General features: G+C 73.0%; 9 protein-coding genes. 4 read left to right on the forward strand and 5 right to left on the reverse strand.

The window, feature by feature from the left end; translation table 11 throughout:
- Positions 1-1,888 (forward strand): ABC transporter ATP-binding protein (locus WH07_RS18985; protein WP_046501317.1); only part of this gene is annotated, 1,888 nt, incomplete at its 5' end.
- Between the two features lie 97 nt (positions 1,889-1,985).
- Here the strand turns inward: WH07_RS18985 and WH07_RS18990 are convergent.
- From WH07_RS18990 to WH07_RS19010, 5 genes are all read right to left on the reverse strand, one after another.
- Positions 1,986-2,786: an SGNH/GDSL hydrolase family protein gene (locus WH07_RS18990; RefSeq protein WP_046501319.1), complete on the reverse strand. Its 801-nt coding sequence runs from the start codon at positions 2,784-2,786 to the stop codon at positions 1,986-1,988.
- An 85-nt stretch (positions 2,787-2,871) separates the two neighbouring features.
- Entirely contained in the window at positions 2,872-3,567 is a 696-nt protein-coding gene (locus WH07_RS18995) for a 4'-phosphopantetheinyl transferase family protein (protein ID WP_046501320.1), read from the reverse strand.
- Positions 3,564-4,415 (reverse strand): metallophosphoesterase family protein, encoded by an 852-nt coding sequence (locus WH07_RS19000; protein ID WP_046501327.1) that lies wholly within the window; start codon positions 4,413-4,415, stop codon positions 3,564-3,566. Before WH07_RS19000 ends, WH07_RS18995 begins: the two co-directional genes overlap by 4 nt.
- 138 nt (positions 4,416-4,553) lie before the next feature.
- Positions 4,554-6,404, reverse strand: coding sequence for an ABC transporter ATP-binding protein (locus tag WH07_RS19005; protein ID WP_046501322.1), 1,851 nt, complete (start codon positions 6,402-6,404; stop codon positions 4,554-4,556).
- Positions 6,382-8,136: an ABC transporter ATP-binding protein gene (locus WH07_RS19010; RefSeq protein ID WP_046501323.1), complete on the reverse strand. Its 1,755-nt coding sequence runs from the start codon at positions 8,134-8,136 to the stop codon at positions 6,382-6,384. Before WH07_RS19010 ends, WH07_RS19005 begins: the two co-directional genes overlap by 23 nt.
- 274 nt (positions 8,137-8,410) lie before the next feature.
- On the opposite strand from WH07_RS19010, the gene WH07_RS19015 reads away from it, so the two are divergent.
- From WH07_RS19015 to WH07_RS19025, 3 genes are all read left to right on the forward strand, one after another.
- Positions 8,411-9,445 carry a GDP-mannose 4,6-dehydratase gene (locus WH07_RS19015; RefSeq protein ID WP_046501325.1) on the forward strand — a complete coding sequence of 345 codons (1,035 nt, stop codon included), beginning with the start codon at positions 8,411-8,413 and terminating at the stop codon, positions 9,443-9,445.
- A gap of 198 nt (positions 9,446-9,643) precedes the next feature.
- Positions 9,644-38,332, forward strand: coding sequence for a type I polyketide synthase (locus WH07_RS19020; protein ID WP_046501326.1), 28,689 nt, complete (start codon positions 9,644-9,646; stop codon positions 38,330-38,332).
- A gap of 28 nt (positions 38,333-38,360) precedes the next feature.
- Positions 38,361-44,619 (forward strand): type I polyketide synthase (locus WH07_RS19025; protein WP_046501328.1); only part of this gene is annotated, 6,259 nt, incomplete at its 3' end.

A 44,619-nucleotide genomic window follows, 5' to 3' on the forward strand; every position in this document is an offset into this window, starting at 1 on the left:
ACGCACCACCGCCCCCGGCGCGCCGCCCGGGACCGCCGCGCCGCTGCGGGTGCTGCTTCGCTACGCACGCCCCCATCGGGCCGTACTGAGCGCGACCCTGCTGCTCGTGCTCGCGGCCAGCGCCGCCGGGCTGGTGCAGCCGCTGGTGGCTCAGCATGTGCTCGACGGGCTCAGTGACGGGCGCGGGGTGCTCGGGCCGGTGATCCTGCTCGCGGCGCTCGTGGTGCTCGGCGCCGGGCTCACCGGGCTCCAGTCGTGGTGGCAGCAGCGGACCTCGGAACGAGTGGTCCGGCAGATCCGCCGCGACCTGGTGTTCCGGCTGATCCGGCTGCGCGTGCCCGAGCTGGACCGCCGTCCGCCCGGCGACCTCATCGCCCGGGTGACCTCCGACAGCGCCCTGGTGCAGAACGCCGCCACCGAGGGCCTGGTGATGGTCGCCAACGGCGTGCTCAGCATCCTCGGAGCGGTGGTCCTGATGGGCGTGGTCCATCTCGGACTGCTCGGGGTGACCGCCGGTGTCCTGCTCGCCGTCACCCTGGTCATGATGCTCATCCTGCCCCGGATCCGGGAGGCGGTCGCCCGCTCGCAGGAGTCGGTCGGCGCGGTGGGCGCCGCGCTGGACCGTACGCTCGGCGCCGCCAGAACCGTGAAGGCCAACGGCGCGGAGGGCAGGGAGACCGCTCTCGCCGGCGAGGCGATCGAGGGCGCCTATCGCGCGGGCCTCACCGGTGCCCGCTATGTGGCGATGGTCAAGGTCCTGTCCGGGGTGTCCATCCAGGCCGCGTTCCTCGCCGTGCTCGGTGTCGGCGGCGCCCTGGTCGCCTCCGGCGGACTCGACGCGTCCGCGCTGATCGCCTTCCTGCTGTACGTCTTCTATCTGGCCGGCCCGGTCGGCTCCCTGGTCGCCGGGCTGAGCATGCTGCAACAGGGGCTCGGTGCCGTCGGCCGTATCGAGCAGGTCAAGCACATGCCGGTCGAGGACGACGTCGACACCGACACCGACACCGGTTCCGACAGCGATGCCGGCACCGGTACCGACGCCGTTGCCGGCACCGGCGGTGAGCAGCAGGCCGCGGGAGCGCGTCCGCCCGCCGCGCCGCCGGTCGAGTTCCGCGACGTACGGTTCTCGTACCCCGGCCGGGCGCCCGCCCTGCGCGGCATCTCGTACACCGTGCCCGGTGGCACGCAGACCGCGCTGGTCGGACTCTCCGGCGCGGGCAAGACCACCATGTTCGCGCTGCTGCAACGCTTCCACGAGCCGGACTCCGGCCGGATCCTCATCGACGGCGTCGACATCGCCACCCTGCCCCGCGCCGAGGTGCGCCGGCGTATCGCGTATGTGGAGCAGGAGTCGCCCGTCATGGCGGGCACGATCGGGGACAACCTCCGCTACGCGGCCACCGGGGCCTCGGACGAGGAGATCGCCGAGGTCCTGCGGCTGACCAGGCTCGACACTCTGATCGAGCGCCTTCCCGACGGGCTGCGCACCGCCGTCGGCAACCGCGGGGTGACCCTGTCCGGCGGCGAGCGGCAGCGGCTTGCGATCGCGCGGGCCCTGCTGCGCCGGCCCGAGGTGCTGCTGCTCGACGAGGCCACCGCCCAACTCGACGCGAGCAACGAACGGGCGCTGCGGGAGGCGGTGGACCAGGCGGCCCGGCGCTGCACGGTGATCCTGATCGCGCACCGGCTGTCCACGGTGACCGGGGCGGACCAGATCGTGGTGCTCGAACACGGTCTGGTGCGCGCTGCGGGAACCCACCGGGAACTGGTGGAGGCCGATGTGCTCTACCGCGAACTCGCCGCCTCCCAGATGCTTGTCAACGAGCCGGACGGATCGAACACCGACAGCGGCGGAATCGGCGGCGAACTCGTCGAAGCACCACACTGAACCGTCGGGCCGGCCAAAACAGCGAGGGCGTTCCGCCGAAGTGGCGGAACGCCCTCACCTTGAGCCACGCGCTATTCGTTGAGACCGGTGCTCACGGTCACCCGACGAGCGATTTCAGCGCCGCGAGATACCCGTCGCGGTGCCCCGCCGTATTCGGGTGGTAGGACTCATTGATCTTGTCCCATTCAAGGCTGGTCACCCAAGGGGTGCCACCCGAGCAGAGCGTGTGCGGGTCGAATACCGGCCGGGCGTCCAGGAATGTGAAACCGGCCTCCGCCGCACGGGCGGACATGATGCTCGCCAGGGTGTCGGCCGCCGAGTTCATGGCCGAGCGCTCGGTGTCGCTCAATCCGAATATTCCGCAGTTGCCGCGAATGGTGTAGAGCCGCGGATAACCGATGACGACGACTCTCGCGTTGGGCGCCTTGGCCCGTACCGCCGCGTAGGTCTGTGCGAGCGCCGGGGAGAGGTAGGCATGCGCGGCCTGCTTCGCCAGCTCGACGCCGTTGACGCAGTCCCGGTCGTCGATGGTGAGGATGCAGTTCGCCAGGACATCGACGAAACCGACATCGTTGCCGCCGACCTGGAGCGTCACCAGCGTGGTGTCCGCCGTCAGTTGGGGAATCTGCGTACTGATCACATCAGCCGTGGTGGCGCCGGAGCACGACGCCTCCACGAACGCGACCGACGGGTGCTGGGCCGCCCAGAGCCGGGGGTAGGCCAGCGGGCCGCGGCGGCATTCGGCGTTCGGATCGTCGTACGTCCGGGTGCCGGGGGCGACGGCGTACGAGTCGCCGAGCGCCACGTACTTGCCGTCCGCGGCCTGTGCCGAGGTCGAAACCGTGACCGCCGCGACCAATGCCAGCAGGACGGTGAAAAGTGCCTTCAATGAACGCACGGAAATACGTCTCCAATGGTGGGGGCATGGACCCGTCATGGATAGCAGTCCAGAGCGTCAAACTGTTGGCGTGTTCATGAAAAGGTTATGACGTCTCAAGGGGCATCTCAAGAGGCACATGGATAGCGGTCGCCACCAGCCCGCGCCCCGCCGTCCAGCGTCCCGAGAATTCATCGTGCCGACGGTTTCCCACCACAGGACCCGGTACGAGAAGCCGTGCGGTAAAAGTCCGTTCGACCGGATTGATGTCGATGTCCGCCTCGGAGAAATCGAGTTCGCGGCCGGTGAGCGGATACCACACCTTGAAAACGGTCTCCTTGGCGCTGAAAAGCAGCCGGTCCCAGCTCACTTCGGGATGACGCTCCGTCAGCTTCGCTATCCGCTCCGCCTCGTACGGCAGCGCGACGGCCTCCAGCACGCCCTCCGGCAGCGGCGCGTCGGGCTCCGCGTCGATGCCCAGCGCCGCCGTGGCGTTCTCGCCCGCCGACCGGGCCACCACCGCCGCGCGGTAACCGTCGCAGTGGGTCATGCTGCCGACGATGCCGTCCGGCCACTGCGGCGCGCCCCGCTTGTTGGGCAGCAGCGGTACGGGCGGCTGCCCGAGCCGGTGCAGCGCCCGCCGGGCCAGGAACCGTACGGTGGTGAACTCCCGCTGCCGCTTGGGCACCGCCCGTGCCACATGCGCCCGCTCCTGCGGGAACAGCGCGTCCGCGGCCCCGGCCGCCGTATCGTCGTACGCCGCCTCGGCCGCCACCGAGGCGGGCAGGATCTCCCCGATCACCAGACACCCTCTCGGCCGGCCGGCAGCGGCAGGATCTGCCGCAGCGGCTCCCGGGGCGGGCGCTTGCGCCACTCACGCGGATAGCCCACCGACACCTCCTCGAAGCGGACGCCGTCGTACCAGGTGACCCGGGGGATGTGCAGATGCCCGTACACCACCGTCGCGGCCCGGAACCGTACATGCCAGTCGGCGGTCAGCTCGGTGCCGCACCACTGCGCGAACTCCGGGTAGCGCAGCACCCGGGTGGGCTCGCGGACCAGCGGGAAGTGGTTGACCAGGACCGTACGCAGCGCCGGGTCCACGGCCGCGAGCCGGCGCTCGGTCTCCGCGACCCTCGCCCTGCACCAGGCGTCCCGTCCGTCGTACGGGTCCGGGTGCAGGAAGCGCTCGTCGGTGCAGACGATGCCCGCCTCGGTCGCCACCTTCAGCGACTCCTCCATGGTGGTCGCGCCGGGCGCCAGGAACGAGTAGTCGTACAGCACGAACAGCGGCGCCACCGCCACCGGACCGCCCGCGCCCCGCCACACCGGATACGGGTCCTCGGGCGTGGAGATCCCCAGCTCCCGGCACAGCTCGACGAGACGGAGATAGCGCTTCTCGCCGCGCAGATCGCACGGGTCCTGGGGATGTGTCCACAGCTCGTGGTTGCCGGGAGCCCACACCACCCGGGCGAACCGTTCGCTGAGCAGCCGCAGCGCCCACTCGACATCGGCGTACTTCTCGGCGACATCGCCGGCGACGATCAGCCAGTCCTCGTCGGAGTCCGGCCGCAGCGCCTCGACCAGAGCGCGGTTCTCGTCGTACACGACATGCAGATCACTGACGGCAAGGAGCCTTCCGTCGGACACAGCACCGTCCCCCTCGTTGGTGTTCCCATCGGTCTTCGGGCGCCCGACCGGCCGGGCCGGCGCGCCCACCCTGCGAGATTACGCGGAAACACATGACGCGGCCCGGGGCACCGTGTTGCGGGCAGATGTCGGGCGTGGTCAGCCGCCGGCCGGCAGCGGCGCGGTACGCGGAGCCGCCGCGCGGGCCGAGTGCAGCCGTGCGTACAGGCCCTGACGCCTGATCAGCTCGTCATGCGTGCCGCGCTCCGCGATCCGCCCCGACTCCATGACGACGATGAGATCCGCGTCCCGGATCGTGGACAGCCGGTGGGCGATCACAAAGCTGGTCCGGCCCGCGCGCAGGGTGTTCATGGCTCGCTGGATGAGGACCTCGGTGCGGGTGTCGACCGAACTTGTCGCCTCGTCGAGCACCAGGACCGCCGGATCGGCGAGAAACGCCCGGGCGACCGTGATGAGCTGCTTCTCACCGGCGCTGACGCTCGACGACTCGTCGTCCAGCACGGTGTCGTAGCCGTCGGGCAGCGTACGGATGAAACGGTCCGCGCAGGTCGCGCGGGCGGCGGCGACGATCTCGTCACGGGTCGCGCCCTCGTGCCCGTACGCGATGTTCTCGGCGATCGTGCCGCCGAACAGCCAGGTGTCCTGGAGCACCAGACCGAACCGCGACCGCAGATCGTCCCGGGTCATCGAGGCGGTGTCCGTGCCGTCCAGCAGGATGCGGCCCTCGTCGACCTCGTAGAAGCGCATGAGGAGATTGCCGAGGGTGGTCTTGCCCGCGCCGGTCGGGCCGACGATCGCGACCGTACTGCCCGGCTCGACCGTCAGCGACAGATCCTCGATCAGCGGGGTCTCGGGGGAGTAGCGGAACGACACCCGGTCGAACCGCACCCGGCCCCTGATCTCGCCGGGCGTGGCCGGGCGTACGGGATCGGGGTCCTGCTCCTCCGCGTCGAGCAGGGCGAACACCCGGGCCGCGGAGGCGATTCCGGACTGGAGCCGGCCGGCCACACTCGCCACCTGGACGATCGGCTGGCTGAACTGCCGGGAGTACAGGATGAAGGCCTGGACGTCGCCCAGGGTCAGGGCGCCGCTGACGACCTTCCACGCCCCCACCACGGACACCACGACAAAACCGAGGTTGGCGATGAACATCATGGCGGGCTCGATGGAGCCGGCGGCGAACTGCGCCTTCGCACCCGCCCGGTACAGCGCCTCGTTCTGCGCGTCGAAGTCCCGCTCGGCCTCCTCGCGCCGGCCGAAGCCCTTGACCAGCGAGTGGCCCGTGAAGATCTCCTCGACATGCGCGTTCATCGCGCCGGTGGCGGCCCACTGGTCCGCGAACCGGGGCTGGGCGCGCTTGCTGATCCAGGCCGCGAGCACCGCCGACACCGGCACGCTCGCCACCATGATCAGCGCCAGCGACGGGGAGAGGACCAGCATCAGGATCAGCATGGTCCCGATCGAGAGAACCGAGGTGATCAGCTCGGCGAGGGTCTGCTGAAGGGTCTGCTGGAGATTGTCGACATCGTTGGTCGTACGGCTCAGCACCTCGCCCGCCGGATGCCGGTCGAAGTAGCTCAGCGGCAGCTTCCCGAGCTTCTCCTCCGCCCGCTCCCGGAGCCCGAAGACCACCCGCTGGACGACGGCCGCGACAAGTCGGCCCTGCGCGAGCATGAAGAGCGAGGCCGCGACATAGAGCGCGAGCAGGATCAGCAGCAGATCGCCGACGCGGCCGAAGTCCACCCCAGCCGCCGCGCTCTGACCGTCCGTCAGAACCCCTTCGACGATCAGGTCGGTGGCTTTCCCGAGCAGCAGCGGGCCGAAGGCGTTGCAGCCGATCCCGGCGATGCCCATGAGAAGAGCCATCGCGATACGGGCGCGGTGCGGCCGGAGCAGTCCGAGGAGCCGGCTGCCCGTCCCGCCGGACTCCGGCGGGACGGGGCCGGCCGGCGGGGAATCCGGCTGGTCAGGGCTGTCCGGCGAGACCATGGACGGCCTCCTCCTCGGTGAGCTGGGAGAGCGCTATCTCGCGGTAGGTCGTGCTGTCGCGCAGCAGCGCGTCATGGGTGCCGGTGGCGACGACGCGCCCGGCGTCGAGCACCACGATCCGGTCGGCGTGCCGCACCGTGGCGACGCGCTGGGCGACGGTGAGCACGGCCGCCCCCGCCGTCTCGGGCGCCAGGGCGGTACGGAGCGCGGCGTCCGTGGCGTAGTCGAGCGCCGAGAAACAGTCGTCGAAGAGGTAGATCCCGGGCCGGCGCAGCAGGGTGCGGGCGATGGCCAGCCGCTGGCGCTGGCCGCCGGAGACATTCGTACCGCCGCGGGCGACCGGTGCGTCGAGTCCGCCGGGCATGGCCTCGACGAAGTCCGCTGCCTGGGCGGTACGGAGGGCCTGCCACAGCTCCTCGTCGGCGGCGTCCGGATTCCCGAAGCGCAGATTGCTCGCGACGGTCCCGGAGAACAGATACGCCCGCTGCGGCACGAACCCCACCGCGCGGCTCAGCACTCCGGGGTCCAGCTCCCGTACATCGGTGCCATGGACCCGTACCGAGCCCCCGGTGACATCCATCAGCCGCAGGACCAGATTGAGCAGGGTCGTCTTGCCGCTGCCGGTGCTGCCGAGGATCGCCACGCTCTCGCCGGGCTCCGCGCGCAGATCGATCCCGTGGAGTATCGGTTTCTCGGCGCCCGGGTAGCGGAACTCGGCCCCCCGGATGTCGAGTCCGCCGGCCGTGCCCGAAGGCCGTACCGGAACGGCGGGCGGGCGCACGCTCGTCGGGGTCGCCACGATCTCCTGGATCCGCTCGGCGGACACCTTCGCGCGCGGCACCGACAGAAACACGAACGCGATCATCACGACCGACATCAGGATCAGCGAGAGATAGCTCAGGAACGCGCTGAGCGCGCCGATCCCCATGGTGCCGCTGTCGATCCGGTGGGCGCCGACCCACAGGATCGCCACCATGAAGCCGTTCATCAGCAGCAGGACCACCGGGAGCATCGACGCGATCAGCCGGCCCACCCGCCGTGACACATCGAAGAGTTCGGTATTCGTCCGGGTGAACCGCGCACGCTCATGGGCGTCCCTGACGAAGGAGCGCACCACCCGCACCCCGGTGATCTGCTCGCGCAGCAGCCGGTTCAGCCGGTCGAGACAGGTCTGCATCCGCTCGTAGAACAGCCCCATACGGGCCAGGAGCAGACCGAACGCGACACCGACGACCACCACCAGGACCACCAGGATCAGCGCCAGTGGAACGTCCTGCTGGAGCGCCAGCACCACACTGCCCAGGCACATCAGGGGCGCCGACACCACGATGCCGAACCCGGACTGGGCCAGTGTCTGCACCTGCTGCACATCGTGGACGGTCCTGGCCATCAGCGACGGCGTACCGAAGCCGCCCACCTCGCGGGCGGAGAAGTCCAGCACCCGGCGGAAGACCACCGAGCGGATGTCGCGGCCCATCGCCATCGCCGTACGGGCGCCCAGCGACACCGCGCCGACCGCCGCCGCGATCTGTACGAGCGCCACCGCCACCATGACCGCGCCGGCCCGGGTGATGTAACCGCTGTCCCCGGCGACCACCCCGCGGTCGATCAGCGCGGCACCGAGCGTCGGCAGCAGCAGGGTGCCGAGGATCTGCACGAGTTGCAGAAGAACCAGCAGGGCCGCCGACCGCCGATAGGGGCGCACATGAGTTCGCAGAAGTCCGAACAGCACGGAAAGACACTCCGGTTGACAGAGCCGGCCCGGACGCCGACGCACACAGTGCACCGCATCCGGGGCCCGAAAATCCCTAGTGTTACCGGCGATCCGTCTTCACCGCGGTGCCCGCACTCGGGAATTCCCTAGTAAGCCCGGGTTTTCTTGACACCGGTGGCGGCGGCTTGCGAGCGTGCCGGTGTCTATCGTCCGGACAGAAGCGTATTCGATGCGAGGTCGTCGACCCAGCTCTGCGTTTGGGCGGTCTCTCCGTGGTCGAGAAGAGGTAGGTATGTCCAAGCGAGCGCTGATCACTGGAATTACCGGGCAGGACGGTTCCTATCTGGCAGAGCATCTGCTGTCCCGGGGCTATCAGGTCTGGGGATTGATCCGCGGCCAGGCCAACCCGCGGAAGTCCCGCGTCAGCAGGCTCGTATCCGAACTGTCGTTTGTGGACGGCGATCTGATGGACCAGGGCAGCCTGGTCTCGGCCGTCGACACCGTGCAGCCCGACGAGGTCTACAACCTCGGCGCGATCTCCTTCGTCCCCATGTCGTGGCAGCAGGCGGAGCTGGTCACCGAGGTCAACGGCATGGGCGTGCTGCGGGTCCTCGAAGCCATCCGGATGGTGAGCGGTCTCAACAGCTCGCGCACCGCCTCCGGCAGTGGCCAGATCCGCTTCTACCAGGCGTCGTCCTCGGAGATGTTCGGCAAGGCGGCCGAGACTCCGCAGCGCGAGACGACGCTCTTCCACCCGCGCAGCCCGTACGGCGTCGCCAAGGCGTACGGCCATTTCATCACCCGCAACTACCGCGAGTCCTTCGGGATGTACGCGGTCTCCGGCATGCTCTTCAACCATGAGTCGCCGCGCCGCGGTTCGGAGTTCGTGACCCGGAAGATCTCCCTCGCGGTCGCCCGGATCAAGCTCGGACTCCAGGACAAGCTCCACCTCGGAAACCTGGACGCGGTCCGCGACTGGGGCTTCGCCGGCGACTACGTACGCGCCATGCACCTGATGCTCCAGCCGGACGAGCCGGACGACTACGTGATCGGCAGCGGCACCATGCACTCGGTCAGGGACGCGGTACGGATCGCCTTCGAGCACGTCGATCTGAACTGGCAGGACTACGTCGTGATCGACCCCGAACTGGTGCGCCCCGCCGAAGTCGAGGTGCTCTGCGCGGACAGCGACCACGCCCGTACCAAACTGGGCTGGAAGCCCACCGTCGACTTCTCGGAACTCATGCGGATGATGGTGGACGCCGACCTCAATCAGGTCTCCCGCGAACACGAATACGGAGATCTTCTGCTGGCTTCCAACTGGTAGCGGAACTTGCGGGGCCGGGGAAACTAGGGATTTCCCGTCACGGTTACCACGACACTCGCCACATGGCTTTCCTGATTCGGCTGCAAAGCCATGTGGCTTTCTTCTTGCCGCAAGCATGACGCCGCAATGCACAACGAGCGCGGGATGTCCGGCGTGATTCATGTTCGGCCGCTGGCTGTCGAGATGGGTTGAGTTGAGATGGACAACGAACAGAAGCTCCGGGACTACCTCAAGCTTGCGACCGCCGATCTCCGAAGGACGCGGCAGCGGGTCACCGAACTGGAGACGGCCGCTCTGGAGCCGATCGCCATCATCGGGATGACCTGCCGCTACCCCGGCGGTGTCAGCAGCCCGGAGGACCTGTGGCGCATGGTCGAGGCCGGCGGGAACGGCATCTCTGCGTTCCCCACCGACCGGGGCTGGGACACCGAGGCACTGGCCGGCTCGGCGACCGCCTCCGGCGGATTCCTGCATGACGCGCCCGACTTCGACGCCGAATTCTTCGGCATCTCGCCGCGCGAGGCCGTGGCCATGGACCCGCAGCAGCGGATCGTCCTCGAATCGGCCTGGGAGGCCTTCGAGCGCGCCGGGATCGACCCGGCCTCGGTCAAGGGCAGCCAGACCGGTGTCTTCATGGGCGCCATGGCCCAGGACTACCGGGTCGGGCCCGCCGACGGCGCCGAGGGATTCCAGCTCACCGGCAACACCGGCAGCGTCCTGTCCGGACGTATCTCCTACACCTTCGGTACGGTCGGACCCGCCGTCACCGTCGACACCGCCTGCTCGTCCTCCCTGGTGGCCGTCCATCTCGCCACCCAGGCGCTGCGCTCCGGCGAATGCTCCCTGGCACTCGCCGGCGGTGTCACCGTGATGTCGAGTCCCGGGACCTTCATCGAGATGGGCCGTCAGGGCGGACTCTCCGCCGACGGGCGCTGCCGCTCCTTCGGCGACTCCGCCGACGGCACCGGCTGGGCCGAGGGCGTCGGCGTCCTCGTACTCGAACGGCTCTCGGACGCCCGGCGCAACGGGCACGAGATCCTCGCCGTCGTACGCGGCAGCGCCGTCAACCAGGACGGTGCCTCCAACGGCCTGACCGCCCCCAACGGCCCCTCCCAGCAGGACGTCATCCACCAGGCCCTGATCAACTCGCGCCTCTCGCCGGGGCAGATCGACGCGGTCGAGGCCCATGGCACCGGCACCACCCTCGGCGACCCCGTCGAGGCGCAGGCGCTGCTCGCGACCTACGGCCAGGGCCGCGACCGGGACCGCCCGCTGCTGCTGGGCTCCGTCAAGTCGAACATCAGCCACACCCAGGCCGCCGCCGGGGTCGCCGGTGTGATCAAGATGGTCATGGCGATGCGGCACGGAGTGCTGCCCAGGACCCTGCTCGCCGACGAGCCCTCCTCGCATGTCGACTGGGACCAGGGCGCGGTCCGTCTCCTCGGCGAGAACACCGCCTGGCCCGAGACGGGAGAGCCCCGGCGGGCCGCCGTCTCCTCCTTCGGCATCAGCGGCACCAACGCGCACACCATCATCGAAGAGGCGCCGCCCGCCCCCGAGAGCACCGACGAGGGCGAACAGCCGGCGGAGCCGCCGTACACCGCAGAGCCCGGCACCGTACCCCTGCTGCTCTCGGGCCGGACCAGGGACGCGCTGCGCGCCCAGGCCGCCGCGCTGCTGGCGGCGCTGGAGGCCGACCCCGCGACCGGTGTCCTCGACACCGCCCACTCGCTGGCCACCACCCGGGCCGGCTTCGAACACCGCGCGGTGCTCCTCGCCGACGACCGGCCCACCGCGCTCGCCGGACTGACCGCGCTCGCCGAGGACCGCGTCCCGGCCGGCCTTGTCCAGGGCACCGCCCGGGGCGACGGCAAACTGGCGTTCCTCTTCACCGGCCAGGGCTCCCAGCGCCTCGGCATGGGCCGTGAACTCCACGCCCGCTTCCCGGTGTTCGCCCAAGCCCTGGACGAGGTGCTCGACGCGCTCGACCCGCTGCTCGACCGGCCGCTGCGCGAGGTCCTGTGGGGCGAGGACGCCGACGCGCTGAACCGTACGGAGTACGCGCAGCCCGCGCTCTTCGCCGTCGAGACCGCCCTCTACCGCCTTGTCGAGTCCTGGGGCCTCAAGCCCGACTACCTCACCGGCCACTCGGTCGGCGAGATCACCGCCGCCCATGTAGCCGGAGTCCTCTCGCTCGCCGACGCCGCCGCGCTCGTCGCCGCCCGCGGCCGGCTGATGGGGGCACTGCCCGCGGGCGGCGCCATGATCGCCGTACAGGCAACCGAGGACGAGGTCGCGCCGCTGCTCGCCGGACACGAGGACACCGTGTCCGTCGCCGCTGTCAACGGCCCCTCCGCGCTCGTCCTCGCCGGCGAGGAGGACGCCGTCACCGGGATCGCGGCACGGCTGGCGGAGGACGGCCGCAGGACCAGGCGGCTCCGTGTCTCGCACGCCTTCCACTCCCCGCTCATGGAGCCGGTGCTCGACGAGTTCCGCGCCGTCGTCGCGGGCCTGACCCTCCAGGCCCCGCTTCTGCCGTTCGTCTCCAATGTCACCGGCGAGCCCGCGACGGTCGCCCAGGTCACCTCCGCCGACTACTGGGCGGACCATGTCCGCAGGGCCGTACGGTACGCGGACGGCGTCGCCTGGCTGCTCGGCCACGGAGTCACCGACTTCCTCGAACTCGGCCCCGACGGCGTGCTCTCCGCGATGACCCAGGAGTGCGTCGAGGCCGCGGACACCGCCGGGGACCCGGTCGTGCTTCCCGCGCTGCGCGCCGGCCGCCGCGAGATCCACACCCTCACCGCGGCCCTGGCCGGACTCCAGGTGCGCGGGGCCGCCGTCCGCTGGGACGCGTACTTCGCCGCCACCGGAGCGCGCCGTACCGACCTCCCCACCTACGCCTTCCAACGCCGCAGGTACTGGCCCAAGGGCGTCCAGGGCCACACCGCCGACCTGCGGGCCGCGGGGCTCGGCGCCGCCCGCCACCCGCTGCTCTCCGCCGCCGTGTCCCTCGCCGGCTCCGAGGGCGTCCTGCTCACCGGCCGGCTCTCGCTCCAGTCCCACCCCTGGCTCGCCGACCACGCCGTGCGCGGCACCACCCTGCTTCCCGGCACCGCCTTCCTCGAACTCGCCGTGCGCGCCGGGGACGAGGTCGGCTGCGACCGCGTCGAGGAACTCACCCTGGCCGCCCCGCTGGTCCTCCCCGAGCACGGCGGCGTGCAGGTCCAGCTCTGGGCGGGCGCCCCCGACGACTCCGGACGCCGTACCGTCCATGTCCACTCCCGCCCCGACAACGGCGACGACACCGCCGCATGGACCCCGCACGCCACCGGTGTGCTCGCGCTCAGTGAGGGGGGCACCGGCTTCGACGCCTCCGTGTGGCCCCCGGCCGGAGCCGAACCGGTCGACACCGACGGGCTGTACGAGCGGCTCGCCGACGACGGATTCGCGTACGGCCCGGTCTTCCGCGGTCTGCGCTCCGTCTGGCGGCGCGACGGCGAGGTGTACGCCGAGGTCGCCCTGCCCGAGGGCGGCGAGGCCGACGCCGAGGCCTTCGGGCTGCACCCCGCGCTGCTCGACGCGGCCCTGCACGCCTCGTCCTTCATAGAACTCGGCGCGGAGAGCCGGGGCGGGCTGCCCTTCTCCTGGGAGGGCGTCTCGCTGTACGCGACGGGCGCCACCGCGCTACGGGTACGGCTCGCCCCGGTCGCCGAGGACGCGGTCTCCCTCACCGTGGCCGACGCCGCGGGCGAGCCCGTCGTCTCCGTGGACTCGCTGGTGCTGCGCCCGGTCGCGGGACAGCCGCTCGGGGACGCCGCCCGGGACGCGCTCTTCGCGCTGGACTGGGTGGCACCGAGGACCACCGCGCCCGCGCCCGCGTCCATCGCCCTCGTGGGCCCCGACGCGTTCGGACTCGCCGCGGACCCGGCACTCGCGGAGGCCGGTAACCACCCGGACCTGGCGGCACTGGCCGCGCTGACCGCGGTCCCCCAAACCGTACTGATGACCCTCACCGGTGAGCCCGGCGCCGCCGAGGCCCACACCCTGACGGCGGACGCCCTGGCGGCGGCGCGGACCTGGCTCGCCGAGGAGCGGTTCGCCGGATCCCGGCTGGTGTTCGTGACCCGCGGCGCGGTCGGCGGGCACGACCCGGCGGCGGCCGCCGTCTGGGGCCTGGTGCGCTCCGCGCAGTCCGAACACCCTGGCGCCTTCCGGCTCCTGGACCTGGACCCCGAGGGACCGGTCGCGCTGCCGCCGACGGCCCTCGGTTCTGACGAACCCCAACTGATCGTCCGCGGCGATGAGATCCGCGCCGGACGCCTGGTCCGCGCAGTGCCCGGCGACACCCCGGCCGCCCCCGTCTGGGACGGCGACGGCCGGGTCCTGATCACCGGCGGTACGGGCGGTCTGGGCGCGGTCTTCGCCCGGCATCTCGTCGCCGGGCATGGCGTACGGAAGCTCCTGCTGGTCAGCCGCCGCGGACCCGCCGCCGAGGGCGCCGGTGAACTCGTCGCCGAACTCACCGCCCAGGGCGCCGACGTGGCCGTCGCCGCCTGCGACGCGGCGGACCGCGAAGCCCTGGCGGACCTGCTCGCCGGGCACACCGTCTCCGCCGTCGTGCACACCGCGGGCGTCCTGGACGACGGAGTGATCGGCTCGCTCACCCCAGAGCGGCTGGACACCGTGCTGCGCCCGAAAGCCGACGCGGCCTGGCATCTGCATGAACTGACCCGCGACCTCGGCCTGACCGCCTTTGTCCTCTTCTCCTCCCTCGCCGGAGTCCTCGGCAGCGCGGGACAGGGCAACTACGCGGCCGGCAACGCCTTCCTGGACGCCCTGGCCGAGCGCCGCCGGGCCGAGGGGCTGCCCGGCACCTCGCTGGCCTGGGGCCCCTGGGACCGTACCGGCGGAATGACCGGCACCCTTGCCGACTCCGAGGCCGAGCGGCTGGCCCGCTCCGGGGTCCCGCCGCTGTCCGTGGAGCAGGGCACGGCGCTGTTCGACGCGGCGCTGGCGACCGGTGAGGCCGCGCTCGTCCCCGTACGGCTCGATCTGCCGGCCCTGCGCGCCGCGGGCGAAGTCCCGTCGGTGCTGCGGTCGTTGATCCGTACCCGCTCCCGCAGGGCCGCGGTCTCCGGCTCCGCCACCGCGGGCGGTCTGGTCCAGCGGCTCGGCCGGCTCGACGAGATCGACCGCGCCGATCTGCTGCTCGACCTGGTCCGCGGACAGGTCGCCCTCGTCCTCGGCCACGCCGGCGGCGAGGACATCGACGCGGGCCGCGCCTTCCGCGAGCTGGGCTTCGACTCCCTCACGGCGGTCGAGCTGCGCAACCGGCTCACCACCGTGACCGGACTCCGGCTGCCCGCCACCCTGGTCTTCGACTACCCGACCGTACGGCACCTCGCCACCTACATCCTGGACGAACTGCTCGGCGCGGACAGCGCGTTGGCCGCCCCCGAGCCGGCGCGCACCGCCGCCGTGGCCGACGACCCGATCGTGGTCGTGGGCATGGCGTGCCGCTATCCGGGCGGGGTGGAGTCGCCGGAGGACCTGTGGCGGCTGGTCACCGAGGGTACGGACGCGATCTCCGGCTTCCCCGCCAACCGCGGCTGGGACCTGGACTCCCTCTACCACCCGGACCCGGACCACTCCGGTACGGCGTACACCCGCTCCGGCGGATTCCTGCACGAGGCGGGCGAGTTCGACCCCGAGTTCTTCGGGATGAGCCCGCGCGAGGCACTGGCGACGGACTCGCAGCAGCGGCTGCTGCTGGAGGCCTCCTGGGAGGCCGTCGAGCGGGCCGGTGTGGACCCGCTGTCGCTGCGCGGCAGCGCGACGGGCGTGTTCGCCGGGGTGATGTACAGCGACTACAGCGCGGTCCTCGCGAGCCCCGAGTTCGAGGGCTTCCAGGGCAGCGGCAGCTCACCGAGCCTGGCCTCCGGCCGGGTCTCGTACACCCTGGGCCTGGAAGGCCCGGCCGTGACCGTCGACACGGCGTGCTCCTCGTCGCTCGTCGCCATGCACTGGGCGATGCAGGCGCTGCGCAGCGGTGAATGCTCGCTGGCACTGGCCGGCGGAGTGACCGTCATGTCGACACCGTCGGTGTTCGTGGACTTCTCCCGACAGCGCGGGCTCTCGCCCGACGGCCGCTGCAAGGCGTTCTCCGACGCGGCCGACGGGGTCGGCTGGGCCGAGGGCGTCGGCATGCTCGTCCTGGAGCGGCTCTCGGACGCCCGGCGCAACGGGCACGAGATCCTGGCCGTCGTACGCGGCAGCGCCGTCAACCAGGACGGCGCCTCCAACGGTCTGACCGCCCCCAACGGCCCCTCCCAGCAGCGGGTCATCCGGCAGGCTCTCGCGGCCGGCGGGCTGACGCCGGAGGATGTCGACGCGGTCGAGGCCCATGGCACGGGCACCACCCTCGGCGACCCGATCGAGGCACAGGCCCTGCTCGCCGCGTACGGGCGTGACCGCGATCCGGAGCGGCCACTGCTGCTCGGCTCGGTCAAGTCCAACATCGGGCACACCCAGGCGGCGGCCGGTGTCGCGGGCGTCATCAAGATGATCATGGCGATGCGGTACGGCACGCTGCCCCGGACCCTCCACGCCGATACGCCCTCCTCACACGTCGACTGGTCCGAGGGCGCGGTGGAACTGCTGACGGAGCAGACACCCTGGCCCGAGACCGGCCGCCCGCGCCGGGCCGGGATCTCCTCCTTCGGCATCAGCGGCACCAATGTGCACACCATCATCGAGCAGGCCCCGGCGATCTCGCGGGCAAAGACCCCCGTGCCCGCCGGACCGTGCCCCGCCGCCGTCCCGTGGCTGATCTCCGGCCGTACCCGGGACGCCCTGCGCGGGCAGGCGGCCCGGCTGCTCTCGTACGTACGGGAGCGCCCCGGACTCGACCTGACGGACGGCGCCTTCTCGCTCGCCACCACCCGCTCGCACTTCGACCAGCGCGCCGTCGTCGTCGCCACCGACCGCGACACCCTGCTCAGGTCACTGGCCGCGCTGGCCACCGACCGCCCCGACGCCGCGCTCGTCGAGGGCGAGGCGGCCCGGCGCGGCAGGACGGCGTTCCTGTTCACCGGCCAGGGCAGCCAGCGGCCCGCCATGGGCCGCGAACTGTACGAGCGCCACCCGGTGTTCGCCGAGGCTCTCGACGAGATCACCGCCGTACTCGATCCGCTGCTGGACCGCCCGCTGCGCGAGGTGCTGTTCGCCGTTCCGGACACCGCCGAGGCGGCGCTGCTCGACGAGACCGGCTGGACCCAGCCCGCCCTGTTCGCGGTCGAGGTCGCGCTGTTCCGGCTCGTACGGTCCTGGGGTGTCAGGCCGGACTATGTGGCGGGCCACTCGATCGGTGAACTCGCCGCCGCCCATTGCTCGGGCGTGCTGTCGCTCGCCGACGCCTGCGCCCTGGTCGCGGCCCGCGCCAGGCTGATGCAGGCCCTGCCCTCCGGCGGCGCGATGGTCGCCGTACAGGCGGGCGAGGAGGAGATCACCCCGCTGCTGTCCGGACTGTCCGAGCGGGTGTCGGTCGCCGCCGTCAACGGCCCGGAGTCCGTCGTCCTCTCCGGGGACGAGGACGCCGTCCTGGAGATCGCCGCCTCCTTCGAGGCCCAGGGGCGCAAGACCAAGCGCCTGCGGGTGAGCCATGCCTTCCACTCGCCGCGCATGGCCGGGATGCTCGACGCGTTCCGTGCCGTCGCCGCGGGACTCGGCTACTCCGCGCCAGAGATCCCGCTGATCTCGAATCTGACCGGCACCCCCGCCACCGCCGAGCAGGTCGGCTCCCCGGAGTACTGGACCGCCCATGTCCGGGAAGCGGTCCGCTTCGCCGACTGCGTGAGGACCCTGCGCGAGGCGGGCGTGACCACCTTCCTGGAGCTGGGCCCCGGCGGGGCGCTCTCCGCGATGGCACGGGACACCCTGGGCGACTCCGACGACGCGGCGCTCGTCCCGCTGCTCCGGGCCGACCGTACGGAGGAAGTCGCCGTCACCACCGCGCTGGCCCTGCTCCAGACGCACGGCGTCGCATCGGACTGGCGGGCCTACTTCGCGGACAGCGACGCCCGGCGGGTGGACCTGCCGACCTACGCCTTCCAGCACGGGTTCTACTGGCCGCAGCTCACCCGGCCGGGCCTCGCCGAGAGCCCGGCGGACCCCGGGGACCAGCGCCTCTGGGCCGCCGTGGAGCGCGGCGACGCCGACGAACTCGCCACGATCCTCGGCCTCGGCGAGCAGGAGCACGACTCGCTCGGCTCCCTGCTGCCCGCACTGACCTCCTGGCGGCGCGGCGCGAAGGAGAAGACCCTCCTCGACTCCCTGCGCTACCGCACCGAATGGACCGCGCTGCGCAGGCCCGCCGCCCCCGTCCTGGACGGCACCTGGCTCCTCGTCACCACCGACGCCGTCGACCGGACCCTCTGCGACGACCTGGCCGGCGCGCTCGGCGCGCACGGCGCCCGCGTACGCCAGCTGGTCCTCGACGCCTCCTGCGCCGACCGGGCCGTCCTCGCCGAACGGCTGCTCGCCGTCGAGGAGTACGACGGCACGGCCGGTGTGCTGTCCGTACTGCCGCTCGACGAGCGGCCGAGCGCCGCGCACCCGCCGCTCACCGACGGTCTCGCCCTGACGGTCGCCCTCGTCCAGGCACTGGGCGACACCTCCGCGCGGGGACGCCTCTGGACCGCCACCCGGGGTGCCGTGTCCACCGGGCCCGGCGACCCGCTCACCCACCCCGCCCAGGCCACCGCCTGGGGCCTCGGCAGGACCGTCGCGCTGGAATACCCCCGGCTGTGGGGCGGCCTGGTCGACCTGCCGGAGACCTTCGACCAGCAGGCCGCACAGCGCCTGGCCGGACTGCTCGCCACCAAGGACGCCCCCGACGGCGAGGACCAGGTGGCGCTGCGCGCGTCGGGTGTCAGCGGCCGCAGGCTCGTCCGGCACGCGGTCGAAGAGCTGCCCGCCGCCCGTGAGTTCACCGCACGCGGCACCGTACTCGTCACCGGCGGCACCGGCGGCCTCGGCGCCGAGGTGGGCCGCTGGCTGGCCCGATCCGGCGCCGAGCACCTCGTACTGACCAGCAGGCGCGGCCCGGACGCGCCCGGCGCGGCGGAACTCCGCGCCGAACTGGAGGAACTGGGCGCCCGCGTCACCATCACCGCCTGCGACGCCGCCGACCGCGACGCGCTCGCCGCCGTACTCGCCGCCGTCCCCGACGGACTCCCGCTCACCGGAGTGGTGCACACCGCGGGCGTCGGACAGTACGGGCCGCTGGCCGACACGGGACTCGCCGAATTCGCGGATCTCACCTCGGCGAAGCTCGCCGGGGCCGTCCATCTCGACGCCCTCCTCGGCGACCGGGACCTCGACCTGTTCGTACTCTTCGGCTCCATCGCCGGAGTCTGGGGCAGCGGCGGCCAGAGCGCCTACGGAGCGGCCAACGCCTATCTCGACGCCCTCGCCGAACACCGCCGCGCCCGCGGTCTCACCGCCACCTCGGTCGCCTGGGGCCCCTGGGCCGAAGCCGGCATGGCCGCCGACGAGTCCGTCTCCGCCACCTTCAGGCGCCAGGGCCTCGGCTTCCTGGAGCCCGGCCCCGCCCTCACCGAACTGCGCCGTGCCGTCCTGGCCCAGGACACCACCGTCACGGTCGCCGACATCGACTGGGACCGCTACGCCCCGGTCTTCACCTCCGCCCGCCCCAGCGCCCTGCTCGCCGGCCTGCCCGAGGTACGGGCACTGGCCGAGGCCGCCGGGGAGCAGGCCGCCGACACCGGCGGCGCCTCGGAGTTCGCGACCCGCGTACGTGCCCTGGCCGAGCCGGAGCAGACCCGCCTCCTCACCGATCTCGTACGGTCCGAGGCCGCGGCCGTCCTCGGACACAGCTCCGCCGACGGTGTCCCGGAGGCCCGTGCCTTCCGCGACATCGGCTTCGACTCGCTCACCGCCGTCGAACTGCGCAAGCGCCTGGCCGGAATCACCGGTCTCACCCTGCCCAGCACCATGGTCTTCGACTACCCGACCCCCGTGGAGCTGGCCCACTATCTGCGGGCCGAGATCCTCGGCGCCGTCCTGGAGGTGGCGGGCCCCGTCGCCACCGGCGCCGCCGACGACGAACCCATCGCCATCATCGGCATGAGCTGCCGCTTCCCCGGCGGGGCGGGCTCGCCCGAGCAGCTCTGGGACCTGGTCGTGCGGGGCGCCGACGCGGTCAGCGAGTTCCCGGTCAACCGCGGCTGGGACGCCGAGGCGCTCTTCGACCCGGACCCGGACCGGCAGGGCCGTACGTACTCGACGCGCGGCGGATTCCTGCACGAGGCCGACGCGTTCGACCCCGCCTTCTTCGGGATCTCCCCGCGCGAGGCCCTGGTGATGGACCCCCAGCAGCGGCTGCTGCTGGAGACCACCTGGGAGACCTTCGAGCGCGCCGGAATCGACCCGGCGGCCGTTCGGGGCAGCCTCACCGGCACCTTCATCGGCTCCAGCTACCAGGAGTACGGGCTCGGCGCGGGCGACGGCGCCGAGGGCCACATGGTCACCGGCAGCAGCCCCAGCGTCCTGTCGGGCCGGCTCTCCTATGTCTTCGGACTGGAGGGCCCGGCCGTCACCGTCGACACGGCCTGCTCGTCGTCGCTGGTCGCCCTGCACCTCGCCTGCCAGTCCCTGCGCAACGGCGAGTCCACGATGGCCGTCGCGGGCGGCGCCACGATCATGACGACCCCCGCGCCCTTCGTCGCCTTCAGCAGGCAGCGGGCCCTCGCTCAGGACGGCCGCTGCAAGGCCTTCTCCGACGACGCGGACGGCATGACCCTCGCCGAGGGCGTCGGCATCCTGCTGGTCGAGCGGCTCTCCGACGCCCGGCGCAACGGACACCCGGTCCTCGCGGTGATCCGCGGCTCGGCGATCAACCAGGACGGCGCGTCCAACGGGCTGACCGCCCCCAACGGCCCGTCCCAGCAGCGGGTCATCCGCCAGGCCCTCGCCAACGCCGGACTGTCCCCCGACGAGGTGGACGCCCTGGAGGCGCACGGCACCGGCACCCCCCTCGGCGACCCCATCGAGGCCCAGGCGCTGATGGCCACCTACGGCAGGGAGCGCGACCCCGAGCACGCCCTGCTGCTCGGCTCGGTCAAGTCGAACATCGGGCACGCCCAGTCCGCCGCGGGTGTCGCCAGCGTGATCAAGATGGTGATGGCGCTGCGGAACGGTGTTCTGCCGAGGACGCTGCATGCGGAGGTTCCGTCGTCGCATGTGGACTGGTCGTCGGGTGCGGTGCGGCTGCTGTCGGAGGCGGTGGAGTGGCCGGACACGGGCCGTCCGCGCAGGTGCGCGGTCTCCTCCTTCGGTATCAGCGGTACGAACGCCCACACCCTGCTCGAACAGGCCCCGGAGGACGAGGAGCCGGCCGAGTCCACGCCCGCCGTCGAGCCGGTGCCGGTGGCGGGCGGCGCGCTGCCCTGGGTCGTATCGGGCCGGACCGGTGCGGCGCTGCGCGAACAGGCCGCGCGGCTCCTCTCGTACCTCGAGACCCAGGACCCCGGACCGAGGCCGCTCGACGTCGCCCACACGCTGGTCGCGTCGCGCGCCGCCTTCGAGCACCGCGCGGTCCTCGTCCCCGCCGGGGACCAGGACCATGTGGAGGCGCTGCGCGCGATCGCGACGGACGGGCCGTCGGCCGCGGTCGCCCGGGGCGTCGCCGATGTCGAGGGCAAGACGGTGTTCGTCTTCCCCGGGCAGGGTTCGCAGTGGGCGGGCATGGGCGCCCAACTCCTCGATGAATCACCGGCCTTCGCCGGGCGCATCGCCGAATGCGCGGCGGCTTTGAGCGAGTTCGTCGACTGGTCGCTGGTGGATGTGCTGCGTGGGGCCGAGGGTGCTCCGACGCTGGAGCGGGTGGATGTGGTGCAGCCGGCGTCGTTCGCGGTGATGGTGTCGCTCGCGGCGGTGTGGCGCTCGTACGGTGTCGAACCCGCGGCGGTCGTCGCTCACTCCCAGGGTGAGATCGCCGCCGCCGTGGTGTCCGGGGCGCTCTCGCTCCAGGACGGTGCGCGGGTGGTGGCGCTGCGGAGCCAGGCGATCGGGCGGCGGCTGGCGGGGCGTGGCGGGATGATGTCGGTGCCGCTTCCGGTGGCCGAGGTCGAGGGCAGGCTGGAGGCCTGGCCGGACCGGATCTCGATCGCCGCTGTGAACGGCCCGCGCTCCGTGGTCGTGTCGGGTGAACCGGAGGCGCTGGACGAGCTGTTCGCGGAGCTGACCGCTGAGGACGTACGGGTCCGGCGGATCGCGGTGGACTACGCGTCGCACTCGGCGCAGGTCGAGGATCTGCGGGACGAACTCCTCGATGTACTGGAGCCGGTACGTCCTCGCGCGTCCGAGGTGCCGTTCTTCTCCACCATGACCGGTGGGTGGCTGGACACCGAGGAGATGGACGCGGGCTACTGGTTCCGCAATCTGCGGCAGCGTGTCCTCTTCGCCGACGCCGTCCGTGAGCTGCTGGGCGCGGGACACCGTACGTTCGTCGAGGTCAGCTCGCACCCCGTACTGGCCATGTCCGTACAGGACATGATCGACGAGACCGGTGAACCGGGTGTCGTCGGCGGGACGCTGCGCCGTGACCACGGCGGTTTCGCGCGCTTCCTGCTCTCGGCCGCCGAGCTGTATGTCCGCGGGGCCGGGTTCGACTGGAGCCTGCTCCTCGCGGACACCGGCGCACAGCGGGTGGATCTGCCCACCTATGCCTTCCAGCGCGAGCAGCTCTGGGCCGTACCGCCGGAGCCCGAGCGGGCGCTCGCCTCGGACCCCGCCGACGAGGAGTTCTGGGCGGCGGTCGAGCAGGAGGACGTCTCCGCGCTGACCTCGGCGCTCGGCGCGGACGAGGGTTCGGTGGCGGCCGTGCTGCCCGCGCTGTCGTCGTGGCGCAGGTCGCGCAAGGACCGTACGACCGTCGACTCCTGGCGCTACCGGGAGTCCTGGAACCCGGTGACCAGCCTGCCGCGCGCCCAATTGACCGGCACCTGGCTGGTGGTGTCCGCCGAGGGCACCGACGACAGCGAGACCGTGGCCGCGCTGAGCGGCCGGGGCGCGGAGGTACGGCGGCTGGTCCTGGACGAGCCGTGCGCGGACCGCGAGATCCTCGCCGGGCGTCTGGCCGGGCTGGAGGAGATCGCCGGGATCAGCGGGATCGCCTCGACGCTCGCCGCCGCCGAAGAGCCGGGCGCCCTGCACCCCGGTCTGTCCCTCGGGCTGGCCCTGACCGTCTCGCTGGTGCAGGCGCTGGGCGATGCCGAAGTGGACGCGCCGCTCTGGTTCCTGACCCGGGGCGCCGTCTCCACCGGCCGCTCCGACGAGCTCACCTCGCCGGTTCAGGCCCAGGTGGCGGGGGTGGGCTGGACGGCCGCGCTGGAACACCCGCAGCGCTGGGGCGGTGTCGTCGATCTGCCGCCCGCGCTGGACGACCGGGCCGCGGACCGGCTCGTATCCGTACTGGCCGGAGCCCTGGGCGAGGAGGACCAGCTCGCCATCCGGTCCTCCGGTGTGTTCACCCGCCGTATCGTCCGCGCCGCCGCCGGCGAGCGGGCGCCCGCCCGCGACTGGCAGCCGCGCGGCACCACCCTGATCACCGGCGGCTCCGGAACCCTCGCCCCGCACCTCGCGCGCTGGCTCGCCGCGCAGGGCGCCGGACATCTCGTACTGACCAGCCGCCGCGGCATGGACGCCCCGGGCGCGGCCGAACTCGTCGCGGAACTCGCCGAGTCGGGCACCGAAGCCACCGTCGCCGCCTGCGATGTGACCGACCGGGACGCGGTCGCCGCACTGCTGGCGGACCTCAGGGCCGAAGGCCGTACGGTACGGACCGTCGTCCACACCGCCGCGCTGATCGAGCTGTACCCGCTGGCCGAGACCACTCTCGACGCCTTCGCCCGGGTCATGCACGCCAAGGTGGCGGGCGCCCAGGTGCTGCACGAACTCCTCGACGACGAGGAGCTGGACGACCTCGTGCTCTACTCGTCGACGGCCGGCATGTGGGGCACCGGCGCGCACGCCGCCTATGTGGCGGGCAACGCCTATCTCGCCGCGCTGGCCGCCCACCGCCGCGCCCGCGGGCTGCGCGCCCTGTCGCTCTCCTGGGGCATCTGGGCCGACGACCTCAAGCTCGGCCGTGTCGATCCGCAGTCGATCCGGCGCAGCGGCCTGGAGTTCATGGACCCGCAGCTCGCCCTCAGCGGGCTCAAGCGCGCCCTGGACGACGACGAGACCGTGCTCGCGGTCGCCGACATCGACTGGGACACCTACTACCCCGTCTACACCTCCGGCCGCCCCACCACGCTCTTCACCGAGGTGCCCGAGGTGCGGCGGATCACCGAGGCCGCGGAGCGGTCCACCGGCACGGCCGCGGAAGGGGAGTTCGTGGCGCGGCTGCGCGGGCTCTCCGGCGCCGAGCAGGAGCGGCTCCTGCTGGAGACGGTCCGCACGGAGGCCATGGCCGTCCTGGGCCTCTCGTCCGCCGACGCCCTGCCGGACCAGCGCGCGTTCCGCGACGTCGGCTTCGACTCGCTCACCGCGGTCGGGCTGCGCAACCGTCTGGCGTCCGTGACCGGGCTGACCCTGCCCACCACCATGGTGTTCGACCACCCCAGCCCCGCCGCGCTGGCCGCCTTCCTCGGCTCCGAGATCGCGGGCGCCGGGACGGCCGCCGGGGACTCGGGCGCGACCGCCTCGCTCTCCGCGGCCGACGACGACCCCATCGCCGTCATCGGCATGAGCTGCCGCTACCCGGGCGGTGTCACCTCCTCCGCGGAGCTGTGGCGGCTGGTCAGGGAGGGCGGCGACGCCATCTCCGGCTTCCCCGCCGACCGCGGCTGGGACGCCGAGAAGCTGTACGACCCGGACCCCGACCGGCAGGGCAAGACCTACTCCGTGCAGGGCGGATTCCTGCGCGACGTCGCCGACTTCGACCCCGGCTTCTTCGGGATCTCGCCGCGCGAAGCGGTCTCCATGGACCCGCAGCAGCGGCTTCTCCTGGAGACAGCCTGGGAGGCCTTCGAGCACGCCGGGATCGATCCGCTGGCCCAGCGCGGCAGCATGACCGGCACCTTCGTCGGCGCCAGCTACCAGGACTACGCCTCGGCCGTGCCCAACACCGCCGAGGGCTCCGAGGGCCACGCCATCACCGGCACTCTCTCCAGCGTCCTGTCCGGCCGGGTCTCGTACCTCTTCGGCTTCGAGGGTCCGGCGGTCACCCTGGACACCGCCTGCTCCTCCTCGCTCGTCGCGATGCATCTCGCCTGCCAGTCACTGCGCGACGGCGAGAGCTCCCTCGCGCTGGCCGGCGGCGTGAGCATCATGTCCACCCCGCTGTCCTTCGTCGGCTTCAGCCGGCAGCGGGCCCTCGCCACCGACGGGCGCTGCAAGGCGTACGCCGACTCCGCCGACGGCATGACCCTCGCCGAGGGCGTCGGTCTCGTCCTGCTGGAGCGCCTCTCCGACGCCCGCCGCAACGGACACCAGGTGCTGGCCGTGGTGCGCGGCAGCGCCGTCAACCAGGACGGCGCCTCCAACGGGCTCACCGCCCCCAACGGCCCCTCCCAGCAGCGGGTCATCCGCCAGGCCCTCGCCAACGCCGGACTGCGGCCCGCCGAGGTCGATGTGATCGAGGGCCACGGCACCGGCACCGCGCTGGGCGACCCCATCGAGGCGCAGGCCCTGCTCACCACCTACGGTCAGGACAGGGACCCGGAGCGCCCGCTGCTCCTCGGCTCGGTCAAGTCCAACATCGGCCACACCCAGATGGCCTCCGGTGCCGCCAGTGTGATCAAGATGGTGATGGCGCTCCAGGAGGGCGTCGTACCGAAGTCCCTCCACATCGACACCCCGTCCTCGCACGCCGACTGGTCGTCGGGCGCCATCGGCCTGCTGACCGAGGAGACCGCCTGGCCGGAGACCGGACGTCCCCGCCGCGGCGCCATCTCCTCGTTCGGTCTCAGCGGCACCAACGCGCACGCCATCCTGGAGCAGGCGCCGGCCCCCGATCCCGCGCCCGCCGAAGCACCCGGCCCCGAAGCGGTGCCGGGCGCCGTACCCGTACTGGTCTCGGCCCGGAGCGAAGCGGCGCTGCGCGCCCAGGCGGGCCGGCTGCTGGCCCTGGTGGAGGAGCGGCCGGGCACCCGGCTCGTCGACCTCGCCCACTCCCTGGCCACTTCACGGGCGAGCCTGGACCACCGGGCCGCCGTCGTGGCGGAGGAGCGCGACGAACTGCTGCGCGGACTGCTGGCACTGCGCGACGGACTGCCGGGACCCGGAGTGGTCCAGGGCGGTACGGGCCGTGGCCGTACGGCGTTCCTGTTCACCGGCCAGGGCAGCCAGCGCCCCGGCATGGGACGCGAACTGTACGACCGGTTCCCCGTGTTCGCCGACGCGCTCGACGCCGTACTGGCCCATGTGGACGGCGAGCTGGACCGCCCGCTGCGCGAGATCATGTTCGCCGCCGAGGGCTCGCCCGAGGCCGCGCTGCTGGACCGGACCGGGTACGCCCAGCCCGCGCTGTTCGCCATCGAGGTCGCGCTGTTCCGCCTCGCCGAGTCCTGGGGCCTCACCCCCGACTATCTCGCCGGGCACTCCATCGGCGAACTCGCCGCCGCCCACGCCGCGGGCGTGCTCTCCCTGGCCGACGCCTGCACGCTGGTGGCCGCGCGCGGCCGGCTGATGCAGGCGCTGCCCGAGGGCGGCGCGATGATCGCGGTCCAGGCCACCGAGGAGGAGGTCCTGCCGCTGCTCGCGGAGGCCGCGGGCCAGGTCTCGGTCGCGGCCGTCAACGGGCCCGCCTCGGTGGTCGTCGCGGGTGCCGAGGACCCCGTCCTGGACATCGCAGCGGCCCTCGGGGCCGAGGGCCGCAAGACCAAGCGGCTACGGGTCTCGCACGCCTTCCACTCGCCGCTGATGGACGCCATGCTCGACGACTTCGCGCAGGTCGCGCGGAGCGTCACCTACCATCCGCCGGTCATCCCGTTCGTGTCGAACGTGACGGGGGCGCTCGCCGCCGCCGACCAGGTGTGCACGCCCGAGTACTGGGTCCGCCACGTCCGTACGGCCGTACGCTTCGGCGACGGGATCGCCTGGCTGTCGGAGCGCGGCGGCGTACGGACCTTCCTGGAACTCGGCCCCGACGGTGTGCTCAGCGGCATGGCCCGCGAGAGCCTGCCCGACGACTCCCGCACCGCCCTGCTGCCGCTGCTGCGGGCCGGCCGCCCCGAGGTGCGTGCCCTCACCACCGCGCTGGCGGGCGCCCAGGTCAACGGTGTGGACATCGACTGGCGCGCCTTCTTCGCGGACAGCGGAGCGCGCCGGGTCGAACTGCCGACGTACGCCTTCCAGCGCGAGCGCTACTGGCCCGAGGCCGCGGCCGATGACACCACCGGCCCCGGGACCGGCGCGAACGCGCTGGACGCCGAGTTCTGGTCGGCGGTGGAACGCGACGACGTGACCGAACTGGCCGCCACGCTCGGTCTGGACGACACCACGGTCACCGCGATGGTCCCCGCCCTCACCGCCTGGCGCCGCCGCCGCGGCGAGCAGTCCGCCGTGGACGGCTGGCGCTACCGGGTCACCTGGAAACCGAGGTCCGGCTCGACCGCGCCCGCCGTACTGTCCGGCCGCTGGCTGGTCCTGGCCCCGGCGCGTACGGAGGACGCCGCGTGGGCCGCCGAGGTCGTCGCCGCGCTCGGTACGGAGACCGTCCTCGTCGAGGTCACCGGCACCGACGACCGGGCCGCGCTCGCCGCGCGACTGGCCGGACTGCGGGGCGAGGGAGCCGAGTTCGCGGGCGCCCTGTCCCTGCTGGCCCTTGTCGGCCACGACGGCGCCGCCCACCCCGAGGTGCCCGCCGCCCTGACCCTGACGGCCCTCGGCGCCCAGGCCCTCGGCGACGCCGGGATCGACGCGCCGCTGTGGAGCGTCACCCGGGGCGCGGTGTCCGTCGGCCGCTCCGAGCATGTGATCAGCCTCGACCAGGCCGCCGTCTGGGGACTCGGCCGTACGGTCGCCCTGGAGCGGCCCGGCCGCTGGGGCGGCTCCGTCGATCTGCCCGAGCGGCTCGACACCCAGGCCGCCCGCCGGTTCAGGAGCGTCCTGGCCGGAACCGACGGCGAGAACGAGACCGCCGTACGCGCCTCCGGCGTCTTCGTACGGCGCCTCGTCCACAGCCCCGCGCCCGACCGCTCGCCGGCCGGACCCGCGGGCGGGCGGCGCCCGTTCGGCCCCGGGGGAACCGTCCTGATCACCGGCGGTCTCGGCGGTCTCGGCGGGCATGTCGCCCGGCGGCTCGCCCACGACGGCGCCGGCCATCTGCTGCTCGCGGGACGGCGCGGCGAGGCCGCCCCCGGCGCCCCGGAACTCCGCGCCGAACTGGAGGAACTGGGCGCCCGCGTCACCGTGGCCGCCTGCGATGTCGCGGACCGCGACGCCCTGGCCGCCCTGCTCGCCTCCGTCCCCGACGACGCCCCGCTCACCGCCGTGATCCACACGGCCGGAGTCGTCGAGGACACCACCGTGGACGCGCTGACCCCGGACGCCTTCACCGCCGTACTCCGCTCCAAGGTCGTCGCGGCCCGCCACCTCCATGAGCTGACCGCCGACCTGGATCTCGCGGCGTTCGTCCTCTTCTCCTCCACCGCCGGGGTCATCGGCGCGGCGGGCCAGGGCAACTACGCCGCCGCCAACGCCTATCTGGACGCCCTCGCCGAGTACCGGCGCGCCCACGGCCTCACCGCGCTCTCCCTCGCCTGGGGCCCCTGGGCCGGATCCGGCATGGTCGCGGGCACCGCCGAGATCGAGAGCCGGGTACGGCGCGGCGGATTCGAACCCCTCGCGCCCGAACCCGCCGTACGCGCGCTGCTCCTGGCGGTCGAGCACGACGACACGGCCCTTGCCGTCGCCGACATCGACTGGAGCCGGTTCGCCCGCGCGTTCGCCGCGACCGGGCCGCTGCCGCTCGTCGCCGATCTGCCCGAGGTACGGAGGGCCGCCGCGCCCGCCGACGGCACCGCCGCCGGGGAGACCGAGCTGCGGCAGCGGCTCGCCGCGCTGCCCGAGGCCGAGCGCGCCGGACATGTGCTCGATCTGCTGCGTACCCAGGTGGCCGCCGTCCTCGGCCACTCCGACGCACGGGCCGTCGACGACGACCGGGCCTTCCGCGATCTGGGCTTCGACTCGCTGACCACCCTCGAACTCCGCAACGGACTCGCCGCGTCGACCGGGCTGAGCCTGCCCGCTTCCCTCGTCTACGACCTGCCCACCCCGCGCGAACTCGCGGACCATCTGCTCGCCGAACTGCTCGGCTCGCTGCCCGACACCACCGCGCCCGCTACGGCGGGCACGTCCCGGTCCCGGGCGGGCCATGACGACGACCCGATCGCCGTCGTCGGCATGGCCTGCCGCTTCCCCGGCGGCGCCGACTCGCCCGAGGAGCTGTGGCGACTGCTCGACGAGGGCAGGGACGGCATCACCGCCTTCCCGGCCGACCGCGGCTGGGACATCGAGGCTCTCGGCGCGGGCGCCTCGGACACCCTCGAAGGCGGATTCCTCACCGGGGTCGCCGACTTCGACGCCCGCTTCTTCGGGATCTCCCCGCGCGAGGCCCTCGCGATGGACCCGCAGCAGCGCCTTCTCCTGGAGACCACCTGGGAGGCGCTGGAGCGGGCCGGGATCGATCCCTCCGCGCTGCGCGGCTCCGCCACCGGCGTCTTCGTCGGCACCAACGGCCAGGACTATGTGGACGTCCTGCGCCGCTCCGCCTCGGACGTACGGGGCTACGCGGCCACCGGCAACACCGCCAGTGTCATGTCGGGCCGGCTCTCCTACGCGCTCGGCCTGGAGGGCCCGGCCGTCACCGTCGACACCGCGTGCTCGTCCTCACTGGTCGCCATGGACTGGGCCGGCAAGGCGCTGAGCGCGGGGGAGTGCTCGCTGGTGATCGCGGGCGGAGTGTCCGTGATGTCAAGCCCCGACTCCTTCGTCGAGTTCTCCACCCAGGGCGGTCTCGCCCCCGACGGACGGTGCAAGGCGTTCTCCGACAGCGCCGACGGCACCGCCTGGTCCGAGGGCGTCGGCATCCTGGTGCTGGAGCGGCTCTCCGACGCCGTACGGAACGGGCACGAGGTCCATGGCATCATCCGCTCCACCGCCGTCAACCAGGACGGCGCGTCCAACGGGCTCACCGCCCCCAACGGCCCGTCCCAGCAGCGGGTCATCCGCCAGGCCCTCGCCGACGCCGGACTGAACCCCGCCGACATCGATGCCGTCGAGGCGCACGGCACCGGCACCACCCTCGGCGACCCGATCGAGGCACAGGCCCTGCTCAGCACCTATGGCCGCGACCGGGAACATCCGCTGCTGCTCGGCACGGTCAAGTCGAACATCGGACACACCCAGGCCGCCGCCGGCTTCGCGGGCGTCATCAAGATGCTGCTCGCCATGCGGCACGGCACCCTGCCCAAGTCCCTGCACATCGGCACGCCTTCGGCGCATGTCGACTGGTCCTCCGGGGCCGTGTCGCTGCTGCGGGAGGCGCAGGAGTGGCCGGAGACCGGCCGCCCGCGCCGGGCCGGGGTCTCGGCCTTCGGCGTCAGCGGTACGAACGCGCATGTCATCGTCGAGCAGGCACCGGCCCCCGAAACGGCCCCCGAAACGGCCCCCGAGCGGACCGCGACCCCCGGCACCGCCCCGGCGGTTGTGCCCTGGATCGTCTCCGGCCGTACCCGGGAGGCGCTCCAGGCGCAGATCGACCGGCTCGTCTCCTTCGCCGCCCGTCACCCCGGACTGTCCCCCCTGGACATCGGCCGCTCCCTCGCCACCGACCGTACGGTCTTCCCGCACCGCGCGGTCCTGCTCGCCGGCGCCGATGGCGTACGGGAGAGCGCGCGCGGAGCGGCGGGGCGCGCGCCCGGCAGGTCCGCGTTCCTCTTCTCCGGCCAGGGCAGCCAGCGCGGCGCGATGGGCCGGGAGCTGTACGACAGGTTCCCGGTCTTCGCGGAGGCGCTGGACGCGGTCCTGGCGCATCTCGACACCGAGCTGGAATTCCCGCTGCGTGAAGTGCTGTTCGCCGATCCCGGCACCTTCGAGGCGGAACTGCTCGACGAGACCGGCTGGACCCAGCCCGCGCTCTTCGCCGTCGAGGTGGCGCTCTTCCGGCTCGCCGAATCGTGGGGCCTGACCCCGGACTTCGTGGCCGGGCACTCCATCGGGGAGATCACCGCGGCCCATGTGGCGGGCGTGTTCTCGCTGGCGGACGCCTGCCGTCTGGTGGCCGCGCGGGCCTCCCTGATGCAGGCACTTCCGCAGGGCGGCGCGATGGTCGCCGTCCAGGCCACCGAGGACGAGATCGTTCCGCTGCTCGGCGAGAACGTGTCGATCGCGGCGCTCAACGGCCCCGAGGCGCTGGTCGTCGCCGGAGCGGAGGACGCCGTCCTGGAGATCGCCGGGCGCCTTGCCGCCGACGGCCGCAGGACCAGGAGGCTGCGGGTCTCGCACGCCTTCCACTCCCCGCTGATGGACCCGATGCTCGCGGAGTTCGCCCGGGTCACCGAGACCCTCACGTACCACGAGCCCCTGCTCCCGGTGGTGTCCAACCTCACCGGTGAGCTGGCCACCGCGGACGAACTGCGCTCGCCCGCCTACTGGGTACGGCATGTCCGTGAGGCCGTACGGTTCGCCGACGGGGTACGGACCCTGCGCGACGCGGGAGTCACGGCCTTCGTGGAGCTGGGGCCCGACGGAGTGCTCTGCGCCATGGCCGGGCAGAGCCTGGACGGAGCCGGTCCGGCGCCCGTGCTGGTGCCGCTGCTGCGTGCGCGCCGCAGCGAGGAAGAGGCCGTGGTCGCGGCTCTCGCCACCCTGCACACGCATGGTGCGGGACCACGCTGGTCCGCGTTCTTCGAGGACACCGGCGCGCGCCGGGTCGAGCTGCCGACGTACGCGTTCCAGCGCGAGCGGTACTGGCCGGAGGCCGCCGTGCCGCCGGCCGGCGCGGGCGGTGCCGAAGGCGGCGCGCCGGACCCGGTGGACACCGAGTTCTGGTCGGCGGTGGAGCGCGAGGACCTGGAGGCGCTGGCCGCCTCGCTGGACCTGGACGGCGAGACCGTGACCACGATGGTGCCCGCGCTCTCCGCGTGGCGCCGCCGCAGGAACGAGCGGACCGCCGGGGCGAACTGGCGCTACCACGAGGGCTGGACCGAGCTGCCGGAGCTGCCCGGACCGCCCGCCGCCGGACCCCTGGGTGCCTGGCTGGTGCTCGTACCGGCCGGTGCGCGGGACGAGTGGACGGCCGCCGCCGTCGAGGCGCTGGGCCCGGATGCCCTACGGGTGGACGTGGACCTCACCGCCGACGGCGACGCGGCCCTGCGGGAGCGGCTGGCGTCGGCTGCCTCGGCGGCGGTCACGGAGGCGGGCATGGAGCCGGTCACGGAGTCGGCCTACAAGGCGGCCTCCGAGACGGTTTCCGAGCGCGCGGACGGAACCGGTTTCGCCGGGGTCGTCTCGCTGCTCGCCGCCGGAGCGGACGGCCTGCCGGCCGGCCCGGCAACGCCCGCCGCGCTGCTGTCGGCCCTCGACGGGGCGGGCATCGGCGTGCCGCTGTGGTGCGTTACCCGGGGAGCCGTCTCCGTGACCCCGTCCGAGCCGGCGCTCAACCCCGCACAGGCCACCGTCTGGGGCCGGGGCCGGGTCACCGCGCTCGAACACCCGGACCGCTGGGGCGGACTGATCGACCTTCCGGAGTCGCTGGACGAGCAGGCGAGGGCCGCCTTCGCCGCCGCGCTGGCGGGACGGGACGGCGAGGACCAGATCGCGGTCCGAGCCACCGGGGCCTTCGGCCGGCGCCTGGTCCGTACCGCACCGCCGCAAGCACCCGAAGCGCCAGTGACATCCAGCCCATCCGGGGCACCCGAAACATCCGCCGAGGACGGCTTCTGGCGACCCTCCGGTACGGTGCTCGTCGTCGGCGGCACGGGGACCATGGGCGCCCGGGCCGCCCGCAGGCTGGCCCGTGACGGCGCCCGGCATCTCGTACTGACCGGCCGTCACCCGTCCGACCTCGCCGGATCCGAGGCGCTCGAAGCCGAGCTGAAGCAGCTCGGCGCCACGGCCGCCCTCGCCGTCTGCGACCCGGCCGACCGGGACGCCCTGACCGCGCTGCTCGCCACCGTCCCCGAGGACGCGCCGCTCACGGCCGTGATCCACACCGAGGAGCCGGAGGACGATTCCGAGGCCGCGCTCGCCTCGGCACTGGCCGGAGTGGTCCAGCTCGGCGCGGTCCTCGGCGACCGGCCGCTGGACGCCTTCGTCCTGTTCGGCTCGATCGCCGGAGTCTGGGGCGTACGGGGCCGGGACACCGAGGCCGCGCTCGGCGCCTTCCTGGACGCCTTCGCCCGGCAGCGCCGCGCACGGGGCGCCACCGCCCTCTCGGTCGCCTGGGGCGCCTGGACGGACGCCGTCGACCACTCCATGGCCGCGCATCTGCGGATGAACGGGCTGCCCGTCATGGACACCGACACGGCGCTCACCGCGCTCGGCCGGGCCGTCGCAGACGGCGGGGCCGCGGTCACCCTGGCCGATGTGCGCTGGGAGACCTTCGCACCCGCCTTCACCGAGGCCCGTCGCAGCCCGCTGTTCGCGGACCTGCCCGAGGCCCGTACCGCCATCGAGGAGGCGGCCCGCGACCGGGCCGAGGAACTGTCCGGCTCCGGGGCCGGTGCGTACCGGCAGTGGCTGCTCGGCCTGCCCGCGACCGAGCGCGCCGACGCGCTGCTCACCCTGGTCACCGAGAAGGCCGCCGTCGTCCTGGGCCACCCGGACACCGCCGCGGTCGAGTCCGATCTGCCCTTCCGTGACCTCGGCTTCGACTCGCTGACCGCCGTCGACCTTCGCAACCAGCTCAAGGAGGCGACCGGGCTCAGCCTGCCCGCGACCCTCGTCTTCGACCACCCCACGCCCGCCGAACTCGCGGCGGAACTGCGGGCATCGCTGCTCGGCGAGACCGCCACCGTCGCACCCGTCGCGGCTCCGGTCCGGACGGACGACGACCCGGTCGTCATCGTCGGCATGGCCTGCCGCTACCCGGGCGGTGTCGGTTCCCCCGAGGACCTGTGGCGGCTCGTCACCGAAGGCACCGACGCCGTCGGCGACTTCCCCACCGACCGCGGCTGGGACCTCGACACCCTGCTCGGCGGCCCGCCCGAGGGCGGACGCGGGCGCAGCGCCACCGGCCGGGGCGGATTCCTCTACGACGCGGCCGACTTCGACCCGGGCCTGTTCGGTATCTCGCCGCGCGAGGCGATCGTGATGGACCCGCAGCAGCGCATCGTCCTGGAAGCCGCCTGGGAGGCGCTGGAACGCGCGGGTATCGACGCGGCGACCCTGCGGGGCAGCACCACCGGCGTCTATGTCGGCGGCGGCAGCGGCGACTACCGGCCGCCCGCCGAGGCGGGCCAGTGGGAGACCGCGCAGTCGGCGAGCCTCCTGTCCGGCCGGCTCGCGTACTCCTTCGGCCTCCAGGGCCCCACGGTCTCCGTGGACACCGCGTGCTCCTCGTCGCTGGTCGCGCTGCATCTCGCGGCCCAGGCCCTGCGGTCCGGCGAGTGCTCGATCGCGCTGGCCGGCGGGGTGACCGTGATGGCGACCCCGGCGGGCTTCGTCGAGTTCAGCGCGCAGGGCGCGCTCTCCGCCGACGGCCGCTGCAAGGCGTTCTCCGAAGCGGCCGACGGCACGGGATGGTCCGAGGGCGTGGGCATGCTCGTCGTCGAGCGCCTCTCCGACGCCCGTCGCAACGGCCACCGCGTACTGGCGGTCCTGCGCGGCAGCGCGATCAACCAGGACGGCGCCTCCAACGGGCTGACCGCGCCCAGCGGCCCCGCCCAGCAGCGGGTGATCCGGCAGGCCCTCGCCAACTCCGGCCTGTCGCCCGCGGATGTGGACGCGGTCGAGGCGCACGGTACGGGGACGAAGCTCGGTGACCCGATCGAGGCGCAGGCGCTGCTCGCCACCTACGGCCAGGACCGCGACCCGGAGCGCCCGGTGCTCCTCGGCTCGCTCAAGACCAACATCGGCCACACCCAGGCGGCTTCGGGTGTCGCGGGCGTGATCAAGATGGTGATGGCGATGCGGCACGGCACCCTGCCGAAGTCGCTGTACGCCGAGACCCCGACCTCCCATGTCGACTGGACGGCGGGCGCGGCCCGGCTGCTCACCGAGCCGGTCGCCTGGCCGGACTCGGGCCGCCCGCGCCGCGCCGGGGTCTCCTCGTTCGGCGCCAGCGGTACGAACGCGCATCTGATCCTGGAACAGGCACCGGACCCCGGGCCCGAGGCCCCTTCGGGCAGCCGCGAGCCGGCCACCCTGCCGATGCTGCTCTCCGGCCGGACCGAGAACGCGCTGCGCGCCCAGGCCCGCCGCCTCCTCGCCCACATCACCGAGCGCCCCGGTCTCGACCTGACCGATCTCGCCTTCTCGCTCGCCACGACCCGCTCGGTCTTCGAGCACCGGGCCGCCGTGACCGTCACCGGACGCGACGCCCTGCTCGACGGACTCGCCGCGCTGGCCGAGGGCAACACCCTCGCCCAGCTCGCCGAGCACCGGGTGGAGAAGACCGGCAGGCGCGCCGTCCTCTTCTCCGGCCAGGGCTCGCAGCGGCTCGGGATGGGCCGTGAGCTGTACGGGCGGTTCCCGGTCTTCGCCGAGGCCCTGGACTCCGTACTGGCCGTCCTGGACGGTCAGTTGGAGCGCCCGCTGCGCGAGGTGATCTGGGGCGAGGACGCCGAGGCCCTCAATGACACGGGCTTCGCTCAGCCCGCGCTCTTCGCCGTCGAGGTCGCGCTGTTCCGGCTGGTGGAGTCCTGGGGAGTGACCCCGGACTTCGTGGCCGGCCACTCGATCGGCGAGATCGCCGCCGCCCATGTGGCCGGGGTGTTCTCGCTGGCGGACGCCGGCCGGCTGGTCGCGGCCCGCGCGAGGCTGATGCGGGCGCTGCCCGCGGGCGGCGCGATGGCCGCCGTCCAGGCCACCGAGGACGAGATCGCTCCGTTCCTCACCGACCGCGCTGACCGGGTGTCGATCGCCGCGCTCAACGGCCCGACCTCGGTGGTGATCTCCGGTTACGAGGACACCGTGCTGGAGGTCGCGGCCGAACTGGAAAGGCGGGGCCGCAAGACCAGCAGGCTGCGGGTCTCGCACGCCTTCCACTCCCCGCTGATGGACCCGATGCTGGACGGCTTCCGCGCAGTCGCCGAGGGGCTCGCGTACCAGGCGCCCCGGATCCCGGTGATCTCGAATGTGAGCGGTGCTCTCGCCACCGCCGAGGAGCTGGGCACACCCGAGTACTGGGTACGGCATGTCCGCGAGGCCGTACGGTTCGCCGACGGTGTCCGGACGATGGCCGCGCGCGGGGTGACCGCCTTCCTGGAGCTGGGCCCCGACGGGGTGCTCGCCGCGCTGGCCCAGGAGTCGGCCCCGCCCGCCGCCCTGGCCGTACCGGTCCTGCGCAAGGGCAGGGACGAGGAGACCACCCTGGTCACCGCGCTGGCCCGGCTGCATGTGCACGGTGCGGGACCGCGCTGGTCCGCGTTCTTCGCGGACACCGGGGCGCGCTGGGCCGATCTGCCGACCTACGCCTTCCAGCACGGCCGGTTCTGGCCGGACACCCCGCCGGCAGCCGTGGAGGCACCGGAGACCGCCGCGACGGACAAGGCGTTCTGGGAAGCCGTGGAGCGGGAGGACTTCGCCTCGCTCGAATCCGCCCTGGACGTCGAGGGCGACGCACTGTCGAAGGTGCTTCCGGCACTGCTGGACTGGCGCCGGCAGCGCGACGACGAGTCGGTCGTGGAGGGCTGGCGGCACCGGGTCGTCTGGAAGCCGGTGGCCGGTGCCTCCCTCGCGCACCGCAAACCGCTGACGGGCACCTGGCTCGCCGTCGTCCCGGAGGAACTGGCCGAGGACGCCTGGGTGTCGGCGGCGCTCGACGCGCTGGGCACCTCGGTCGTACGGGCCCCGGTCGGTGCCCCCGACCGGGCCGCACTGGCCGACGCGCTCCGGGCCCTGGGCGACAGCGCCCGCACCGATGCCGCCCGTACCGATTTGGCTCGCACCGACGGCGCGCCCTTCGCCGGAGTCGTCTCGCTGCTCGCCCTGCGCGACTCCCCGGCGGGCGGCGTGCCCGCGGGAACGGCCCTCACCGCCGTACTGCTCCAGGCCCTGGGCGACGCCGGAATCGGCGCCCCGCTCTGGTGCCTGACCCGGGGCGCGGTCTCCACGCACCGTACGGACGAACCCCGCCACCCGCTCCAGGCCGCCGTCTGGGGTCTGGGCCGGGTCGCCGCGCTGGAGTACCCGGAGCGCTGGGGCGGGCTGATCGACCTGCCCGAGAACCTGGACGAGGGGACGGCCGCCGGGCTCACCGGTGTGCTGGCCGGGCTCGACGGGGAGGACCAGGTGGCCGTACGCGCCTCCGCTGTCCTCGCCCGGCGCCTGGTCCGGGCACCCGGCAACCGCCCGGCCCGTACCTGGGACCCGGCCGGCACCGTACTGATCACCGGCGGCACCGGAGCCCTCGGCGCCCAGGTCGCCCGCAGGCTCGCCCGCGGCGGAGTCCGGCACCTGGTGCTGCTCAGCCGCCGCGGCCCCGAGGCACCCGGCGCGGACGCGCTCCGCGCCGAGCTCGAAGGACTCGGCGCCCGGGTCACCCTCACCGCCTGCGACGCCGCCGACCGCGACCAACTTACGGCCGTACTCGCGGACATCCCCGACGAGCACCCGCTGACCGGTGTGGTGCACACGGCCGGAGTCCTCGACGACGGAGTGCTCGACCGGCTCACCCCGGAGCGGTTCGCACCGGTCTTCCGCGCCAAGGTCACCTCGGCCCTGCTGCTCGACGAGCTGACACGCGGCCTGGACCTCACGGCCTTCGTCCTCTTCTCGTCCGCCTCCTCGGCCGTGGGCAACCCCGGCCAGGCCAACTACGCGGCGGCCAACGCGGTCCTCGACGCCCTCGCCGAACGGCGGCGGGCCCTGGACCTCCCGGCCACCTCGATCGCCTGGGGAGCCTGGGGCGGCGGCGGGATGGCCGAGGGCGCGGGAGCCGACGAGGCCGCCAGGCGCGCCGGGATCGGCGCCATGGACCCCGAGCTGGCCTGCGAGGCGCTGCTGCGGCTGGTCATGGAGGCCGAACCGACCGCGGTGGTCGCCGAAGTGGCCCTGGAGCACTTCGTCGGCGCCTTCGGCGCGAACCGCCCGAGCGCCCTGCTGCGCGAGTTCCCCGGCTACCGCGACATGGCCGCCGCCCGAGCCGCGGCCCCCGCCGGCGGCACGGACGGGGGCGGCCTGCGGGACCGGCTCCTGGCCATGACCGCGAACCGGCGCCTCGAAACCGTCGTGGAACTGGTCCGTACCCGGGCCGCCCAGGTCCTGGGCTACCCCGACACGGACGCCGTCGGCGCCGAACGGTCCTTCCGGGACCTCGGAGTCGACTCGCTCGGAGCCGTGGAACTGCGCAACCAGCTCAATACGGCCACCGGACTGAGCCTGTCCGCGACGCTCGTCTTCGACCATCCCACCCCCACCGCCCTCGCCGAGCACGTCCTGCGCCGGCTCCTGCCGGACGAGGACACCGGGGACGGCACCGGGACCGATGCCGAGGAGACGGAGATCCGGGCCCTGCTCGCCTCCGTGCCCCTCGCCCGGCTCCGGGACATCGGCGTACTGGAGCCGCTGCTCCAGCTCGCAGGACGGGGCGGCACGGCCCCGGCCGAGACCGAGGAATCCGGCGAGGCCATCGACTCGATGGCCGTGGCAGACCTGGTGCGGGCCGCGCTCAACGGCCAGTCCGACCTGTAGCGCGAGTGACGGAGCGATGGAGCAGACGATGAATGCCCCCACCGAGAACGCCCCTACGGACAACTCCCGGAGCAGCAGCGTGGTGGAAGCGCTGCGCGCCGCGATGAAGGAGGCCGAGCGGCTGCGACGGCAGAACAGGATGTTCGTCGCCGCCGCCAGCGAGCCGATCGCCATCGTGGGCATGGCCTGCCGCTTCCCCGGCGATGTCGCCTCGCCCGAAGGGCTCTGGGACCTGGTCGCGTCCGGCACCGACGCCATCTCCGCGTTCCCCGCCGACCGCGGCTGGGACCTGGACGCGCTGCGCGACAGCGGCACCGACGCCCGCGACACCTCGGTCAGCCAGCAGGGCGGCTTCCTCGGCTGCGTCGCCGACTTCGACCCCGGCTTCTTCGGGATCTCGCCGCGCGAGGCGGTCACCATGGACCCCCAGCAGCGGCTGCTGCTGGAGACCGCCTGGGAGGCCATCGAACGCTCCGGGATCGACGCCACCCGCCTCCGCTCCACCAGGACCGGCGCGTTCATCGGCACCAACGGGCAGGACTACGCGTATCTCCTGGTCAGGTCGCTGGACGACGCGACCGGCGATGTCGGCACCGGGATCGCCGCCAGCGCCGCGTCGGGGCGTCTCTCGTACACGTTCGGCCTGGAGGGCCCCGCGATCACGGTCGACACGGCGTGCTCGTCCTCGCTGGTCGCCCTCCATCTCGCCGTACAGTCGTTGCGCAACGGCGAGTGCGGGCTCGCGCTCGCCGGCGGCGTCAACGTGATGTCCACCCCCGGCTCGCTGGTCGAGTTCAGCAGGCAGGGCGGGCTCGCGCGGGACGGCCGGTGCAAGGCGTTCTCCGACACGGCCGACGGCACCGGATGGTCCGAGGGCGCCGGGATCCTGATGCTGGAGCGGCTCTCCGACGCACAGCGCAACGGGCATCCCGTCCTCGCGGTGGTACGCGGCTCCGCCGTCAACCAGGACGGCGCCTCCAACGGCTTCACCGCGCCCAACGGCCCCTCGCAGCAGCGCGTCATCCGCCAGGCCCTGGCCAACGCGGGTCTCACCCCCGCCGAGGTGGACGCGGTCGAGGCGCACGGCACCGGCACCCCGCTGGGCGACCCCATCGAGGCACAGAGCCTGCTCGCCGGGTACGGCCAGGACCGCGAGCAGCCGCTGTTCCTCGGCTCGGTCAAGTCCAACATCGGGCACACCCAGGCCGCTTCGGGTGTCGCGGGCGTCATCAAGATGGTGATGGCGATGCGGCACGGAGTGCTGCCGCGCACCCTGCACGCGGAGCAGCCGTCCTCGCACGTCGACTGGTCGGCGGGCAAGGTCGAGCTGCTTACCGAGGCCCGTGCCTGGCCGGCGGTCGGCCGGCCGCGCCGTACGGGCGTGTCCTCGTTCGGGGTCAGCGGCACCAACGCGCATGTGATCATCGAGCAGGCTCCGGAGGCCCCTGCCCCGGAGGTGACCGCCACCACTCCGGCGCGGGCGCTGCCCTGGGTGATCTCGGGCCGGACTCCGGAGGCGCTGCGCGAGCAGGCGGCCCGTCTGCTCGACCGGCTGGAGCGCGAACCCGGACTGCGCCCCGCCGATGTGGCGCTCTCCCTGGCCACCACCAGAGCGAGCCTGGAACACCGGCTCGCCGTGATCGCGGACGAGGACGGTGCCGCCGGGCGGGCCGCTCTGGCGGCCTGGACCGAGCACGGCACGGCACCTGGCACCGTCGAGGGCACGGTCGTGGGACGTGCTCCCCGCGCGGTGCTGTTCTCGGGTCAGGGCTCGCAGCGGCTGGGCATGGGCCGTGAGCTGTACGGGCGGTTCCCGGTGTTCGCCGAGGCCTTCGATTCCGTACTGGCCCTGCTGGACGGGGAGTTGGGCTGCTCGCTGCGGGAGGTCGTCTGGGGTGAGGACGCGGACCGGCTGAACGGGACGGGCTTCACTCAGCCGGCGCTCTTCGCTGTGGAGGTGGCGCTGTTCCGGCTGGTGGAGTCCTGGGGTGTGACCCCGGACTTCGTGGCCGGTCATTCGATCGGTGAGATCGCGGCGGCTCATGTGGCGGGTGTGTTCTCGCTGGAGGACGCCTGCCGTCTGGTGGCGGCGCGCGCCTCGCTGATGCAGGCGCTGCCGGCCGGCGGCGCGATGATCGCCGTACGGGCGACCGAGGACGAGATCCGGCCGCTGCTGTCCGAGCGGGTGTCGATCGCCGCGGTCAACGGACCGTCGTCGGTGGTGATTTCGGGAGCCGAGGACGCGGCGCTGGAGGTGGCGGCCGAACTGGAGGCACTGGGCCGCAAGACGAGCCGTCTGCGGGTCTCGCACGCTTTCCACTCGCCGCTGATGGATCCGATGCTGGGCGGTTTCCGGGCGGTGGCGGAAGGACTGTCCTACGCCGAGCCGTCGATTCCGGTGATCTCGAATGTGAGCGGTGCTCTCGCCGCCGTCGATGAGCTGTGCTCTCCCGAGTACTGGGTGCGGCATGTCCGCGAGGCGGTGCGGTTCGCGGACGGTGTGCGGGTGCTGGGGGAGCGGGGCGTACGGACGTTCCTGGAGCTGGGCCCCGACGGCGTGCTGTCGGCACTGGCTCAGGAGTCGGTGCCGGACGGCTCGGTGACCGTACCGCTGCTCCGGAAGGACCGTCCGGAGGAGGTCTCGGCCGTCACCGCGCTGGCCCAACTCCATGTGCGCGGTACGGCTGTCGAGTGGCCGGCCTTCTTCGAGGGCACCGGCGCCCGGCCCGTGGACCTTCCCACGTACGCCTTCCAGCACGAGCGGTTCTGGCCCAGGTCCACCCACCGGCCCGCGGACGCCGCCGGACTCGGCCTCACCTCCGCGAACCACCCGCTGCTCGGCGCCGCCATGTCGGTCGCGGGCTCCGACGAACTGCTGCTGACCGGCACACTGTCGCTGGCCACCCACCCCTGGCTGGCCGGGCATGTCGTGGGCGGCATGGTGTTCTTCCCCGGCACCGGATTCCTCGAACTCGCGATCCGCGCCGCCGACCAGGCCGGCTGCGACCGCGTCGACGATCTGATGCTGGCAGCCCCGCTCATCCTGCCCCGCACCGGCGCGGTCCAGGTACAGATCGCCGTCGGTAGCGCGGACGACGACGGCCGCCGTGAGCTGCGCTTCTACTCCCGTGCCGGCGACGCGCCCGACGACGAGTGGACCCTGCACGCCTCGGGCCGCATCGGCCGCGGCGAGCGCGTACTCGGCTTCGACACCACCGTATGGCCGCCCAAGGGCGCGACTGTCGTCGATATCGAGGGGCTCTACGACCGGTACGCGGGCAACGGCCTCGAATACGGGCCCGCCTTCCGCGGGCTCCGGGCCGTCTGGCGCCGTGGCGAGGAGATCTTCGCCGAGGTCGCGCTGGACCGCGAGGTCGAGGACGCCGACGCGTACGGGGTGCACCCGGCGCTCTTTGACTCCGTGCTGCACAGCACGGTCTTCGCCAGCGCGGACGGCGACGACAGAAGCCTGCTGCCCTTCGCCTGGAACGGTGTCTCCCTGCATGCCTCGGGTGCTTCGACCCTGCGGGTACGCGTCACCAGCGAGGGCCGGGACGCGGTACGGATCGCCGCCGTCGACATCCAGGGCGAGCCGGTCATCTCGGTGGAGTCGCTGGCCCTCAGGGCCGCCGCTCCGCCGTCCCCGGTCGACACCCGCCGCGAGGCGGTGAACTCGCTGTTCCGGGTCGACTGGGTCCCGGCGGCCTCCGAGAGCGCGGTCGCGGACAGCGAGTGGGCGGTGCTCGGCACCGATGAACTGGGCCTGACCGGCGCGCTTGCCTCGGTCGGCGCCGCCCGGCTGCACGCCCCGGCGCGAACCCTCGCCGACCTCCTGGAACGCACCGGTCCGTCCGCCCCCGACGGCGAGGGCGTGCCGGAATCCGTGCTCGTACCGCTCAAGGGCGACCCCTCGTGCAACGCCGAGTCCGCCCATGAACTCGCCCGGTACGTACTGGAGTTGATCCAGGAGTGGCTCGCCGAGGAGCGGTTCGCCGGCTCCCGGCTGGTCTTTGTCACCCGGGGCGCGGTCGAGGACAGTGCCCACGGTGTCACCGATACGGCCGCCGCCTCGGTGTGGGGTCTGGTGCGCTCGGCGCAGGCGGAGAACCCCGGCCGGTTCCTGCTGGTGGACCTTGACGCGGACGATTCGGCGGACCGTGCCGCCGCCCTGGCGCACCTGCCCGGCCTTGCCGCCTCCGACGAGCCGCAGGCCGTGGTGCGCTCGGGCGCCCTGCGCGTCGGCAGGCTCGCGCGCCTCGATTCCGGTACGGGCCTGATGCCGCCGGCCGGAGTGCCCTGGCGGCTCGGCAGCCGGGCCAAGGGCAGTCTGGACGGCCTGGCTCTGGAGCCCTTCCCCGAGGTGCTGGAGCCGCTCACCGGCCGCGAGGTACGGATCGAGGTCCGTGCGGCCGGAGTGAACTTCCGCGATGTCCTCAACGCCCTGGGCATGTACCCCGGCGACGCCGGGCTGTTCGGCTCCGAGGCGGCGGGCGTGGTGGTCGAGACGGGGCCCGAGGCGTCCCTGCTCCGTGTCGGCGACCGGGTCACCGGCATGCTCTTCGGCGGCTTCGGCACCCATGTGGTCGGCGACGAGCGCCGCTTGATCGCCGTGCCGGAGGAGTGGTCGTGGGAGACGGCGGCCTCGATGCCGCTGGTGTTCCTGACGGCCTATCACGCCCTCATCGAACTGGCCGGGTTGAAGCAGGGCGAAAAGGTCCTGATCCATGCCGGTGCGGGCGGTGTGGGTATGGCCGCCATCCAGATCGCGCGTCATCTGGGCGCCGAGGTGTTCGCGACGGCGAGCGAGGGCAAGTGGGACGTCCTGCGCGGGCTGGGCGTGGCGGACGACCACATCGCGTCGTCCCGTACCACCGACTTCGAAGCGGCCTTCTCCGCCGTCACCGACGGGGTCGACGTCGTTCTGAACTCGCTGGCCGGTGAGTTCGTGGACGCGTCGCTGCGGTTGCTGGGTCCCGGCGGCCGGTTCCTGGAGATGGGCAAGACCGACATCCGCGAGGCGGCCGATCTGCCCGAAGGGGTGAACTACCGCTCGTTCGACCTCGGTTGGGTGGATCCGGTCGGCATCCAGCGGATGCTCCAGGCTCTGATGGGTCTGTTCGGTCGGGGTGTGCTGGAGCCGCTTCCGGTGCGGTCGTGGGATGTGCGGAGGGCGCGGGACGCGTTCCGTTTCATGAGTATGGCCAGGCATGTGGGCAAGATCGTGCTGACCATGCCGCGGGTGTGGGATCCGGAGGGTACGGTCCTGATCACCGGCGGCACGGGCGGTCTGGGAGGTCTGCTGGCCCGCCACCTGGTCCAGGAGCGGGGCGTACGGCGCCTGCTGCTGACCAGCCGTCGTGGCCCGGCCGCCGAGGGCGCTGGGCAACTCGCCGCCGAACTACGGGAGTCGGGCGCCGACGTCACCATCGCCGCCTGCGACGCGGCCGACCGGGGAGCACTGGCCGGACTGCTCGCGTCGATCCCCGCCGACCACCCCCTGACCGCCGTGGTGCATACGGCCGGCGTCCTCGACGACGGTGTGATCGGCTCGTTGACCCCCGAGCGCCTCGCCTCCGTACTCCGTCCCAAGGTCGACGCAGCATGGCACCTTCATGAACTGACGCAGGATCTCGATCTGGCCGCCTTCGTGGTCTACTCGTCGACCGCCGGAGTCATGGGCAGCCCCGGACAGGCCAACTATGCCGGCGGCAACACCTTCCTCGACGCCCTGGCCGCCCACCGCCGCGCCCTCGGACTGCCCGGTCTCTCGCTGGCCTGGGGCGCCTGGGAACAGGGCGCGGGCATGACCAGCACCCTGGAGGACCACGATGTGCGCCGGGTCAGCGGCTCCGGCATGCCGCTGCTCTCCGTCGAGCAGGGCCTCGCCCTCTTCGACACCGCCACCCTGAGCGACGAGGCGCTGGTGGTTCCGCTCGGAATCGGCAGCGGCTCCATCCCCGCGTCGGCCGGGGTCCCGGCCCTGCTCAGGGGTCTCGTACGGACCGGCCGCCGCGCCGCGAAGAGCGGCGCCACGAGCGTGTCCCGGGCGGGGCTCGTCGAACGGCTGGCCGCACTGCGCGAGACCGAGCGCCCCCGGCTCCTCACCGAACTCGTCCGTACCGAGGCCGCCGTGGTCCTCGCGCACTCCTCGCCCGAGGCCATCGCCGTGGAGCGGGAGTTCCGGCAGCTCGGCTTCGACTCGCTGACGGCCGTCGAACTGCGCAACCGGCTCTCGTCGGCCACCGGTCTGACCCTGCCCGCCACCCTGATCTTCGACTACCCCACCC

It is taken from the genome of Streptomyces odonnellii (assembly GCF_000981895.1).
GTDB lineage: Bacteria > Actinomycetota > Actinomycetes > Streptomycetales > Streptomycetaceae > Streptomyces > Streptomyces odonnellii.

Coding starts and splice junctions, on each gene's coding strand:
- WH07_RS19005 (WP_046501322.1), bottom strand. CDS start 6,404: ATGGTCTCGCCGGACAGCCCTGACCAGCCGGATTCCCCGCCGGCCGGC.
- WH07_RS19015 (WP_046501325.1), top strand. CDS start 8,411: ATGTCCAAGCGAGCGCTGATCACTGGAATTACCGGGCAGGACGGTTCC.
- WH07_RS19020 (WP_046501326.1), top strand. CDS start 9,644: ATGGACAACGAACAGAAGCTCCGGGACTACCTCAAGCTTGCGACCGCC.